This window comes from Amycolatopsis antarctica (assembly GCF_002262875.1).
Lineage (GTDB): Bacteria > Actinomycetota > Actinomycetes > Mycobacteriales > Pseudonocardiaceae > Amycolatopsis > Amycolatopsis antarctica.
The window spans coordinates 275642-333312 of sequence record NZ_NKYE01000003.1 but is presented as its reverse complement, the minus strand read 5'-3'; the positions used below and the strand labels follow the sequence as shown (position 1 = coordinate 333312).

46 protein-coding genes (2 of these 46 running past the window's edge) are annotated in these 57671 nt (G+C 71.4%); 11 read left to right on the top strand and 35 right to left on the bottom strand.

The features are described from left to right. A protein-coding gene (locus CFN78_RS07500; protein ID WP_094861972.1) for an IclR family transcriptional regulator crosses the window boundary here: on the top strand, positions 1 to 392 show its end. It extends 409 nt beyond the left edge of the window; the window shows 392 of its 801 coding nt (coding positions 410–801); its start codon lies beyond the left edge, outside the window; the stop codon is at positions 390 to 392. On the opposite strand, the gene CFN78_RS07495 is transcribed toward CFN78_RS07500, so the two are convergent. Further along, a complete protein-coding gene (locus tag CFN78_RS07495) occupies positions 389 to 2014 on the bottom strand; it encodes a serine/threonine-protein kinase (RefSeq protein WP_094861855.1) in 1626 nt (541 codons plus the stop codon). The genes CFN78_RS07500 and CFN78_RS07495 overlap by 4 nt on opposite strands. A gap of 221 nt (positions 2015 to 2235) precedes the next feature. Then, entirely contained in the window at positions 2236 to 3765 is a 1530-nt protein-coding gene (gene ftsY / locus CFN78_RS07490; RefSeq protein ID WP_094861854.1) for a signal recognition particle-docking protein FtsY, read from the bottom strand. A gap of 135 nt (positions 3766 to 3900) precedes the next feature. Between ftsY and CFN78_RS07485 the strand changes: the two genes are divergently transcribed. Together CFN78_RS07485 and CFN78_RS07480 are read left to right on the top strand one after the other, a co-directional pair. Beyond that, positions 3901 to 5121: an anhydro-N-acetylmuramic acid kinase gene (locus tag CFN78_RS07485; protein WP_420807856.1), complete on the top strand. Its 1221-nt coding sequence runs from the start codon at positions 3901 to 3903 to the stop codon at positions 5119 to 5121. Between the two features lie 9 nt (positions 5122 to 5130). Next, positions 5131 to 6717, top strand: a complete 1587-nt coding sequence (locus CFN78_RS07480; protein ID WP_094861852.1) for a sodium:solute symporter — start codon at positions 5131 to 5133, stop codon at positions 6715 to 6717. 332 nt (positions 6718 to 7049) lie between these two features. Here CFN78_RS07480 and CFN78_RS07475 read toward each other — a convergent pair whose 3' ends face one another. From CFN78_RS07475 to CFN78_RS07465, 3 genes are all read right to left on the bottom strand, one after another. Further along, positions 7050 to 9626 (bottom strand): glycoside hydrolase family 172 protein, encoded by a 2577-nt coding sequence (locus tag CFN78_RS07475; protein ID WP_240519318.1) that lies wholly within the window; start codon positions 9624 to 9626, stop codon positions 7050 to 7052. Between the two features lie 189 nt (positions 9627 to 9815). Further along, complete coding sequence (gene smc / locus CFN78_RS07470) at positions 9816 to 13622, bottom strand: chromosome segregation protein SMC (protein WP_094861851.1); 3807 nt, start codon at positions 13620 to 13622, stop codon at positions 9816 to 9818. Positions 13623 to 13812: 190 nt separating this feature from the next. After that, entirely contained in the window at positions 13813 to 14091 is a 279-nt protein-coding gene (locus CFN78_RS07465; RefSeq protein WP_094861970.1) for an acylphosphatase, read from the bottom strand. 172 nt (positions 14092 to 14263) lie between these two features. Here CFN78_RS07465 and CFN78_RS28680 point away from each other — a divergent pair, with 172 nt between their 5' ends. Beyond that, the gene (locus CFN78_RS28680; RefSeq protein WP_133116300.1) at positions 14264 to 14887 is read left to right on the top strand and encodes a hypothetical protein; all 624 of its coding nucleotides are present in this window, start codon (positions 14264 to 14266) and stop codon (positions 14885 to 14887) included. A 10-nt stretch (positions 14888 to 14897) separates the two neighbouring features. On the opposite strand, the gene CFN78_RS07455 is transcribed toward CFN78_RS28680, so the two are convergent. Genes CFN78_RS07455 through CFN78_RS29075 form a run of 7 tightly spaced genes read right to left on the bottom strand, consistent with a single transcriptional unit; the run spans position 14898 to position 22834 of the window. Further along, positions 14898 to 15614: a response regulator gene (locus CFN78_RS07455; RefSeq protein ID WP_094861849.1), complete on the bottom strand. Its 717-nt coding sequence runs from the start codon at positions 15612 to 15614 to the stop codon at positions 14898 to 14900. After that, on the bottom strand, positions 15614 to 18196 hold the full coding sequence (locus CFN78_RS07450; RefSeq protein ID WP_094861848.1) for a DUF4118 domain-containing protein: 2583 nt from the start codon (positions 18194 to 18196) through the stop codon (positions 15614 to 15616). Before CFN78_RS07450 ends, CFN78_RS07455 begins: the two co-directional genes overlap by 1 nt. A gap of 2 nt (positions 18197 to 18198) precedes the next feature. Continuing rightward, positions 18199 to 18801 (bottom strand): potassium-transporting ATPase subunit C, encoded by a 603-nt coding sequence (locus tag CFN78_RS07445; RefSeq protein ID WP_094861847.1) that lies wholly within the window; start codon positions 18799 to 18801, stop codon positions 18199 to 18201. Positions 18802 to 18805: 4 nt separating this feature from the next. Beyond that, positions 18806 to 20893, bottom strand: coding sequence for a potassium-transporting ATPase subunit KdpB (kdpB, locus tag CFN78_RS07440; RefSeq protein WP_094861846.1), 2088 nt, complete (start codon positions 20891 to 20893; stop codon positions 18806 to 18808). Then, positions 20890 to 22551: a potassium-transporting ATPase subunit KdpA gene (kdpA, locus tag CFN78_RS07435; protein WP_094861969.1), complete on the bottom strand. Its 1662-nt coding sequence runs from the start codon at positions 22549 to 22551 to the stop codon at positions 20890 to 20892. Before kdpA ends, kdpB begins: the two co-directional genes overlap by 4 nt. A gap of 44 nt (positions 22552 to 22595) precedes the next feature. Continuing rightward, entirely contained in the window at positions 22596 to 22697 is a 102-nt protein-coding gene (kdpF, locus tag CFN78_RS28495) for a K(+)-transporting ATPase subunit F (RefSeq protein WP_110494992.1), read from the bottom strand. After that, complete coding sequence (locus CFN78_RS29075) at positions 22694 to 22834, bottom strand: hypothetical protein (RefSeq protein WP_165777463.1); 141 nt, start codon at positions 22832 to 22834, stop codon at positions 22694 to 22696. Before CFN78_RS29075 ends, kdpF begins: the two co-directional genes overlap by 4 nt. Positions 22835 to 23040: 206 nt before the next feature. Here CFN78_RS29075 and CFN78_RS07425 point away from each other — a divergent pair, with 206 nt between their 5' ends. After that, positions 23041 to 23565, top strand: a complete 525-nt coding sequence (locus CFN78_RS07425) for a YflT domain-containing protein (protein ID WP_094861845.1) — start codon at positions 23041 to 23043, stop codon at positions 23563 to 23565. A 178-nt stretch (positions 23566 to 23743) separates the two neighbouring features. Here CFN78_RS07425 and CFN78_RS07420 read toward each other — a convergent pair whose 3' ends face one another. From CFN78_RS07420 to rsmD, 10 genes are all read right to left on the bottom strand, one after another. Then, positions 23744 to 24982 carry an HAAS signaling domain-containing protein gene (locus CFN78_RS07420; RefSeq protein ID WP_094861844.1) on the bottom strand — a complete coding sequence of 413 codons (1239 nt, stop codon included), beginning with the start codon at positions 24980 to 24982 and terminating at the stop codon, positions 23744 to 23746. Next, entirely contained in the window at positions 24979 to 25302 is a 324-nt protein-coding gene (locus tag CFN78_RS07415; protein ID WP_094861843.1) for a PadR family transcriptional regulator, read from the bottom strand. The genes CFN78_RS07420 and CFN78_RS07415 overlap by 4 nt, the downstream gene beginning before the upstream one ends. A 267-nt stretch (positions 25303 to 25569) precedes the next feature. Next, entirely contained in the window at positions 25570 to 26433 is an 864-nt protein-coding gene (gene mutM, locus CFN78_RS07410) for a bifunctional DNA-formamidopyrimidine glycosylase/DNA-(apurinic or apyrimidinic site) lyase (protein WP_094861842.1), read from the bottom strand. Between the two features lie 35 nt (positions 26434 to 26468). Beyond that, entirely contained in the window at positions 26469 to 27203 is a 735-nt protein-coding gene (gene rnc, locus CFN78_RS07405) for a ribonuclease III (RefSeq protein WP_094861841.1), read from the bottom strand. A gap of 14 nt (positions 27204 to 27217) precedes the next feature. Next, positions 27218 to 27400 (bottom strand): 50S ribosomal protein L32, encoded by a 183-nt coding sequence (rpmF, locus tag CFN78_RS07400; protein ID WP_094861840.1) that lies wholly within the window; start codon positions 27398 to 27400, stop codon positions 27218 to 27220. A gap of 74 nt (positions 27401 to 27474) precedes the next feature. Beyond that, a complete protein-coding gene (locus CFN78_RS07395; protein ID WP_094861967.1) occupies positions 27475 to 28071 on the bottom strand; it encodes a YceD family protein in 597 nt (198 codons plus the stop codon). 151 nt (positions 28072 to 28222) lie between these two features. Continuing rightward, complete coding sequence (locus CFN78_RS07390; protein ID WP_094861839.1) at positions 28223 to 28945, bottom strand: flotillin family protein; 723 nt, start codon at positions 28943 to 28945, stop codon at positions 28223 to 28225. A 145-nt stretch (positions 28946 to 29090) separates the two neighbouring features. After that, positions 29091 to 29525, bottom strand: a complete 435-nt coding sequence (locus CFN78_RS07385) for a guanyl-specific ribonuclease (RefSeq protein ID WP_094861838.1) — start codon at positions 29523 to 29525, stop codon at positions 29091 to 29093. Positions 29526 to 29694: 169 nt separating this feature from the next. Continuing rightward, positions 29695 to 30189 (bottom strand): pantetheine-phosphate adenylyltransferase, encoded by a 495-nt coding sequence (gene coaD / locus CFN78_RS07380; RefSeq protein ID WP_094861837.1) that lies wholly within the window; start codon positions 30187 to 30189, stop codon positions 29695 to 29697. A gap of 43 nt (positions 30190 to 30232) precedes the next feature. After that, a complete protein-coding gene (gene rsmD, locus CFN78_RS07375) occupies positions 30233 to 30796 on the bottom strand; it encodes a 16S rRNA (guanine(966)-N(2))-methyltransferase RsmD (RefSeq protein ID WP_094861966.1) in 564 nt (187 codons plus the stop codon). 169 nt (positions 30797 to 30965) lie between these two features. On the opposite strand from rsmD, the gene CFN78_RS07370 reads away from it, so the two are divergent. Both CFN78_RS07370 and CFN78_RS07365 read left to right on the top strand, forming a co-directional pair. Then, positions 30966 to 33095 carry a HelD family protein gene (locus tag CFN78_RS07370; RefSeq protein WP_094861836.1) on the top strand — a complete coding sequence of 710 codons (2130 nt, stop codon included), beginning with the start codon at positions 30966 to 30968 and terminating at the stop codon, positions 33093 to 33095. Between the two features lie 52 nt (positions 33096 to 33147). After that, positions 33148 to 34149, top strand: coding sequence for an LLM class flavin-dependent oxidoreductase (locus CFN78_RS07365; protein WP_205660452.1), 1002 nt, complete (start codon positions 33148 to 33150; stop codon positions 34147 to 34149). A 154-nt stretch (positions 34150 to 34303) separates the two neighbouring features. On the opposite strand, the gene CFN78_RS07360 is transcribed toward CFN78_RS07365, so the two are convergent. The 7 genes from CFN78_RS07360 to CFN78_RS07330 form a co-directional block, all read right to left on the bottom strand. Further along, positions 34304 to 35836, bottom strand: a complete 1533-nt coding sequence (locus CFN78_RS07360) for an adenylate/guanylate cyclase domain-containing protein (RefSeq protein ID WP_094861964.1) — start codon at positions 35834 to 35836, stop codon at positions 34304 to 34306. A gap of 90 nt (positions 35837 to 35926) precedes the next feature. Further along, positions 35927 to 39301: a pyruvate carboxylase gene (locus CFN78_RS07355; protein WP_094861835.1), complete on the bottom strand. Its 3375-nt coding sequence runs from the start codon at positions 39299 to 39301 to the stop codon at positions 35927 to 35929. 184 nt (positions 39302 to 39485) lie between these two features. Continuing rightward, positions 39486 to 40403, bottom strand: a complete 918-nt coding sequence (locus CFN78_RS07350; RefSeq protein WP_094861963.1) for a S8 family serine peptidase — start codon at positions 40401 to 40403, stop codon at positions 39486 to 39488. Positions 40404 to 40476: 73 nt separating this feature from the next. Further along, complete coding sequence (locus CFN78_RS07345; RefSeq protein WP_094861834.1) at positions 40477 to 41709, bottom strand: erythromycin esterase family protein; 1233 nt, start codon at positions 41707 to 41709, stop codon at positions 40477 to 40479. A gap of 77 nt (positions 41710 to 41786) precedes the next feature. Next, complete coding sequence (locus tag CFN78_RS07340) at positions 41787 to 43238, bottom strand: GTPase (RefSeq protein WP_094861833.1); 1452 nt, start codon at positions 43236 to 43238, stop codon at positions 41787 to 41789. Then, positions 43235 to 45061, bottom strand: a complete 1827-nt coding sequence (locus CFN78_RS07335; protein ID WP_094861832.1) for a dynamin family protein — start codon at positions 45059 to 45061, stop codon at positions 43235 to 43237. Before CFN78_RS07335 ends, CFN78_RS07340 begins: the two co-directional genes overlap by 4 nt. Before the next feature lie 113 nt (positions 45062 to 45174). Then, positions 45175 to 46128: an IniB N-terminal domain-containing protein gene (locus CFN78_RS07330; protein ID WP_094861831.1), complete on the bottom strand. Its 954-nt coding sequence runs from the start codon at positions 46126 to 46128 to the stop codon at positions 45175 to 45177. A gap of 310 nt (positions 46129 to 46438) precedes the next feature. On the opposite strand from CFN78_RS07330, the gene CFN78_RS07325 reads away from it, so the two are divergent. Next, on the top strand, positions 46439 to 47611 hold the full coding sequence (locus CFN78_RS07325; RefSeq protein ID WP_094861830.1) for an Hsp70 family protein: 1173 nt from the start codon (positions 46439 to 46441) through the stop codon (positions 47609 to 47611). Next, the gene (locus CFN78_RS07320; RefSeq protein ID WP_240519316.1) at positions 47608 to 50106 is read left to right on the top strand and encodes a helix-turn-helix transcriptional regulator; all 2499 of its coding nucleotides are present in this window, start codon (positions 47608 to 47610) and stop codon (positions 50104 to 50106) included. Before CFN78_RS07325 ends, CFN78_RS07320 begins: the two co-directional genes overlap by 4 nt. Before the next feature lie 276 nt (positions 50107 to 50382). Here CFN78_RS07320 and recG read toward each other — a convergent pair whose 3' ends face one another. Further along, the gene (gene recG / locus CFN78_RS07315) at positions 50383 to 52536 is read right to left on the bottom strand and encodes an ATP-dependent DNA helicase RecG (RefSeq protein WP_094861961.1); all 2154 of its coding nucleotides are present in this window, start codon (positions 52534 to 52536) and stop codon (positions 50383 to 50385) included. A 75-nt stretch (positions 52537 to 52611) separates the two neighbouring features. Further along, positions 52612 to 54198 (bottom strand): DAK2 domain-containing protein, encoded by a 1587-nt coding sequence (locus tag CFN78_RS07310; RefSeq protein WP_094861829.1) that lies wholly within the window; start codon positions 54196 to 54198, stop codon positions 52612 to 52614. 153 nt (positions 54199 to 54351) lie between these two features. On the opposite strand from CFN78_RS07310, the gene rpmB reads away from it, so the two are divergent. Further along, entirely contained in the window at positions 54352 to 54543 is a 192-nt protein-coding gene (rpmB, locus tag CFN78_RS07305; protein ID WP_094861960.1) for a 50S ribosomal protein L28, read from the top strand. A gap of 146 nt (positions 54544 to 54689) precedes the next feature. Here the strand turns inward: rpmB and CFN78_RS07300 are convergent, their stop codons facing one another. From CFN78_RS07300 to CFN78_RS07285, 4 genes are read right to left on the bottom strand one after another with little or no spacing between them, the layout of a single operon-like run. Beyond that, positions 54690 to 55367 (bottom strand): uracil-DNA glycosylase, encoded by a 678-nt coding sequence (locus tag CFN78_RS07300; RefSeq protein WP_094861959.1) that lies wholly within the window; start codon positions 55365 to 55367, stop codon positions 54690 to 54692. 21 nt (positions 55368 to 55388) lie between these two features. Further along, a complete protein-coding gene (locus tag CFN78_RS07295; RefSeq protein WP_094861828.1) occupies positions 55389 to 55910 on the bottom strand; it encodes a gamma carbonic anhydrase family protein in 522 nt (173 codons plus the stop codon). 37 nt (positions 55911 to 55947) lie between these two features. Beyond that, on the bottom strand, positions 55948 to 56430 hold the full coding sequence (locus CFN78_RS07290) for a GNAT family N-acetyltransferase (protein WP_240519315.1): 483 nt from the start codon (positions 56428 to 56430) through the stop codon (positions 55948 to 55950). Between the two features lie 22 nt (positions 56431 to 56452). Beyond that, complete coding sequence (locus CFN78_RS07285) at positions 56453 to 57436, bottom strand: thiamine-phosphate kinase (protein WP_094861957.1); 984 nt, start codon at positions 57434 to 57436, stop codon at positions 56453 to 56455. A gap of 146 nt (positions 57437 to 57582) precedes the next feature. On the opposite strand from CFN78_RS07285, the gene CFN78_RS07280 reads away from it, so the two are divergent. Further along, on the top strand, positions 57583 to 57671 hold the start of the coding sequence (locus tag CFN78_RS07280; protein ID WP_094861956.1) for an Lrp/AsnC ligand binding domain-containing protein. 145 nt of this gene lie beyond the right edge of the window; the window shows 89 of its 234 coding nt (coding positions 1–89); it begins with the start codon at positions 57583 to 57585; its stop codon lies beyond the right edge, outside the window.

The following is a 57671-nucleotide window of genomic DNA, read 5'->3' as shown; positions in this document are numbered from 1 at the left end:
TGCGGATGTTCACCGAGGTGGGCAGGCGGCTCCTACCGCACGGCACCGGCGTCGGCAAGGCGATGCTCGCCTCCCTGCCCACCTCGGACGTCCGGGAACTGTTGCGCCGCACCGGAATGCCCGCCTACACCCAGCACACCCACACCGACCCGGAGACGCTGCTGCGGCACCTCGCGGAGATCGCCGAACAGGGTTACGCGCTCGACGAGGCCGAACAGGAACTCGGCGTGCGCTGCGTCGCCGTCGTCGTCCCCGGCGCCCCGGTGCCCGCCGCGGTCTCGGTCTCCGGCCCGGAGGGCAGGCTCACCAAGGACGCGGTCGCACAGATCGCGCCGGTGGTACGGCGCATCGCGGGAACCCTCTCCGGCGCGCTGCGGACGGAACCGCGCTAGTTCTCGCCCTCGTCGTCGTCGTTCTTCTTGCCCTTGACCTGCTTCGAGGACACCGGTGTGTCGCTCTGCAGCAGGGGCACGCCGTCGCTGGTGACCGTGGTGATCCGGTGCACCTCACGGAAGCGGCCCTCGCCCGCCATGGTGAACTCGATCCCCACCTCGGCCGTGTTGTCGTTGATCGCCTTCGGCGCCGACACCACCTTCAGATCCTTGATGCGCTTCCAGAAGTCGTCGTACTTCTTCCTGCCCTGGGCCTGCAGATCCGGCCCGAGCCGCTTCCACGCGTCGTCCCCGTTCCGGGTCACCACCGCGTAGTAGTCCGCCACCGCCTTCTGCACCTGCTCCGGACCGACGGCCGGCGGCGGCGTGCTGGTCGTGGGCGGCGGGGTACTGGACGTGCTGGACGCGGGCGGAGACGAGGACACGGGTGCGGACGGGGCGGAGGAGGCGGGCGGCGGAGCCGGGCTCGGCGGAGCGGACCGGCCACCGTCGGCGACCTGGTCCTCACCACCCCTGGTGAGCAGGGTGGTGGCCAGCACGCCCACCGCGACCGCGGCCACCAGTGCCAGCGCGGTCAGCACCGCTCGCCTGCCGGAGCGGGACTTCGACGTCGCCGCCGGAGCAGCCGCCCCGGCCGAACCGGACTCGGCGGCGGTCCGCTCGGCCGCGGTCCGCTCTGCCGCGGTCCGCTCTGCCGCCACGGGCGCGGCGGAACCGGCGTAGCCGTCGACCGGCCGCATCGTCCGGGTCGGGATCCGCGCGGCGGGTGCCGCGGCGGCGGACGACGGATCCCGGCCGGTCGCCGCCACCTGGGCCAGCCCGGCACGCACCTGCGTCATCGTCGGGCGTGCCTCGGGTTCGGCCCGCAGCATCGCGCTCAGCCAGCCGGTGAGCGGGCCCGCCTGCCGAGGCGGAGTGATCCGGCCGCTGGCGACGGCGTGCAGCATCGCGATCTCGTTGGTGCCGGTACCGAAGGGCGGCTGGCCCTCGACGGCGGCGTAGAGCGTCGCGCCGAGCGAGAAGACGTCGGAGGCAGGCCCCGGTTCGACCCCGCGCGCGGCCTCCGGTGCCAGGTAGGCGGGCGTGCCGGCGAGCAGGCCGGTCTGGGTGACGGCGACATCGCCCACCGCGCGGGAGATACCGAAATCGGTGATCTTGGTGGTGCCGTCCTCGCCCAGCAGCACGTTGCCCGGTTTGACGTCGCGGTGCACGATGCCGGCGATGTGCGCCGCGGCGAGCGCCGAGGCGGCGTGCGCCCCGATTCCGGCGACCTCTCGCGGCGGGAGGACACCGCGCTCGTCCAGCACCTCCGCGAGGCTGCGCGAGGGCAGGTACTCCATCACCAGCACGGGCTGCCCCGCGTCGTCGGCGACGTCGTAGACGAGGATCGCGTGCGGATGCTGCAGCCGGGCGGCGATCCTGCCCTCGCGGAACGCCCGCTGCCGCGCCTGCTCGCCCTCGACGGCACTGAGCCCCGGGAACACCCGGAGCTGCTTGGCGGCGACCGTGCGCGCCAGCGTCTCGTCCCGGGCCTGCCACACCACACCCATCGCACCGCCACCGATGCGGCGCTGCAGGCGGTACCGTCCGGCGACCAGCCGGCCTTCGTCGTCCTCGCTCAACGGCGTCTCCCAGTCACCCCGCCAGGCTAGACGCCTCACTCGGCGACCGGTTTTCCTGCCACCGTCCGCAGTTCCTCGCCGAATGGCGCAGCGGCGAACACCCACACGGAGCAGTCCGACGCACGCCCCGGCCGACAGGCGGTGTCAGTCAGTCGAAGGGTCACCCCTGCGGTTGCCGACCACAGCCCGGCACCATCAGGCTGCGAATGGAATCCTCACAGTCAGCCGAGTAGCGCTTCCACGAAGGCGGACGGCTCGAAGGGCGCCAGATCGTCGGGTCCCTCGCCGAGCCCGACGAGCTTGACCGGCACGCCGAGTTCGCGCTGCACCTGGAAGACGATGCCGCCCTTCGCGGTGCCGTCGAGCTTGGTGAGCACGATGCCGGTGATGTCGACGACCTCGGCGAACACGCGGGCCTGCGCGAGACCGTTCTGACCGGTGGTGGCGTCGAGCACGAGCAGCACCTCGTCGACCTTCGCCTGCTTCTCGACGACCCGCTTGACCTTGCTCAGCTCGTCCATCAGGCCGGTCTTGGTGTGCAGCCTGCCCGCCGTGTCGATGAGCACCGCGTCCACGCCGGTGTCGACACCGCGCTTGACGGCGTCGAAGGCGACCGCGGCCGGGTCCGCACCTTCCTTGCCCCGCACGGTTTCCGCGCCCACCCGCTCGGACCACGTCTGGAGCTGGTCGGCGGCGGCGGCGCGGAAGGTGTCCGCCGCGCCGAGCAGCACCTGCCTGCCCTGCGCGACCAGCACGCGGGCGAGCTTGCCGGTGGTGGTGGTCTTGCCGGTGCCGTTCACACCGGCGACCAGCACCACGGCGGGCTGCTTGGCACCGTCCACCATGTGCGGCAGCGCCCGGACGGACCGGTCGTGGGAGGGCTGCAGGGCGTCGGTCAGGACCTCCTTGAGCAGGGCACGGGCCTGCTCCGGCGTCCGCACGCCCCGGGTGGACAGTTCCGCGCGCAGGGTCCCGACGATCTCGGTGGTCGTGGCGGAGCCGAGATCCGCGATCAGCAGGGTGTCCTCGATGTCCTGCCAGGAATCCTCGTCCAGATCGCCCGCCCCCAGCAGGCCCAGCAGGCCCTGCCCCAGCGAGGAACTGGACTTCGACAGCCTGCCGCGCAGCCGCTCGATCCGGCCCGTGGCGGGCGCGATCTCGTCCTCCACGACGGGCGCGGACGGCGCCACTGCCGTGGACGGCGGCGCACCGGCCGTACCGGAATCGGCGGGCCGGGCGGAGGTGTCGACCTGAACGGACTCGGTCCCGATCTCGGTGGGCTCTGGCTCGGTGGTCCCAGCCCCGGTCTCGGTGGGCTCGGCCTCGATAGGCTCGGTCCCGGGTTCGGTGGTGTCGGTGGCCCCGGCGGTCTCGGTGGGCTCTGTCGCCGGGGGCGCGTCGGGAAGGCCGACGTCGACGATGCCGCGCCGGGGGGCGTCCCGGGGCACCGAGGCGTCGTCGCCGACGCCAGGCTGGCCGTCGACCTCGGTTCGCTCTCCTGCCGGGTGCGTCGCGGAGTCGTCCTCGCCGGCGGACGGTTCGTCCTCGGTCCGGGTGCCACCGGGGGCGAGCGAGATGCCGCCACCCGCCGTGTAGCCGCCGCCCTTCGGCTTGGCCTCGTCGACCTTCGCCTGCTCGGAGTCGCCGAGACTGATCTTGCGCCTGCGCGCGACCACCAGGCCCGCGACCAGCGCGATGGCCAGCAGGACGACGACAACGACGACTACCCAGATCCAGGAGTTGCTCGACACGCGGTCATCCTCGCATCCGACGCTGCGTACGGCCGTGCACACCCTCGGACAACTATTGACCTTCCATGACTCATTTTGGACAAGAACAAACCAAACCGGTTGCGTCCAAACCGGCGAAAGGACTAGACCACTGCCGTGGCAATCCATACGTCACCACCCGTACGAGTGGTCGGACTACTCTCCGGAACGTCGATCGACGGAATCGACGTGGCCGCAGCCGAGCTGCACGCGGCGGACGGCGAGCTGACCCTGACCCCGCTGGGCGAGCTGGAGATCCCGTACCCGGACGGCCTGCGTTCGGACCTGATCGACGCGCTCCCGCCCCAGCCCAGCAGCGCCGAGCGGCTGACCATGCTCGACACCCGGGCAGGGCAGGCGTTCGGCGACGCCGCCCGCGAAGGCGTCGAGCACCTGGCAGGCGGACGGGCCGATCTGGTCGCCTCGCTCGGCCAGACCGTCTTCCACTGGGTGGAGGACGGCACGGCGCTCGGCACGCTCCAGCTCGGCAGCCCGGCGTGGATCGCCGAGCGGACCGGCCTGCCCGTGGTCGCCGACCTGCGCAGCCGCGATGTCGCGGCGGGCGGGCACGGCGCTCCGCTGGCCAGCACGCTCGACGCCCTGTGGCTGCGCGGCCTCGCCGAGTCCACCTCGGCACCGGCCGCCGCCCTCAACATCGGCGGGATCGCCAACATCACCGTCGTCGGCCCGGACGGCGGTGTGCTCGCCTACGACACCGGGCCGGGCAACGCACTGCTCGACCTGGCCGCCACCGAGGTCACCGGCGGCGCCAAGCGCAGCGACGAGGGCGGCGAACTCGCCGCCATCGGCATCGTGCAGGAGGAGCTGCTGAACCGGCTGCTGGCCGACCCCTACTACGCGGCCGCTCCGCCGAAGTCGACCGGCAAGGAGCACTTCCACACCGCGTACCTGGCCGAGGCGCGCCGCGCGACGGCCGACGTCGGCGGCGCGGACCTGCTCGCCACCCTGACCGAACTCACCGCGGCCACCATTGCCACGGAATGCGCCCGACACTCCGTACGAACGTTGGTGGCCTCGGGCGGCGGAGTGGAGAACCCTGCGCTCATGCGAGCACTCGCGGCCAGGCTCGGCGACGTCGATCTGCGGACCAGCGACGACCTCGGGCTGCCTCGCGCGGCCAAGGAGGCCTACCTGACCGCACTGCTCGGCTGGCTGACCTGGCACGGTGTGCCGGGCAACGTGCCGAGCGCGACCGGGGCCAGGGGACCCCGCGTGCTCGGCAGCCTCACCCCCGGCGCCGCCGGCCTTTCCATGCCCACCCCGTACACCGAACCGATTACCCGCCTACGGGTAGCGGCAGCACCACGAAAGCGGTAGGAGATATCAATGCGCGCACTGGATCTCGCGATCATCGCGGTCTTCCTGGTCGGGATGCCGTTGCTGGGGATCGCGATCGGTGGCAGGCAGAAGTCGGGTAACGACTACTTCGTCGGCGAGGGCAAGATCTCCTGGTGGGTGGCCTGCCTCTCGGTGGTCTCCGCGGAGACGTCCACGCTGACCGTGCTGTCCGTGCCGACGGTGGCCTACATCGCGACGCCCGGAGCCGGCGGGATGACGTACCTGTCACTGGCGATCGGCTACATCGCCGGGCGGATCGTGGTCTCGTTCGTGCTGTTGCCGCGGTACGTGGCGGGCAACCTGGTGACGGCGTACGCCTTCCTCGGCAAGCGCTTCGGTGGCGGCGTGCAGGGCACCGCCTCGGTGACCTTCCTGCTCACCCGCCTGCTCGCCGACGGCCTGCGCCTGTTCGCCACCGCCATCCCGATCAAGGTGGTACTCGGTGCGTACGGCCTTTCGGTGTCGTACTGGATCATCGTGCTGGCACTGGGCATCGCCATGGTGATCTACAGCTTCTTCGGTGGTGTGCGCGCCGTGGTCTGGGTCGATGCGATCCAGATGCTCTGGTACGTCCTCGGCGGCGTCGCGGTGATCTGGGTGCTGTCCAACGAACTGCCGGACGGCTGGCTCACCCGTGCGTTCGACGCGAACAAGTTCCAGATCCTCGACTTCTCGTCCAGCCCGCTGACCGGCCAGTACGCGTTCGTCGCCGCGCTGATCGGCGGCGCGGTGCTGTCGATGGCCTCGCACGGTTCCGACCAGCTCATCGTCCAGCGGCTGCAGGCGACCAACGACCTGCGGGAGGCGAAGAAGGCGCTGATCGCCAGCGGGTTCGTCGTCTTCTTCCAGTTCGCGCTGTTCCTGTTCATCGGCGTGATGCTGTGGGCCTTCTACAACGGCCTCGACCCGGTCAAACAGCTCGGCCTCGGCAGCAACGACGAACTGTTCGCCAACTTCATCGTGACCGAGCTGCCAAGTGGACTTTCCGGCTTCGTGATCGCCGGAATCCTCGCGGCGGCACTGAGTTCCTCGCTCGGCGCGCTCGCGTCCTCGACCGTCACCGACGTCTACGAGCGCGTCATCGGCCGGGAGCTCTCCGACACCGACAGGCTCAAGCAGGGCCGCATCTGGACGGTCATCTGGGCCGGTCTGCTGATCGTGTTCGCGGGCGGGTTCGCCTCCTTCGCCAGCCAGAGCGACCCGATCGTCGTGCAGGGCCTCTCGATCACCGGCTACACCTACGGCGCGCTGCTCGGTGCGTTCCTGCTTGGCCTGATGATCAAGAAGGCCAGGCAGCGCGACGCCATCATCGCGTTCGTCAGCACCGTCGTGGTCATGGGCTTCGTGATCCTGGGCGTCAAGTTCGACAAGACCGACGGCAGTGTGGTCGGGATCGACTTCAGCAAGGCCGCGGGCGACAACGTGGCACTGGCGTTCCCCTGGTACACGCTGCTGGGCGTGATCATCACGCTGATCGTCGGCGGGCTGCTCTCGTTGCGGCACAAGAGCGACGACCCGCGGTACGCGCAGATCAACGCCCCCGAGGAACCCGCGGCCACCGAGCCCAAGGCCTGACCCCCGGCGGCACCCAAACCCGCAATATGTCGACGTATTGCGCTCCTCGCGACCGCAATACGTCGACATATTGCGCCCCCCGCCCCCGTGTCAGGCGGTACGGCACCCCGTGTCGCGCGGTACGGCAGGCCGTGTCACGCGGTACGGCACCCCGTGTCACGCGGCACGGCGGGCCTCGACGGGAGGCGGTGGCGGACGGATCGCGGCGGGCCCTGGCGTGGCTCTTCGACGGTCCCACCACGGTCGCCTCGCCGCCCTGGCGTACGAGAGACGGGGCCCCAGCACCGATCCGGTGCGGGGGCCCCGTTTCTCGTACGGTGTGCTCTCGGGTGTCAGTCCCGGTCCGCCGCCTCAGCGGCGACCGGACCGTTCAGTGAGAGCATCCGGTAACTCGACGCCGACCACGCGGGAGCGCCGCCGACCGGTTCGACCCGGACGGTCACCCCGGACTTGCCCTTGGTGAGAGCCGCCGGGACGTCGAACGCGTCCTCCAGCCAGCGCGAGGAGGCGTTGCCGAGCGGCTGGTACCACTCGCCCGCGGGCTGGTCGTCGACGAACACCGCTGCCCGCTGGAACGCCTCGCCCTGGTCGGACACCCGGTGCAGGCGCAGCCCGTCGTTGTCCTCGCTGACCGCCGCGGTGAACGACACCGCACCGGTGGCCGACGAGGTCGCGCCGGCGACCGGGGTGCGGTCACCCTTGCCCTCGAACGTCGACTCCAGCGTGCCCCGGGTCTCACCCGCGGCCTGGTAGCCGTGCTCGGTGCGGCTGGCGTCGTCACCGAGGTCGATCGCATCGGTCTCGGTGACGTTCGGCGTGGACTGCCCGTACCAGAACGACGTCGACCCGTAGTCCGCCGCGATGTCGGAGTCCGGCCCGTGCTCGATGTCGAACTCGATGCCGCTGCCGAAAGGCACCGCGTCCGCGATCATCAGCCGGTACGCGCCGAGGCAGCGTTGCGCGCAACCGTCGGCCTCCGACTCGGAGCCGACCGCGCCGGCGAGCGGCATCGCGTACGGCACCGCTTCCCGGCTGCCCGCCTCGGCGTCCATGAAGTACCAGCCGGACTCGTAGAAGTCCTCCGAACCGGTGCCGATGACGCTCGGGCTCTTCGAACCGTCGACGTAGACCCGCTCGTCGCCCTCGAGGAAGGCGAGCTGGTTCACCTCGGCCGGCATTTTCCCGCGCATGCTCGCCGAGACGCCGTAGAAGACGCCCTTTCCTTCCGCAGCAAGGAACTTCCACTCCTCACCCTGCACCGCGTCACCGCGGTCGTGGGTGGCGTGGAAGTGCCCGAGCGGCCCGCCAGGTGCGAGTGCGCCCGGCAGTGAGGCGTCCGGTGCCGAGGTCAGCGTCAGGCTGCCACCGGTGATCTCCACCCCGGACTCGTTGACCAGCTCCACGACGGCGTTCTCCGCGTACGGCATCGGCCACCAGGAGGTGAAGGCGCCGTTCTCGGTGGTGTCGATGGAGTGGGTCAGCGTGCGTGATTCGTACTTGCCGAGGCCGGAACCGAAGAACTCGCCGATCGGTGAGTCGACGGTGGTCTGGCCGTCGAAGGTGATCCGCAGCCGCAGTCCTTCCAGGATCGCGTCCGAGGTCGTCACCGCCGCCGGGTCGACCGGGTACCGGAAGACACCGAGGCCCTCCCAACGCTGGCCGCCGATCGTGTACTCGTGCGCGGCCTCTTCGTTCGCGTGGTTGGGGCCTACGTCCAGAACGTCGGTCCGGATCCACTCGCCGCCGACCTTGGAGTGCACGTCGTAGCGGAACTCGTTGACGTCCAGGCTGGACGAGACGAACGCGTTCTCCACGCGGATGCGCGACTTGCCCGCCGTGACCGCCGGAGCGACCTCGATCGCCTGGTCGGCCCAGGCCTCCGGCACCGAGGCACCGTGCGTCCACTCGCCCGCAGGTTGTCCCTCGACGGCGACCGTCGCCCGCTGGTCGGCGATCTTGGGGTCGTAGCGGCGGGTGATACGCACACCCTCGTTGTTCTCCGCCACGGCCGCCGAGAACCCGCTGCCGCCCGGTCCGTAGGCCCGTCCGTCGTCGTAGACCTGCGGGCTGGTGACCACCTGCGGCAGGCGCAGGCGCAGCTCACTGATCGAGCGCGGACCGGCGGTCACCGGAACCGACTGGTTCGCTCCGGCCGCGATCGCAAGGTCCGTGGCCTGCGCCTCGGCACCCTGCGCGGCGGGCTTCGGGTCCCACACGCCGTAACCGCGCATTCCCTCGACGACGTCGGTGGCCTGATCCGCCGGATCGAAGGCGGTGACACCCTCGGCGTCGGCGAACTGCCGGTAGGTCACGTGGTAGAAGTGCGGGTTGTTCTGCGTGGTCACCCGCATCGACTTCGTGTACGGCATCGGGACCTTGATCACCGAGCCGCCCATCGTGTCGGCGGAGTTGCCCACCAGCGGCCAGACGAACGGGGCGCCCTTGGCACCGTTCACGATGTCCTGCAGCGAGCCCTCCAGGACGACCTCGCCGTCGATCTCGACGGTGATCGCACCGATGGCCGCGATCGAGTCGGGGCTGTAGGTGAACCACATGGTCGAGATCTCGCCGGGGCCCGCGGCCTCGGCGAGTACGCACCGTCCGTCGGTTTCGTTGCGCAGGCAGGAGTAGGTGCCCTCGAAACCGTCGTCGTTGCCGCCCGCGCGGTCGAAGCTGGAGAACTGCTTGAGCTGCTCGCCGGGACGCATCCGGGCGAGGCCGTCCAGTGAACGGTAGGTGTCCCAGCCGACCGGGCCCTTGCCCGCGGTCGCGGCCTGCGGGAGGGCGGGCGCGCCGGTGGCTTGGGCGGGGGCGATCACCAGGCCGATGACGGCCAGCAGTGGCAGCCACAGTGCGGCAAGTCTTCGGGTGTTTCTGCGACGTTCCGGGGCAGGGCTTTTTCGGGGCACGACAAGGACTCCCTCGCATTCGGGCATGCTGAAGACACCGGCCACCCAGGAAAGCCGGTAACCAAGTAATCGATTACCCGTTGAGTAAAGGACAAGTTAACTACGCGCGTCTATCAGCCAGGTGGGTGATCTACGTCACAACGCTCAGTGAACCGATTCGGTGACCTCGGCGGGCGTCGAACCGGTGGTTCAGACCTGTCCGGGCGCTCCGCCGGCCGCCTCGGCGGCGGAGTCCACGGTCCCGCCGAGGTCCGCGTGCCCGGCGGCGTCGGCGTTCTGCGGCACCTCGCCGGGGCCCGGAGTCACGTCCTGTGGCCCCTCGGCCGGGTCCGTCGCCTCGGCCGCCGCCGGTGCCTGGCCCTCGCCCGCCGCCGGGGCCGGGGCGGTGATCGCGGCGGGTGCCGCCCGTTCCGCACGCAGGCGCTGCGAGATCACCTTGGTGATGCCGTCGCCCTGCATGCTCACGCCGTACAGCGCGTCGGCGATCTCCATCGTCGGCTTCTGGTGCGTGATGATGATGAGCTGGGAGGCCGCGCGGAGCTGTTCGAGCAGGCCGATCAGCCTGCGCATGTTGGTGTCGTCCAGCGCCGCCTCGACCTCGTCCATCACGTAGAACGGTGACGGCCGGGCACGGAAGATCGCCACCAGCATGGCGACGGCCACCAGGGACTTCTCCCCACCGGAGAGCAGCGACAGCCGCTTGACCTTCTTGCCCGGCGGTCGGGCCTCGACGTCGACGCCGGTGGCGAGCAGGTCGTTCGGCTCGGTGAGGATCATCCGCCCCTCGCCGCCGGGGAACAGGACGGAGAACACGACCTCGAACTCGCGCGCCACGTCCTCGTAGGCGCTGGCGAAGACCTCCAGGATCTTCTCGTCGACATCCTTGATGACCGTCAGCAGATCCTTGCGCGTGGCCTTCAGATCCTCGAGCTGGGTGGAGAGGAACCGGTACCGCTCCTCCAGCGCGGCGAACTCCTCCAGCGCCAGCGGGTTCACCTTGCCCAGCAGGGAAAGGTCCTTCTCGGCCCGCTTCGCCCGCCGGGTCTGCGTGGCCCGGTCGTAGGGGATCGGCTGCGGCTTCACGACGTCCTCGCCGCGTTCCTTCGCCGACTCGTACTCGGCCACCTCGCCCTCACCGGGCGGCACCGGCACAGCCGGACCGTATTCGGCGACCAGGTCGTCGAGGCCCATCCCGAAGTCCTCGGCGATCTTCGTCTCGAGCTGCTCGAGCCGGAGCCGCTGCTCGGCGCGCAACACCTCGTCGCGGTGCACGGCGTCGGTGAGCTTCTCCAGCTCCCCTGCCAGTTCCCGCACCCTGCTGCGCACGGTGCCGAGCGCGGACTCACGTTCCTGCCTGCGAGCCTGCGCCGCGTCCCGTTCGGCGGCGGCGCGCTGCAGGGACACGTCGATACGCTCCAGCGCGATCTCGCCGCCGTTGGCGACGGCCTCCGCGATCTCCGCGCCACGGGCCCGTGCGACGCGGGCCTTCTCCGCCCGTTCCCGGGCCTGCTGCTCGGCGTGCGCGGCCCGCCGCAGCGATTCCGCGCGGCCGGCGATACCGCGGGAGCGCTCCTCGGCCGTCCGCAGCGCGAGCCGGGAGTCGACCTCCTCCTGCCGGACGACGGCCAGCGCGTCGGCCGCCTCGTCCCGCGCGGCCGTGTCCGGGTCCTCGTCCACCGGCTGCTCGGCGACGGCGGAGAGTCGTTCCTCCAGTTCGGCGAGCTTGGTCAACGCGTCCGCGCGGCTCTGCTCCACCTTCGCCCGCTGGTCGCGGAGCCGGGTCACGTCCGCCTCGGCCGACCGGGCCGCCTGCTGCATGCGGTCGAGCCGTTCGGTGGACCGCGCCTTGCGGACCTTCGCCTCGCTCAGCGATTCCTTGGCGTGGCCCACTTCCTCACGCCGGGCCTGTTGCTCGGCACGGGCGCCCTCCAGCTCCGCCGCCGTGCGCTCCAGAGCGCGCTCGGCGGCGAGCATCCGGTCCTGGGCCTCGTCGACGGCGGCCTGCACCTCGATGACGCTCTCGCTGCGGGCGGAACCGCCGACCGCCCAGTGGGCACCGAGTACGTCGCCGTCGCCGGTCACCGTGCTGATGTCCGGGTGGGCCAGCACCAGGTCGCGGCCGGCGTCGAGCGTGCCGACGACGGCCATCCGGTGCAGCGCGCGTTCCACCGCGGGACGCAACGCCTCCGGGCAGCGCACGACGTCGCGGGCCCAGCGCGCCCCCGAGGGCAGCGCGGGCCAGTTCCCGGGCGGATCGGTGTCCACAGTGGACCCCGGCCCGTCGCCCAGCAGCAGTCCGGCACGCCCGGAGTCGTTGTCCTTCAAGTACTTCAGTGCCGCCACCGCATCGTCGCCCGCGCTTACCGCCACCGCGTCGGCGACGGGCCCCAGCGCGGCGGCCAACGCCACTTCGTACCCGGCGTCCACGGTCAGCAGCGCGGCGATCGACCCGAGCAGGCCGGGCAGTTCACCGGAGGCGCCCAGCAGAGCGCCCGCGCCGTCCTTGCGGTTGAGCCCCATCGACAGCGCGTCCACCCGCGCCTTCTCCGAGGCGATGTCGCGCTCGGCGGTGCGCTCCGCCTTCACCAGTTCCTCGACCCTGGCCTTGGCCGCGTGGTTCGCCTGGACGGCCCGGTCGTGCCGCTCCTGCAGGTCGGCGTCGTCGGACTCCTCGACGCCACCTTCCGCGCGGGCCTCCTCCAGCTCCTCCACCGCATGTTCCGCGCGGGCGGAGGATTCCTCGATGCCGGCGGTGAGCCGTTCGATCTCGTCGGCGGTGGCACCGTTCTTGCTGCGCAGCGCTTCCACCTGTCCGGTGAGCTTGGCCAGGCCCTCGCGGCGGTCGGCGATCGCGCGGACAGCCGCCATGTGCGCCTTCTCCGCGGTCTGCACCGCTCGTTCCAGGTCCTCGCGCCGCTGCACCGTCTCGGACAGCATCGCGCGGGCCTCGCCGACGGCCTCGGCCAGCTCGGCTTCGCGCTCGGCGACCTGCTCCGCCTCGGCGAGCAGTTCCTCCGGGTCCCGACCGCCGGACGCGGATTCCACGTCGGCGGAGAGGTGGCGCTGCCGCTCGACGGCCAGCCGCACGGTGCCCCGCAGGCGTTCGGCCAGCGCGGAGAGCTTGTACCAGGTGTCCTGGGCCGCGGCGAGCTTCGGCGCGTCCTCGGCGATGGCGGCCTCGAGGTCGGCCTGCTCGGCGGTCGCCACCTCGAGTACCTGCTCGACCTCCGCCCGGCGGGCGCGCGCGGCGTTCTCGTCGGCCTCCTCGCGGGCGAGATCGGTCCGCTGGGTGACCAGCTCGTCGGCGAGCAGGCGCAGCCGGGAGTCGCGCAGTTCGGACTGGACGGCCTGGGCCTTGCGGGCGATTTCCGCCTGCTTGCCCAGCGGTTTGAGCTGGCGGCGCAGCTCCGTGGTGAGGTCGCCGAGGCGGTCGAGGTTGGCCTGCATCGCGTTCAGTTTCCGCAGCGCCTTTTCCTTGCGCTTGCGGTGTTTCAGGACACCGGCGGCCTCCTCGATGAAGGCGCGGCGCTCCTCCGGCTTGGCCTCGAGGATCTGCGCGAGCTGGCCCTGGCCGACGATGACGTGCATCTCGCGGCCGATGCCGGAGTCGGACAGCAGCTCCTGCACGTCCATCAGCCGGCAGGTGCTGCGGTTGATCTCGTACTCGCTCGCGCCGTCGCGGAACATCCGGCGGGTGATCGACACCTCGGTGTAGTCGATCGGCAGCGCTCCGTCGGAGTTGTCGATCGTCAGGGTCACCTCGGCACGGCCCAGCGGCGCCCGGCCCGAGGTGCCGGCGAAGATGACGTCCTCCATCTTGCCGCCGCGCAGGTCCTTCGCGCCCTGGGTGCCCATCACCCAGCGCAGCGCGTCCAGCACGTTCGACTTGCCGGAGCCGTTCGGCCCGACGACACAGGTGATCCCGGGTTCGAAGCGCAGCGTGGTAGCCGATGCGAAGGACTTGAAGCCCTTGAGCGTCAAGCTTTTCAGGTGCACGTGGCGCTGACCTCTCCGACCGCCGTTCCGGGTTTGGGCGACGAGGAATGTTACCCGGGCCGCCACCGGCACCGTGGGACGCGGGGGGCTACCCGGCGCGGCCGGTGAACTCGCAGTTCACAGCAGCAACAGGAGTCCCAGACGACCCCGGTGGCAACGGATCGCCGCGCACCACGCCGGGCACCGGCGGTCAGCGCTCGACGAAGCCGGCCAGCCCGCCCTTGGCGACCGACCATCGTTCGGCCACGTGATCCACCCGTCCGGGTGATGTCTGCGAACGCAGGGCGGCGAGCAGGTCACGGCAGGCGGCCTCGGACCCCTCGGCCACCACCTCGACGCGGCCGTCCCGGAGATTGCCCGCGCTGCCGGTCAGGCCCAGTTCGAGTGCGCGGCTGCGGGTCCACCAGCGGAAGCCGACCCCCTGAACGTGGCCGCGCACCCATGCGGTCAGTCGCACGGACCCTGTCATCTCACCCACCCGTGGACCCTGTCTTCTCCTGATCGTGGCGATCTGTTACGCCTGCGCGCCCACTCGCTCGCTGACGGTTAGCGGAAGATGATACCGTCCGGGGCGAGTCCTTCACCCTGACTAACTCGTCCGGGTGTGACTTTCTCCCCTCCCCAGCACCAAGGAGCTTTTCATGCCCCAGTCGACGGGGTCAGAACCGCACGGCCGGGTCGAGGTCGCGCCCCCGCCACCGGCGCAGGGAAAGCAGCGGCGCAACGGCTACATCGCCCTCGCGCTCGGCGGTCTCGTGGTCGCCACCGTGTTCGGTGGAGTCGCGGAGTTCGCCGGCGGCAACGCCACGGCGGACGCGGGGGGCACCTCCCCGCAGACCGGTGGCACCTCCGGCTCGCAGATGGTGCCCGGCAGCCAGGTCCCCGGCCAGACCATCAGCGGGGTCGCCGTCGCGGAGCCGCTGCCCTCGACCACCGTCTCCCCCACACCGACCACCACGGTGAGCATCGGGCCCGACGGCAGGCCGACCACCACCACCCTCGAACCGCCGTCGAGCACGGACCCGGACACCGGACTGCCGACCCCTGGCCCCGGACCGGGACCCGCACCCGGGCCCGGGCCTGGCCCCGGACCGACGCCCGGACCGACCATCCCCAGCACGACCACCCCGCAGCCGACGACCACGCAGCCGGATCCGACGACGCCGCCGACGAGCACCACTCCGAAGCCGACGACGCCCCCCACGTCCTCGGACAGCGGCACGCCGACCGGCACCTCGTCCAGCGGCGGCTCGACGGGCCGCTAGAGCCGGCCCGCTACAGCTCGAACCGGTAGCCCATTCCCGGTTCCGTCAGCAGATGGCGGGGCCGGGAGGGATGCCGTTCCAGTTTGCGGCGCAACTGCGCCAGGTAGACGCGCAGGTAGTGGGACTCGGTGTCGTACGAGGGCCCCCACACCTCGTGCAGGAGCTGCTTCTGCGATACGAGCCTGCCCCGGTTGCGCACCAGCAGTTCCAGCACACCCCACTCGGTTCTCGTCAGGTGCACCTCGGCACCGTCCCGGCGGACCCGCTTCGCCACCAGGTCGATGGTGAACGACTCGGTCTCCACCAGCGCCTCCCCGTCCCCTGCACTTGCCGCCGCGGAACGCCGGACCGCCGCGCGCAGCCGGGCCAGCAACTCGTCCATGCCGAACGGCTTGGTGACGTAGTCGTCCGCCCCCGCGTCGAGCGTCCGCACCTTGTCGGCCGAGTCACCGCGGGCGGACAGCACGATGACCGGCACCGTCGTCCAGCCCCGGAGACCGTGCAGCACCTCGGTTCCGTCCATGTCCGGCAGGCCGAGGTCCAGCACGACGACATCGGGCCCGCACTCGGCGACGGCCTTCAGGGCCGCGGCCCCGTCGTGGGCGGTGACCACCCGGTAGCCGCGCGCGGTGAGGTTGATCCGCAGGGCGCGGACGATCTGCGGCTCGTCGTCGACGACCAGTACGGTCGCCGGCTCCGAGCCGGGCGGGTCGGTGTTCGGCCGCATCATGCCCCCTCGCCGTCGGGTTCCGCCGCGGGCAGGGAAAGCACCACGGTGAGCCCCCCGCCTGGAGTGTCCTCGGCGCGGACGGTTCCGCCCATCGCCTCGGTGAATCCTTTCGCGACGGACAGTCCCAGGCCGACGCCGGGGGTGGCGTCGCGGTCACCCAGCCGCTGGAACGGGGCGAACGCCGACTCCGCGTGCCCCTTCGGCAGGCCCCGGCCGTGGTCGACGACCCGGAGTTCGACCCGGCCGGAGTGGGCGCTTGCCCGCACGGCGACCGGCGCACCGTCTACATCGGACCGAGTGGGAACGCCGTGCCGCAGGGCGTTGTCGACGAGATTCGCCACGACCCGCTCCAGCAGGCCCGGATCCGCCAGCACCTCGGGCAGCCGTTCGTCCACGGCGATCAGAACCCCGGCGGATCCATCCACATTGGACAACGCCTGGGTGACGATCTCGTCGTAGGCGACCGGGCCGAGGTGCGGCCGGACGGTGCCGGTGGCCAGCCGCGAGGAGTCCAGCAGGTTGCCGACCAGCCCGGTCAGCCGGTCCGCCGAGATCTCGATCGCCTCCAGCAGTTCGCGGGTGTCCTGTGCGGACAACGTCAGGTCCGGTGCCCGCAGACTGCCGACCGAGGCCTTGATCGAGGTGAGCGGGGTCCGTAGGTCGTGGCCGACGGCGGAGAGCAGCGCGGTGCGTAGTTCGGTGGCCTCCGCCTTGCGTTCCGCTGTGGACGCGGTGGCCGCCATCCGCTGGTGCCGCAGGGCGACCAGCGCCTGGCCCGCCGCCGTGTGCAGGACGCGGCGGTCGGTGGCGGGCAGCGTGCGACCGCGCAGGGCGAGGTGGACCTCCGGGGTCACGGCGATGTCCACATCAGCCTGGTCCGGATCGCCGCACGGGTCGGCACCGGTACCGGCCACCCGGTTCCACGTTCCGGATCGCTTCTCCAGCAAGGCGACGGAGGTGAGCCCGAAGTTCTCCCTGATCTTCTCCAGCAGCCTGCCGAGCGGTTCCGCGTGGGTGAGCACGGTCCTGGCGTAGGAGGCGAGCAGCGCGGCCTCGGTGCGGGCACGGGCCGCCTGTCCCGCCCGCCGGGCGGCCGTGTCCACCACCAGCGCGACGAGCACGCCCACCACCACCATCGCCGCCAGCGTGACCAGGTCGCGCTGGGTGTCCACGCCGAAGGTGTACAGCGGCTCGGTGAAGAAGAAGTTCAGCAGCACCGAGGCGAGTCCCGAGGCGAGCAGCGCGGGCCCGAGTCCACCGGCCAGCGCCACGACGACGATCACCAGGAAGTAGTCCACGACGTTGGTGGAGAAGTCGAGGTCGCCGCGCAGCAGGGTCCCCACGGCCGTCGCCAGTGCCGGGCCGAGCACGGCCAGCAGCCAGCCGATGACGCGGCGGGACGGGGTGAGCGGGCTGCGCCTGCTCCGGCCGCCGAGCCGCCCGCCCGCCTGCGCGTGGGTGACCATGTGCACGTCGATGGTCCCCGAATCGCGCACCACCGCCGCGCCGATGCCCTCGTCGAACAGTCGCGCGATCCGGGGCCTGCGTGAGGTGCCCAGCACCAGTTGCGTGGCGTTCACCCCGCGGGCGAACTCCAGCAGGGTGCGCGGCACGTCGTCGCCGACGACGGTGTGGAAGGTCGCGCCGACGTCCTCGGCCAGCGTCCGGCAGCGGCCCAGCGCGGCGGGCCCGGTGCCGGACAGCCCGTCGCCGCGCAGGATGTGCAGCACCTGCAACTCCGCGCCCGCACGTGCGGCGATGCGGCTGGCGCGCCGGATCAGCGTCTCGCTCTCCGGCCCACCGGTCACCGAGACGACCACCCGTTCGCGGGTCTCCCAGGTGTCGGTGATGTGCTGCTCGGCGCGGTAGCGCTGGAGCGCGACGTCCACCTGGTCGGCGACCCACAGCAGGGCCAGCTCCCGTAGCGCGGTCAGGTTGCCGGGACGGAAGTAGTTGCCAAGGGCGGCGTCGATCCGCTCGGCGGGGTAGACGTTTCCGTGGGCGAGCCTGCGCCGCAGCGCCTCCGGGGTGATGTCCACCAGCTCGACCTGCTCCGCCCTGCGCACCACCTCGTCCGGCACGGTCTCCTGCTGGGCGACGCCGGTGATCCGCTCGACGACGTCGCCCAGACTGGCCAGGTGCTGCACGTTCACCGTGGACAGCACGTCGATGCCGGCCGCGAGCAGTTCCTCCACGTCCTGCCAGCGCTTGCCGTTGCGGGCACCGGGTGCGTTGCGGTGCGCCAGCTCGTCGACGATCGCCACCGCCGGGTGGCGGGCCAGCACCGCGTCGAGGTCCAGCTCGGCGAACTCGGTGCCGCGATGGACGTGCGCCCGGAGCGGCACGGTCTCGATGCCGTCGAGCAGTGCGGCGGTACGCGCCCTGCCGTGCGTCTCGACGACGGCGGCGACCACGTCGGTGCCGCGCTCCAGCCTGCGCCGCGCCTCACCGAGCATGGCGAAGGTCTTGCCGACGCCCGGCGCGGCGCCGAGGTGGATCCGCAGCTCCCCCCGGCGCGGGGCGGCGGCGCCGTCACCGGATTCGTCCCGCACACCGTCATTGTGCGCCTGCCGGGCCATCCTCACCCGCCCACGGCGGTGCGCACGGCGAGGTTCAGCTCGGGCACCGCCACCCCGGGCACGCCGATGCCCCCGGAGGTGTGCTCGCCGACCAGCTCGCGCAATCGCGGCTCCGGAATTCCGGTCACCCGCGACACCCTCGGTACCTGCAGGGCCGCGTACTCACGGCTGATCGCCGGGTCCAGGCCGGACGCCGAGGCGGTGATCGCGTCGGCGGGCACCCGCCCGGGCGGGACGCCCTCCCTGGCGGCGATCGCCGTCCGCCGCCCTGTCACCGATTCCAGGAGTCCGGGGTTGTCACCCGACAGGTTCGACCCGCCGGAGACCGAGGGGTCACCGGGGCCGAGCGGGTTCTCGGCGCTCGCGGAAGGGCGGGTGTGGAACCACGGGTCCCGGGCGGGATCCGCGGGCACCGGGTCGACCCCGATCAACGCGGAGCCCACCGGCGTGCCGTCGGCCACGAGCACGGATCCCTCGGCGTTCGCCCGCAGTCCGGGCAGTCGCGAGACCGTCCAGACTCCGAGCGGGTAGACCACGCCGAGCAGCACGGTGAACACCAGCAGGACGCGCAGTCCGGCGAACGTCTGGGCGAGGTGTTTCCGCATGGTGTCAACCGATCCCGGGGATGAGACGGACAAGGAGGTCGATCAGCCAGATCCCGGCGAACGGGGTGACGATCCCGCCGAGGCCGTAGACCAGCAGGTTGCGCCGGAGCAGTCCGGACGCGGTGGCCGGGCGGTAGCGGACGCCGCGCAGTGCCAGCGGGATCAGCGCGACGATGACGAGCGCGTTGAACACGACGGCGGAGAGGATCGCCGATTCCGGGGTGGCCAGGCCCATCACGTTGAGATCGCCGAGTTGCGGATATATCGCCACGAACATCGCGGGCAGGATCGCGAAGTACTTGGCGAGATCGTTGGCGACGCTGAACGTGGTGAGCGCGCCCCGAGTAATGAGCAACTGTTTGCCGATCGCCACGATCTCGATCAGTTTCGTCGGATCCGAGTCGAGGTCGACCATGTTGCCGGCCTCCTTCGCCGCCGAGGTGCCGGTGTTCATCGCGACACCCACGTCGGAGGCGGCGAGCGCGGGGGCGTCGTTGGTGCCGTCGCCGGTCATCGCGACCAGCCGTCCACCCTCCTGCTCCCGGTGGATCAGCGCCATCTTGTCCTCCGGACGGGCCTGCGCGAGATGGTCGTCCACGCCCGCGTCGGCCGCGATCGCCTTGGCGGTCAACGGATTGTCGCCGGTGATCATCACGGTCCGGATGCCCATCGAGCGCAGCTCGGCGAAGCGTTCCCGCATCCCGGGCTTGACCACGTCGGAGAGCCGGATCACGCCGAGCACGGTGGCGGTGCCGCCACTCTCCTTCGCCACGGCCAGCGGGGTGCCGCCCTCGCCGCTGATCCGGTCGGCCACCTCGTCCATCGACGCCGGGATCTCGCCGCCCCGTTCCCGGACCCAGTCCCGGATCGACTCGGTGGCGCCCTTGCGGATCCGGTCGCCGCCGAGGTCGATGCCGCTCATCCGGGTCTGCGCGGTGAACTCGACGAAGGTGGCGGCGAGTTCGGCCGCGCCCGCCTCGGCGGGCAGGCCGTGGACTCCCGTGGTGAGTTCGACGATGCTGCGGCCCTCCGGCGTCGGGTCGGCGAGGCTGGACAGCCGGGCCGCGGCGGCGAGTTCGGCGGCGCTGCCACCGAGCGGGACCAGTTCGGTGGCCCGGCGGTTGCCGAAGGTGATGGTTCCGGTCTTGTCCAGCAACAGGGTGGACACGTCGCCCGCGGCCTCCACGGCGCGGCCGGAACTCGCGAGCACGTTGCGCTGCACGAGCCGGTCCATGCCGGCGATACCGATGGCCGAGAGCAGCGCGCCGATCGTCGTCGGGATCAGGCACACCAGCAGCGCGGTCAGTGCGACCGGGGACTGGCGGCTGCCGGAATACACGGCCATCGGCTGCAGCGCCACCACGGCGAGCAGGAAGATGATCGTCAGCGTCGACAGCAGGATGGTCAGCGCGATCTCGTTCGGCGTCTTCTGCCGCCGTGCACCCTCGACGAGCGCGATCATACGGTCCACAAAGGACTCGCCCGGTTTCGTGGTGATCCGCACGACGATCCGGTCGGACAGCACGGTCGTACCGCCGGTGACGGCGCAACGGTCGCCGCCGGACTCGCGGACCACCGGGGCGGACTCGCCGGTGATCGCGGACTCGTCGACCGTGGCGATGCCCTCGACGATGTCGCCGTCACCGGGGATCGCCTCGCCCGCCTCGACCACCACCAGATCGCCGACGCGCAGCTCCGCCCCCGGCAGCTGTTCCTGGGCGCCGTCCGGGGTCAGCCGCCGCGCGACGGACTCCTTTCTGGTGCGCCGCAGGGAGTCCGCCTGCGCCTTGCCGCGGCCCTCGGCGACCGCCTCGGCGAGGCAGCCGAACAGCACGGTCAGCCACAGCCACATCGCGATCAGCACGGTGAACACGCTGGGTTCGAGCACGGCGAACACGGTGACCAGCACCGAACCCACCCACACCACGAACATCACCGGATTGCGCGCCTGATGGCGGGGGTGGAGTTTGCGCAGCGCCTCGGGGAACGAGGTGCGAAGCTGCCGCGGGCTGAAGATCCCGGCTCCGACACGGGCGGCGACCGGTCGCTCGATGGCGTCCGGGTGCGCCGGGCCTTCTGTGGTGGTGCTCATGCCAACGCCTCCGCGATGGGTCCGAGGGCGAGCGCCGGGATGAACGTCAGCGCCGCGACGAGAAGCACGGTGCCCGCCAGCATCGATCCGAACAGCGGCCCCGTGGTGGGCAGGGTGCCCGAGGTTTCCGGAACTTTCCGTTGCCCGGCAAGGGATCCGGCCAGGCAGAGCACGGCGATGATCGGCACGAACCGGCCGAGCAGCATCGCGATGCCCAATGTGGACTGGAACCAGTCTCCGGTCACGGTCAGCCCGGCGAAGGCGCTGCCGTTGTTGTTGGCGGCCGAGGCGTAGGCGTAGAGCACCTCGGACAGACCGTGCGCACCCGGATTCGCCTGCGCCCCGGCCGTTCCGGGCAGCAGCAGCGCGGCACCCGAACCGAGCAGGACCAGCGCGGGCATCGTCAGGATCGCCAGTGCCGCACAGGTCACTTCCCGCCTGCCGAGCTTCTTGCCCAGGTACTCCGGGGTGCGCCCGACCATCAGCCCGGCGAGGAACATGGCGATGACGGCCAGCACCAGCAACCCGTAGAGCCCGGTGCCTGCCCCGCCCGGCACGACCTCACCGAAAAGCATGTTCAGCAGCGAGGTCCCGCCGCCCAGACCCGAGTAGCTGTCGTGCATGGAGTTGACCGCGCCGGTGGACGTGCCGGTGGTGTAGTTGGCGAACAACGAGGACAGCGCGATCCCGAACCGCTGCTCCTTGCCCTCCAGGTTCGCGCCGGCGAACAGGGCGGCGGGCCCGTTCGGATTCGACTCCGCCCACCAGGTCACGGTCAGCATCGCCGTCGAGATCGCCGCCATCACCGTGAGCAGCACGTAACCCTGCCGGTGGTTGCCGAGCAGGGTGCCGAAGGTGCGGGTCAGTGACACCGGGATCACCAGGATCAGGAAGAGCTGCGCCAGGTTCGTCCACGCGCTGGGGTTCTCGAACGGATGCGCCGAGTTGGCGTTGAAGATGCCGCCCCCGTTGGTGCCAAGGAGTTTCACGGCCTCCTGGCTCGCCGCCGGAGCCAGCGCGATGGTGCCGGGTGTCCCGTCGGCACCGGTCACCTCGATGCCGGACCGCAGGCTCTGCACCACTCCCAGCGCCACGAACACGAGGGCGAACAGCACCGAAATCGGCAGCAGGATACGGACCGTGGCCCGGGTGAGGTCGACCCAGAAGTTGCCGAGCCGGTCGGAGCCCGCCCGCGCGAACCCGCGGAGCAAGGCGATCGCGACGGCCATCCCGGCGGCGGCGGACAGGAAGTTCTGCACGGTCAGGCCGAGCATCTGGACGCCGTGGCCCAGCGTCGTCTCCGGAACGTAGGACTGCCAGTTGGTGTTGGTCACGAAGCTGATCGCCGTGTTGAACGCCGTCGCCGGGTCCACCGGGCCGCGGCCGAAGCCGAACGGCAGCACCGATTGCAGGCGCTGCAACAGGTACAGCACCGCGACCGAGGCGAAGGAGAAGCCGAGGACACCGAGCGCGTAGGTCGGCCAGCGTTGCCCGGCTCCGGCGTCGATCCGGAGCAGCCGGTAGAGGCCACGCTCGACCCGCAGGTGCCGGTCACCGGAGAAGACCCGGGCCATGTAGTCGCCGAACGGCCGGTACACGACGGCGAGTGCGAGAAGCAGGATGCCGAGCTGAAGCAGTCCGGCCGTGGTGTCGGTCATCGCGGTGTACCCGGGCACGCGGGTGCTCCGATGCGGGCGGGCATCTAGAACTTCTCCGGCCGGATCAGGGCGACGAGCAGGTAGACGACCAGCCCGAGGGCGAGCACCGCGCTCACCACCTCGGCCGCGACATCGGCCCCGCTCACAGTTTCTCCATCCCGCGCAGCATCAGCGCGAGCACGGCGAACCCGCCGATCAACAGCACTGCGTACCCGATGTCGGCCACGTCGATCTCCGCACCTCTGGTTGGCGGTCCCCCATGTGGGTACCGCGTCGAGGGCAAGCCTGCGCCGGTGACCGCTCGCCGGGGAGTACGCCTGACGGGTCTTTGACGCCGCGCGGGCGTTCCTTGACGTCTTCTTGATCCCCTGTGGCGCAGGACACGAGCTGATAGTCGGCTGTGAACTTCGGATCCGGGGCACAACCGGCCCGGCGGGGGCGTTGAGCAGTGTGTAGGAACCCGAGTACTTCTCTTGTCGAGGAGAGATCATGACCAGCGCGACAACGACACCTGGATTCGCCGGAGCACAACGACCATCGGCGCTGCCGACCCTGCCCGAGGGATGGCCCATCGGGTCGTACGGCACCTACGAGGGCGCCCAGCGTGCCGTCGACCACCTCGCCGACAGCGAGTTCCCGGTACAGGACGTCACCATCGTCGGTGTCGAGCCGATGCTGGTCGAGCGGGTCGCCGCACGGCTCACCTGGGGCCGGGTACTCGGCAGCGGGGCGCTCTCCGGCGCCTGGTTCGGTTTGTTCGTCGGACTGCTGCTGACGCTGTTCACCCAGGGCGCGGGCATCGCCCCGATGCTGATCGGCCTGGTGACCGGTGTGGTGTTCGGCCTGGTCTCCGCGGCGATCGGTTACCGCGCCACCCGCGGCAAGCGGGACTTCGTCTCCAGCAGCCAGCTCGTCGCGCGCAGGTACGACGTGCTGTGCCAGCCGCGCAACGCCGAGCGGGGCCGTGACCTCCTCGGTGCACTCGCGATGGGGAATCCGTTCGCGACCAACTGATCCACGTACCAGCCCACGCGCCGTGTGCCCCGAGACGGGGTACACGGCGCTGTCTTGCCCACGACCGGTTCCACCGACCGGCTTGTCCGCGACCGGGCCTGGGGACAGCGGTGGGGAGCGGCCCCCGACAGTCCGCTCCCCACCTGCCCCCTGCCGGTCCCGATGGCCGGCTTCCCACTCAGCCGCCGGGCGGCGGCGCCGTGGTCGTCTGCGCGGGCGCTCCGGGGGCCGATGTCGTCGTGCCCGTCGGCGCGGGAGCGGGCGGTGCCGGTGCCGGCTGCTGCTTCGGGATCGCCGCGGTGAACGGCACGCCGTCGGTCGTGGTGCAGCTCGCCCGGTAGGCGTTGTACCCGTTGTACCGGCCCTGGTCGTCGTACGCGCCCTGGACGATCCGCGGCCGGGGGAAGCGGTTGTCGGTGCCCTGGCGAGATTCCTCCCCGGTTTCCGGTTCGCAGGCGTAGCGCGGGATCGCGATCGGGCGCCCCTGCTCGTCGTAGAGGTAGAACTCGGTCAACGGCTTGCCCTCGGCGTCGAAGGCGTACACGTTGTCGACGGATTCATTGCCGTACATCAGTTCCTGCGTTCCGCTGCCGCTGCGTCCCGAGGCGTTGTAGGAGTTGTACGAGTAGTTGTTCTCCACCCGGTCGAGCACGTATCCGGCCATGCCCAGCCCGCCGCCGACGACGAGCGCCGACAGTGGCAGCGTCACCCATCGCAGCCTGCGGTCCGAGGAGGATCGCGGCCCGGCCCAGACGATCGCCGCCGCGGCGATAAGGAAGACCGGGAACAGCACCAGCCAGCTCGCCTCCCGCATGACGATCGCGAGCCCGAACAGCAGCAGGGTGACGCCGCACAGCAGCCACCACGCCGGGCGCAGGCTGCCCAGGTACCCGAACGCCTCACCGCCACGGCCTTCGCGGGCCGAGGACAGGAGATTCCGCAGCGAACGCACCTCCGGCAGTGAGTTCACCTGGTCGAGTCCGTGCTTGTGCACGTACCGTCCGCTGGCCGCGATGACGGCCAGCCCGAGCAGAGCGCCGAGCAACACCTCGGCCCGCAGGGTGGAACCGGCCCCGAACCCGAACAGGGCGACGACGAGGATGCCCGCCACGAAGCCCCACAGCGCCAGCCGGGGCACGACGCGGCCCGCGGACTTGGCCGCCGCGGGCTTCTCCTCGGCCGAGGGCGGCGGGTAGTCGCCCGCGGCTCGCAGTTCGGCGGCGTAACTCTCGGGGGTGCCCAGCCGTTCGATCAGGGTCTCCAGCCGGACGTCCTCGCCGGCCTCCTCGGTGATCTCGACCAGTTGCGGCCGGACGTCCTCGACGATCTCCTCGATCTCCGCCGGCGGCAGGTCGGCGAGCGCGGTGCGCACCCTGGCGAGGTACGTTCGCGCGGCGGTCGGCGTCTGCGTGGTCATACGGGTTCTCCCAACAGGTTGTCCATCGTCTTCGCGAACGTGTGCCAGGTGTTCCCCGACTCCGCGAGACGCAGGCGGCCCAAGTCGTTCACGCTGTAGTACTTGCGGTGCGGTCCTTCTTCACTGGGCACGACATACGAGTTCAGCAGCCCGGCCTTGTACAGGCGGCGCAGCGTCCCGTAGACCGAGGCGTCCCCCACCTCGTCCAGGCCGGCCGCGCGGAGCCGCCGGAGGACGTCGTAGCCGTAGCCGTCGTCCGATCGCAACACGGCGAGCACCGCCAGGTCCAGCACTCCCTTGAGTAGCTGGCTGATCTCCATCGACCCCTCCCTTCCTCTGTCCTCGCACGATCACCACCCCCGTCGCATCCTTTCTCCTGCCGGCAAACCCCTTACAGCGCAACGAAAAACCTGCCGACACCGCCACCCGGGTGGATCACTCTCCGGCGATACGCCCCGCTCTCGCTTGTGCGCGTCAGACGGTACCACGCTATGCGCAGTAGTGTGCGCACGGTTGTTCCAGTGGCCGGACCACAGTGGAGACACCCTGCTCAGCGCGGGTACCGGCCCGGGCGGGCGCGGCGGGGATCAGTTCGAGCGGCGTGGACGGGGCTGGCAGCGCGGGCAGGAGAAGGACGACCGGTTCATGAACGGGTCGCGTCGGATCACCGAGCCGCAGCGACGGCAGGCCCTGCCCTCCTGCCCGTAGGCGTCGAGCGAGCGGTCGAAGTAGCCGGACTGGCCGTTCACGTTGACATACAGGGCATCGAAGGAGGTGCCGCCCTGCGCCAGCGCCTCGGCCATCACCTCGGTGGCCGCGTCGACCAGTGTCCGGGCCTGGGCCGGAGTGAGCCGGTCGGAGGGCCGCGCCCAGTGCAGCCGGGAGCGCCACAGCGCCTCGTCCGCGTAGATGTTGCCGACACCCGAGATCAGCGTCTGGTCGAGCAGGGCGCGTTTGACCTCCGTCCGGCGGGATCGCAACGCCCGCACGGCGACCGCCGGATCGAAAGCCGGATCCATCGGGTCCCTGGCGATGTGCGCGATCGGACCGGGAAGGGAGGTCCCGTCCGCCTCGACCAGGTCCGCCAGCGCCAGGCCACCGAAGGTCCGCTGGTCGACGAAGCGGAGCTCGGGACCGTCGTCCTCGAATACGAGGCGGACGCGGAGATGCTTCTCGTCGGCGGCGTCCCCGGGCTGCACCAGCATCTGGCCGCTCATGCCGAGATGGGCGAGCAGCGCCTCACCGTCGGACAGTTCCAGCCACAGGTACTTGCCACGCCTGCGCGCGGCCGCGATCCGCAGGCCCGCGAGCCTGCCGGTGAAGTCCTCGGCGCCCAGCACGTGACGGCGCACCGCGCGGGGATGCAGCACGTCGGCGCGGGCGATGGTGCGTCCGGCGACGTGCGCCTGCAGGCCCGCACGGACGACCTCTACTTCGGGAAGTTCTGGCACTGGCGCGGATTCTCCGTCCACCGCCGTCACGGCGGTCAGCCCTCGGTCTGTCCCAGTTCCTCGGACAGCGCGCGCCACGCGGCCTCGGCCGCCTTCTGCTCGGCTTCCTTCTTCGTGGTGCCGTCGCCACCGCCGAGGTCACGGCCGCCGACGTAGACGGTGGCGGTGAACTCCTTGCGGTGGTCCGGACCGGTGTCCTCGACGCGGTACTCGGGAACACCGAGCCCGGCGGCGGCAGTCTGCTCCTGCAGGCTGGTCTTCCAGTCCAGGCCGGCGCCGCGCAGCGGGGCCTCGGCGAGCAGTCCGCCGAACAGCCGGTGCACCAGGCGCCGCGCGGCCTCGATGCCGTGGGCGAGGTAGACCGCGCCGATCATCGCCTCGAGACCGTCGGCGAGAATGCTCGCCTTGTCCCTGCCGCCGGTGAGCTCTTCGCCCTTGCCCAGCAGCAGGTGCGCACCGAGACCGCCGGGTCCGAGCTCGCGGGCGACGCCGGCGAGGGCGTGCATGTTGACCACGCTGGCGCGCAGCTTGGCGAGCTGCCCCTCGGGCAGATCAGGGTGCTCGTTGTACAGGTGGTCGGTGACGACCAGGCCGAGCACCGCGTCGCCGAGGAACTCCAGCCGCTCGTTGGGCCGCAGGCCACCGTTCTCGTACGCGTACGAGCGATGGGTCAGCGCGAGCGTCAGCAGCTCGGCGTCGAACTCGACGCCGAGCGCCTCCAGCAGCGGCTCGGGTTCGGCCGCGTGACCACCGAGTTGCTTCCCCCCCATGTGGTTCAGCAACCTCAGGCAGGCTCGACGACCTGACGACCGTCGTACTGACCGCAGGTCGGGCAGGCGACGTGCTGCGGCTTGGGCTCCTTGCAGGCGCGGTTGGAGCAGGGAACCAGGTGCACCGGGCTCGCCTTCCACTGCGCGCGGCGCGAGCGGGTGTTGGACCGCGACATCTTCCGCTTCGGGACGGCCACGACTAGTCTCCTCATCACGATCAGCCCGCCGAGGCGGGCTTTCTTCTTGCGGTGCTTGTTCGAGCAGTTGCCCGTCAGGCCTTTTCTTCGGGGCCGCCTGCCGGACTCTCGTCGAAACGCTCGACCAGGGCCGCCCACCGAGGATCAATGGTCTCATGCCCGTGGTTCGGCTCGAGATCGGCCCACTTCACCCCGCACACGGAGCACAGGCCGGCACAGTCGTCCGAGCACAGCGGCACCTGGGGCAGAGCCAGCACCAGTGCGTCACGCACGATCGGCTCCAGGTCGACCAGGTCGTCGACCAGCCTGCTGACCTCGTCCTCCTCGGTGGTCTCCTCGGTGGACGAGTCCGGGTAGGCGAAGAGTTCGGTGAGGTCCAGCTCGACCTCGTCGGACAGCGGGTCGAGGCAGCGCGAGCACTGGCCCGCCGTCGGCGCGAAGGCGCTGCCGGTGACGAGCACTCCCTCGACGACCGACTCCAGAAGCAGATCGAGCTCGACGTTCTCACCCTTGGGCACACTGATCACGCCGGGCACACCGAGTTCGGTCTCGACGGGCACGTCCCGCCGGACCTCGCGGCTGCTCCCCGGGCGGCGGCCGAGGGTGCGGGTGTCGATGACCCACGGGCTCCGGACGTCCGGACGCGGGGTGGTGGAGTTGTCTTCAGGCATCACAGGACTCGGCAGACGGTAGTGCGGGATCCGGGCGGACACGGCGGTCCGGGCGGACACGGTCTCGGGCCGCGAGCCGGGGCGACGGCGGGTTCTCGCGACCGGTGACAGCGTACGCGACCGGCGGCGGCCCGCTGCCGCAGCGGCCCGGTCAGCCCTGGTAGTCGTACAGCGCGGTGCGGCCGTTGCCGACGTTGCTCGGCGCGCGCAGGTGGTTGCGCCCCGAATCCACGGTGCGCAGCGTGCCGGAGAGCAGCTCGGAGAACTCGGCGAGCTTGCCGTCGACGTAGGCGTCGCACTCCATCCGCTGCCGGTCGGCCTCGTTGTGCGCCTCGTCGACGATGCGGGCCGACTCGGCGTGCGCGGCCTGTACGACCTCGGTCTGCGCGACCAGCCTGGCCTGCTCGGCGCGGGCCTCCTCGACGGCGCGGTCGTACGCCTCGCGCCCGGCCTGCACCATGCGCTCGGACTCGGCACGGGAACGCTCGGTGAGATGCTGGTACTCGGCCTGGCCCGCGGACACCGCCCGGTCCGACTCGGCGTGCGCGTCGGCCATGAGCTGCTCGGCTCGCGCCTGCGCGTCGGCGACCATGCGCTCGGCCTGCTCGGTGGCCTGCGCCAGCGTGCGCTCGGCCTCACTGTTCGCGCCGCCGACCGCGGACTCGGCCTCGGTGCGCGCCTTGGTGACGATCTCGTCGCGCTTGTCGAGTACGTCCTGCGCGTCGTCCACCTCACCGGGCAGCGCGTCGCGAACGTCGTCGAGCAGTTCCAGCACGTCGCCGCGCGGCACCACGCAACCGGAGGTCATCGGAACCCCGCGCGCCTCTTCCACGATCGTGACGAGCTCGTCGAGAGCCTCGAACACCCGGTACACGGCAACTCCCTTACGGCCGTCAGTCCCCTGCCTACTCCGCACAGTTTGCCCTTTCACCAAGGGAAACCGGCGGATACGCACGGCGCCGGGCGTGTCCGCTCACGCGGATCACACCCGGCGCCGGGAGAACTCGGTGACGTGCCGGTCAGGCGACCTCGATGAGGATGAAGCTCTCGTAGTGGTCCTCGGTGTAGAAGAACTCGCCCTCCTCGCCGGAGACGATGCGGCGGGCGCCGCGGTCGTCGCTGCCCGGGGTCTCCACGGTGAACTCGTGGTAGTAGCCCTCGGCGCAGTCGGGCAGCAGTCCTTCGCGGTTCTGGAAGACCGTTCCGTCCTGCGGGTACGGGTACGGCCCGTCGGTGGCGATCAGGTCGTAGGTGTCCGTCGCCTCCGGCGGGAGTTCGGCCAGCGGAGTCGAGGTGAAGCCCGAGGTGTCGCCGCATTCGGCGGCGAGCTGGACCTGGGACTGCGGGGCCGCCGCCGGGGCGGCGTTGGCGGGGGCGGACAGGCCGAGGCCACCGAGCAGGGTGACCACGAAGGCCAGCAGGATCGCTGCCATCCGAGAGCGTTTGTTGGTCATTTTCGGACCGTAGCCCAGGCGGGTGATCTCTGGGAATCGGCCAAATGAACGCACCGCGAGCAGAACGGTCCGTTAGTAGGTAATCCGTTCGTGTGCCGCCGACGAACGACGGGTTGCGCACAGCCCGGGGCACCGCGATACGTCGGCGGATCGCGATACCAGGCGGAGGTCAGGTCTTGTCGGTCGCGTTCTCGGCGATCCTGGCCAGCAGCCGGTCGCGGACGAGGTCGGGCACCAGGTTGGTGACCTCGCCGCCGTAGGTGGCGACCTCCTTCACCAGCGAACTGGAGAGGAAGCCGAAGCGCGGGTTGTTCGACATCAGCAGCGTCTCCACCCCGGAGAGCTCCTTGTTCATCTGCGCCATCTGGAGCTCGTAATCGAAGTCGCTGACCGACCTCAGGCCTTTGGTGATGGCGGCGATGTCGTGCTTCTTGCAGTAGTCGACGAGCAGGCCGTGCCAGGAGTCGACGCGGACGTTGGTCAGGTGGCTCGTCGACTCGCGCAGCATCTCCATCCGCTCCTCGATCGAGAACATGCCCTTTTTGCTCTTGTTGATCAGCACCGCCACGACGACCTCGTCGAAGAGCCCGCAGGCACGTTCGATGATGTCGAGGTGGCCGTTCGTCGCCGGGTCGTAGGAGCCCGGGCACACCGCTCGCCGCATGGGCGGACGCTACCAAGGTTCCGCACGCCGGGTGCCACGGGAACTACGCCGGCGAGCTGGTGAACTCGGCCCAGTACAGCGCCGTGTCGCCGTAGCGCCTGGTGCGCAGCGGGTGGAAACCGTCCGGCCACGGCGGTTCACCGTCACGCAGGGCACGCTCGACGATCACCAGTCCCCCGGTGGCGATCCATCCCCGTGCCGCCAGCGAGCCGAGCACGCCCGCGAGTGCGGGACCGTCCACCGCGTACGGCGGGTCGGCGAGCACCAGGTCGAACGCCTCCGGCGCCTGTCCGGCGAGGACCTGCTCGACGCCGGCGTGCCGGACCGTGCCGCCGAGCCGCAACTGGGCGACGTTGCCCCGCAGCACCTCGGCCGCCTGCCGGTCGGCCTCGACGAACCAGGCGTCCGCGGCACCCCGCGAGAGCGCTTCCAGGCCGAGTGCGCCCGAACCGGCGTAGAGGTCGAGTACCCGGGCGCCGTCGAGCTCTCCGGCCACGTCGAGGGCGTTGAACAGCGCCTCGCGGACCCGCTCCGAGGTGGGGCGGGTCCCCTTGGCGGGCACCCGCAGCCGCCTGCCGCCCGCTTGCCCGGCCACGATCCGCATCACGCCGGTCATCCTGCCGCACGCACGTCCGGCGATCGCCGTGACCGCCGCCGGGGAGCACGGAAACTGTGTTCTTGGTCTTCTTGGTCGGCCGAGGTGATGAAGCGGGCGGCGGGGCGGCGTATTCTCGTTCTTCCCCTTTCGAAGGCGATCGAGCCGCTAGGAGCGCTGCGTGTCCGAACCCCGGGTCAGACGGGCCGAGGTTGCCATCGAGCAGACCCACGTGGACCGGGTGTATGCCCGGCTGGCCGAACTCCGCACCCAGGCGGAGTCCATGCGTGCCAAGGGTTACGAGCTCGGCCACGGCGCACAGCGGGAGGCCGTGTTCGAGCAGGCCTCGATGCTGTTCGAACGCGACATGATGGTGTTCCACGCCAACCAGACGTTGCAGACGCTCGACGCCGAGTACGAGGGCCTGGTGTTCGGGCGCCTCGACCACGTCGATCCCGAGGCGATCTACGTCGGCAGGCTCGGCATCCGGGACGCCGAGTTCGACAACCTGGTCACCGACTGGCGCGCCCCCGCCGCCGCGGCGTTCTACCAGGCCACCGCCGAGGAACCGATGGGCGTCGTCCGCCGGAGGGTGATCCGCTGCTCCGGGCAGACGGTGCTGGACGTGGACGACGACGTGCTCATGGCCGAGGCCGTGCCGGAGGACATGCGGATCGTCGGCGAGGGCGCGCTGATGGCCGCGCTCGGCCGGGCCCGCGGCGAGAACATGCGCGACATCGTCGCCACCATCCAGAAGGAGCAGGACGAGGTCATCCGCGCTCCGTGGCGGGGGGTCACCGAGATCACCGGGGGCCCGGGCACCGGGAAGACGGCCGTCGCCCTGCACCGCGCCGCCTACCTGCTGTACCGGCACCGCCGCCAGCTCGGCGGGGCCGGCGTGCTGGTCATCGGGCCGTCCGGGGTGTTCACCAGCTACATCTCCCGGGTGCTGCCGTCGATGGGCGAGACCAACGTCGAGCTGCGCGCGCTCGGTGAGGTGCTGGACGGGATCGAGGGCGTCCGGCAGGACACGGCTCCGCTGGCCGCGGTGAAGGGTTCGCTGCGGATGCGCAAGCTCCTGTTGCGCGCGTTGCGGGACGCCCCGCCGGACGCCCCGGCGGAGATGCGCATCGTCTATCGCGGCGAGGTGCTGCGGCTGCACGTGAAGGACCTGGAGAAGGTGCGCCGGAAGGTGCACTCGGCGGGTGGTCCGCCGAACCGGTCGCGGATCCGGGCGGCGGAGGCGCTACTCTCCGCGCTCGCCGACCGGGCGGACGAGCACGCGAAGGCGGACGGGCGTTCGTTCGAACGTGCAGACCTGATCACCGAACTCGGTGAGCGCATCGACTTCCACCGGTTCCTCGTCGTCTGGTGGCCGGTGTTGTATCCGGCGCAGGTGCTGGACTGGCTGGCCGACGAGCGCAGGCTGGCCCGGGCGGCGCGGGGGGTGCTGAACCGTGGCGAGATCAGCGCGCTCGCGGCCTCGCTCGCCGGGCGTTCGGCGGGCTGGACGATCGCCGACATCGCGCTGCTGGACGAGCTGCGCGTGCTGATCGGTCCGCCGCCGAAGCGCAAGCGGCGGTCGAACATCGAGCTGGACGCCGCCCCGCCCGTACGCGGGACGACGGGCAGCGGTCCGCAGCGGCCCGAGCACTACGACGAGTACTCGCACATCGTCGTCGACGAGTCGCAGGACCTGTCGCCGATGCAGTGGCGGATGGTGGGACGGCGGGGGAAGTACGCGAGCTGGACCGTCGTCGGCGATCCGCTGCAGAGTTCGTGGCCGGATCCGGCGGAGGCCGCCACGGCGCGGGACCAGGCGTTCGGCAGGAGCGCCGCGCGCAGGCGCTACACGCTGCGCACCAACTACCGGAACTCGGCCGAGATCTTCGACCTGGCGGCGAAAGTCGTGTCGGGCCACGCCGAGGAGGGCGATCTGCCGCACGCGGTGCGGCGGACCGGGATCGGGCCGGATGTGCGCGCGGTGGACGCAGCCGCGGTCGCCGGGTCGACGCAGGCGGCGGTGAAGGAGCTGATGGACGCCGTCGAGGGCACCGTCGGCGTGATCTGCGCGGTGGACCGGGTCGGCGAGGTCGGCGAATGGCTGGAGGGGCAGGCCGACGAGCGGCTCAAGGTGGTCGGCAGCCTGGACTCGAAGGGACTCGAGTACGACGCGGTCGTACTCGTCGAGCCCGCGGATCTGATCGCGGAGTCGACGACGGGCCGCCGGGTGCTGTACGTGGCGTTGACGCGGGCGACGCAGCAGCTCACGGTGATCGCGTCCGACCCCGGCTGGCTGCCCGTGCCCTGAATCACGCGTCCGGTCCGGGAAGAACCGCGGGACGCGCGGTGTTGCAGCGGGGGTGAGCTCCCTGTCCGGTATCCCGCTGTCCGTACTCGACCTCGCGCCCGTTTCCACCGGGTCGAGTGCCTCGGACGCCATGCACAACTCGATCGACCTTGCCAAGCGCGCCGAGGCTCTCGGCTATCACCGTTTCTGGCTGGCCGAGCACCACAACATGCCCGGTATAGCCAGTTCGGCGACGGCGGTACTGATTGGTCAGGTGGCCTCGGCGACCGAGCGGATCCGGGTCGGTTCGGGTGGGGTGATGCTCCCCAATCACGCGCCGCTCGTCGTCGCCGAGCAGTTCGGCACGCTCGAGGCGTTTCATCCGGGGCGGATCGATCTCGGCCTCGGCCGTGCGCCCGGCAGTGACCAGCGGACGGCGCTGGCGTTGCGTGGTTCGGCGGCGGCGTTGTCGGCGAACGACTTCCCGAACCAGCTGGAGGAGCTGGTGGGTTACTTCACCCATGACCCCGCGCGCGCCGTTTCCGCGGTGGCGGCGGAGGGCAACAAGCCGCCGGTCTGGCTGCTCGGGTCGAGCGGTTTCAGCGCGCGGCTCGCCGGGATGCTGGGGCTGCCGTTCTCGTTCGCGCACCACTTCAGTGCGCAGAACACTCTGCCCGCTCTGCAGATCTACCGGGAGGCGTTCCGTCCGTCGGAGGTGCTGGACGAGCCGTACGCGATGCTCGGGGTGGCCGTGGTGTGCGCGGAGACCGACGAGGAGGCGTTGTACCTCGCGGGGCCCAGCGCACTGACGTTCCTGAGTCTGCGGCACGGCAGGCCGATTCCGTTGCCGAGTCCGCAGGACGCCGCCGACTACCCGTACACCGAGATGGACCGGCAGTTCGTCGCCGATCGGATGGAGAGCAGCATCGTCGGGTCACCAGAGACCGTCCACAAGGGATTCGAGAGCCTGCTCGCCGACACCGGGGCGGACGAGTTGATGGTCACCACCATGGTGCACGGCCACGCCGACCGGGTCCGGTCGTACGAACTGGTCGCGGGCCTGAACACCGCCTGACCGGCGATTCGCCAACCGCTCGGTCGCTCGCCTGGCGGATAACGACCGCAATATGTCGACGTATTGCGAAGCATCGTGCGCAAGGCATCGCAATACGTCGACATATTGCGCTCCCAAGCCGCCCTCCGGGGTAACCGAGACCCGATACCGATCCTCAGACCGGAACGGCCAGCGTGGTGGCCTCGGTGCGCCCACGCAGCGTGGTCTCCTCCACCCGCCGCCAGCGCGCGGCCTCGTCGCCCGCCGCCCGCTCGACGGCGGCCATCGACGCCACCGTCCGCCCCTCCACCGACTTCGCCAGTTCGGTGAGCCGCGCGGCCTCGTTCACCGGGTCGCCGATCACGGTGTACTCGTAGCGGCTCTCCTCACCGATGTTGCCCGCCACGGCAGGCCCCGCCGCGACACCGATGCCGGCCTCGCAGTCGGGCACCTCCGTCCGCAGTCTGCTCGCCATCGACCGGGCGGCCGCGAGTGCCCGCCCGGCCGCGTCGGGAAGGTCGGCGGGCGCCCCGAACACGGCCAGCGCGGCGTCCCCCTCGAACTTGTTCACGAACCCGTCGTGCCGCGCGATCTCGGCGACGACGACGGCGAAGAAGCGGTTCAGCAGCTCGACGACCTCCGTCGGCGGACGGGTCGCCGCCAGCGTGGTGGAACCGACTACGTCGACGAACAGCACGGCCACCTCCCGCACCTCACCGCCCAGCTCGACCTCACCGGAGAGCGCCGCACGCGCTACCTCGGTGCCGACATGCCTGCCGAACAGGTCGCGAATGCGTTCCCGTTCCCGGAGCCCGTCGGCCATCCGGTTGAACCCGGCCTGCAGCAAGCCCAGCTCGGTACCGTCGAACACGACGACCTCGGTGCCGAGTTCCCCGCGCTCGACCTTCGCCAGCGCGGCGCGCACGGTACGGATCGGGGCCACCGTCGCCCGCACGGTGAACGCCATCAGCAGGCAGCCGAACAGCAGGATCACCGCGCCCAGCGCGAGGATGGTGACCGACAACTGGGTAGTCGACACGTCCCCGCGGATCAGCGCGAACACGGCCACCAGCATCAGCCCGGCCACCGGGACGCCGGTGCCGAGGGCCCAGCCGAGCAGCATCCGCACCGACACCCCGGACACCAGCCGCCGTCGCGGCGGAGGCCCGCTGGAGAGTGCCCTGGCGGCCAGCGGCCGGAGCGCGAACTCGCTCAGCAGGTACGAGTTCGCGCAGACGACGATGCCGCCGAAGCCGACGGTGAACGCGACCTTGGCGACCGAGCCCGGCAACACGATGCCGTAGACGGTGGTGAACCCGATCAGCGCGCCCAGCCACAGCAGCCCCTGCATCCGGGTGAGCCGCCACGGCACGCGCAGGGTGGCGACTCGTTCCGCCTCGTCGGGTTCCTTGCCGGAGAACGCCCAGCGCAGCGCGCCGACGGCCCGCCGGGTTCCGGTGACGATGCCGATCAGCAGTGCCAGCGCGACATAGGCGGGCACCGCCACCCAGTGCACCAGCGCCAGCTCACCGATGAACACGTCCGGCCCGGGGATGACCAGCGTCACCAGCGCCACGACCACCACCGCGCCGATGACGTTGGACAGCACCAGCGAGGCGGTGAGCAGCGCCTGGGTGCGCAGGCGCAGCACGGAGTCGCGCTGGTCGGCCGTGCCGAGCAGTCGCGAGCCGAGCGGATGCGCTCTCACCTGGTACCGCCGTTCGCCGACGCGCCGCACCCCGGGCGGTGCGTGGATGATCGTCGCCTGGGCACGATGTCACGCGCCCTCGGCGGCCGCCTATTCGAGTACGACCAGCAGGTCGCCACCTTCCACCTGCTGCACCGCGCCGATGGCGAGCCGGGAGACCGTCCCGCCCTTCGTCGCGGTGATGGCGGCTTCCATCTTCATCGCCTCGATGGTCGCGACGGTCGCCCCGGACTCCACCTCGTCGCCGTCGGCCACGGCCAGTGTGACCACGCCGGCGAACGGTGCCGCGACGTGGCTCGCGTTGGACTTGTCGGCCTTCTCGGTCGCCGGGATGTCGGAGGCGACGGAGGTGTCCCGGACCTGGATGGGGCGGAGCTGGCCGTTCAGCGAGGACATCACGGTGCGCATGCCGCGTTCGTCGGCCTCGCCGATCGCCTCCAGTTCGATCAGCAGCCGTACGCCGGGTTCGAGATCGACCTGGTACTCCTCCCCCGGGCGCAGCCCGTAGAAGAAGTCCTTGCTGGGCAGCACACTGGTGTCGCCGTAGGCCGCCCGGTGTGTCTCGTACTCCTTGGTCGGACCGGCGAACAACAGCCGGTTCAGCGTCGCCCGACGATCCTCGCCCAGTCCCTGCTTGTCCTCTGTGGACAGTTCCTGTACCGGCTTCGGCTCCGCGCGGCCCTCGAGCGCCTTGCTGCGGAACGGTTCCGGCCAGCCTCCCGGCGGGTCGCCGAGTTCACCGCGGAGGAATCCGATCACCGAGTCCGGGATGTCGAACTTGTTCGGTTCCGCCTCGAACTCCTCCGGTGAGACGCCCGCGCCGACGAGGTGCAGCGCCAGGTCACCGACCACCTTCGACGAGGGCGTGACCTTCACCAGGTGGCCGAGGATCTTGTCGGCGGCGGCGTACATCGCCTCGATGTCGGTGAATCGGTCACCGAGGCCGAGCGCGATCGCCTGGGTGCGCAGGTTCGAGAGCTGCCCGCCGGGGATCTCGTGGTGGTACACACGCCCGGTCGGCGAGGCGAGCCCCGCCTCGAACGGCGCGTAGATCTTGCGGACGATCTCCCAGTACGGCTCCAGGTCGCCGACAGCCTGCAGGTCGAGCCCGGTCGGCCGGTCGGAGTGGTCGGTGGCCGCGACGATCGCGGACAGCGAGGGCTGCGAGGTGGTGCCCGCCATCGACGCCACCGCACCGTCCACCGCGTCGGCCCCGGCCTGCACGGCGGCGAGGTACGTCGCGAGCTGACCGCCTGCGGTGTCGTGCGTGTGGATGTGCACCGGAAGGTCGAATTCCTTGCGCAGCGCGGAAACCAGCTTCACCGCGGCCGGTGCGCGAAGCAGCCCGGCCATGTCCTTGATCGCCAGCACGTGCGCCCCGGCACCGACGATCTGCTCGGCGAGTTTGAGGTAGTAGTCCAGTGTGTACAGCTTCTCGGCGGGATTCGACAGGTCCGAGGTGTAGCACAGCGCCACCTCGGCGACGGCGCTCTCGGTCTCGCGCACGGCCTCGATCGCCGGGCGCATCTGCTCGACGTCGTTGAGGGCGTCGAAGATCCGGAAGATGTCGATGCCGGTGGCCGTCGCCTCCTCGACGAAGGAGTTCGTCACCTCGGTGGGATACGGCGTGTAGCCCACGGTGTTCCGTCCGCGCAGCAGCATCTGCAGGCAGATGTTCGGCACGGCCTCGCGCAGCGCGGCGAGGCGCTCCCACGGGTCCTCGGCGAGGAAGCGCAGAGCGACGTCATAGGTCGCTCCGCCCCAGCACTCCAGCGAGAGCAACTGCGGCACGGTGTGCGCGACGGTCGGCGCGACCGCCAGCAGGTCCTTGGTGCGGACCCGGGTGGCCAGCAGCGACTGGTGCGCGTCGCGGAAGGTCGTGTCGGTGACGCCCAGCGTCGGCGATTCGCGCAGCCACCGCGCGAAGCCCTCCGGGCCCAGTTCGACCAGCTTCTGCTTCGAGCCCGCGGGCGGTTCGCCGCCCTCCAGTGGGGCGAGTTTCTTCACCGGGTCGATCAGGTGCGGGCGTTCGCCGTGCGGCCGGTTGACGGTGACGTCGGCGAGGTAGGTCAGCAGGCGGGTACCGCGGTCGGCGGAGTGGCGGGCGGTGAGCAGGTGCGGCCGTTCCTCGATGAACGCCGTGGTGACCCGGCCCTGCTGGAAGTCCTGGTCGTCCAGTACGGCCTGCAGGAACGGGATGTTCGTGGAGACGCCGCGGATGCGGAACTCGGCGACCGCACGGCGGGCGCGGCCCACGGCGGTCTTGAAGTCGCGGCCGCGGCAGGTCAGCTTGACCAGCATCGAGTCGAAGTGCGCGCTGATCTCGGTGCCGGAGAACGCGGTGCCGCCGTCGAGCCGGATGCCGGACCCGCCGGGTGAGCGGTACGCGCTGATCATGCCGGTGTCCGGGCGGAACCCGTTGGCCGGATCCTCGGTGGTGATGCGGCACTGGAGTGCGGCCCCGTGCACGTAGACGTTCTCCTGCGACAGCGCCAGGTCCTCCAGCGTCTCGCCCGCGGCGATGCGGAGCTGGGACTGCACCAGGTCGACGTCGGTGACCTCCTCGGTGACCGTGTGCTCGACCTGGATACGCGGGTTCATCTCGATGAAGACGTGGTTGCCGGCCGGGTCGAGCAGGAACTCGACGGTCCCGGCGTTGCGGTAGCCGATCTGCCGGGCGAAGGCGACGGCGTCGTCGCAGATGCGCTTACGCAGTTCGGGGTCGAGGTTCGGCGCGGGGGCCAGTTCGATCACCTTCTGGTGCCGCCGCTGCACCGAACAGTCTCGCTCGTACAGGTGAATCACGTTGCCCGCACCGTCGGCGAGGATCTGCACCTCGATGTGGCGCGGGTCGACGACGGCCTTCTCCAGGAACACGGTCGGGTCACCGAAGGCGGACTCCGCCTCACGCGCCGCCGCCTCGATGGCCTCGCGCAGGCCCTTGCGCTCCAGCACGCGCCGCATGCCGCGCCCGCCACCGCCCGCGACGGCCTTGACGAACAGCGGGAAGCCGAGTTCGTCCCCGGCCTCGACCAGCGCGTCGACGTCCGAGGACGGTTCGGACGAGCCGAGCACGGGGACACCGGCGGCCTTGGCCGCCGCGACCGCGCGTGCCTTGTTGCCGGTCAGTTCGAGGATCTCGGCGCTGGGGCCGACGAAGGTGATGCCGGCCTCCTCGCAGGCCAGGGCGAGGTCCGGGTTCTCCGAGAGGAAGCCGTAACCGGGGTATACGGCGTCCGCCTTGGCCTTCTTGGCCGCGCGCACGATCTCCTCGACGGACAGGTACGCCCGCACCGGATGCCCGGGCTCGCCGATTTCGTGTGCCTCGTCGGCCTTGAGCCGGTGCAGCGAGTTGCGGTCCTCGTGCGGAAACACGGCCACGGTGCCCGCGCCGAGTTCGTACCCCGCACGGAACGCGCGGATCGCGATCTCGCCCCGGTTGGCCACAAGTACCTTGCGGAACATGCGTCGAGTTCCTTCCCGTTTCACGCCAGGAGTCAGGTTGACGCACGTTACCGTGTGACTCCCGCTGGGCGGGAGTTCCGTACCAGGTGATGGACGTCATCCCGCCGGAGAGTGGGTGGAACCCGGTGCTCGGCCCGACCAGGAGGGCGCGACCGGTCAGGACTTCACCGGCCGTCCGGGGCGATCAGGGCGTGAGCGTGTACAGCAACCGGTCCGCGGTGCCGGCCGGAACACCGGAGAGCGCGCCCTCCGTCGCCGCGGACACCACCGCGGCCGCCGAGTCCGCACCGCTCGCCTGCGGGTGCAGTGCCCGGTACAGCGCGACCCCGCCCGCCACGTGTGCCGCGGCCGCGGTGCTGCCGGAGAAGGTCACCGCCTCGCCGCCGAGCCCTTCCCCGGTGACGTCGACGCCGGGAGCGTAGAGGTCGACGGCCGGGCCGTAGTTGGAGGTACCCGAGGCGCCATCGGCACTGTCGCTGGCGGCCACGGTGAGCGCCTGCGGCACCCGCGCCGGGGACACCTCGCTCGCGTCCGTGGCGGAGTTGCCTGCCGGGACGACCACGGGCACGGTCTCGGCGAGCTGCCGGACCGCGGCGTCGAGCGGTTCGCTGGCCGAGCCGCCGAGGCTGAACAGCGCCACGGCGGGCTGCTCGGCGTTCTCCCGGACCCAGTCGACCCCGGCGATCACGTTGTCGATGCTGCCCGCGCCGGTGTCGTCGAGCACGCGGACGGGCACGATGCGGACGTCCTTCGCGATCCCGAACCGCTCCCCGCCGACGATCGAGGCGAGCAGGGTGCCGTTGCCGTTGCCGTCCGCGGCGTCGTCGTCGCCGTCCACCAGGTCCTTGCCCGGCTGTACCCGGCCGGCCAGGTCGGGCGCGCCGGCGGCGACTCCGGTGCCCAGCACGTAGACGGTCACCGTCTCGGCGGTCGTCTCGTACCGATAGCGCCCGTCGCCGCCCGCGCGCTGGTCGACACGGTCCAGGCCCCAGCTCGGCGGATCGACCTGCTCTCCGGGGTCGGCGTGGGCGGGCGGCGCCAGCAGCACAGGGGCGATGGCGCAGAGGGCGAGCAGGGCGAGGGTGCGTGACCGGGCAGGCATGACCGCAGCGTCGCGCAGCGGGAACCGGCTGCACAAGAGCCGGAAGAGCGGGATCCGCGCCGTGGCGCAGCGGTCATTGCGCCGCTCGGACGAACGCCGTGACCTGCATGTACGGCAGGTAGACCAGAGCGTCGAACGCCTCGGTCACCTCGACGTCCGAGTTCATCGTGGCGTGCCGGATCCCACGCGGGCCGCCGCCACCCGTCCGGCGGGCGGCGCGCAGGTCGAGCAGGCGTTCCGGCTCGCCGGCCATGGTCGCTTCGACACTGCCCTCGGCGGGCGGCGACAGGGGTTCCTCGGTGACGGTGAAGCCGAGCCGGGTCCCCTCCGTCGGTTCGAGACCGGTCGTGCTGCCCGATCCGGCGGTGATCGCGAGGGCGAGGTAGTCCTCGCCGTACCCGGCCGCGAGGTGCGTGCCCGCGGACACCGCGGCGTGGCCGGGAAACAGCGGTACCGGCACGCGCTGCAGGTGCCCGTTGTGCATCATCAGGACGATCCGTTCGTCCGGACCGTGCAGCGTGCGCAGCAACCGGACGGTCTCGGCCATGTAGGTGTCACGGGAGGAACCGGAGACGGCGGACGCGGTGGCGGTCATCAACGCGTCCACCTCCGCGAGATAGGCGTCCAGCCGGACGGCGCCGATCGCGTGGTGCCGCGCGATCGCGAACGCCACCGGGTCGCCGGACAACCTGGGTGCCAGGGTGTCGAGCCTGCTCAGGACCCGGGAGACGGCGGCGGTGGCGCGATCGCGGACGGGACGGTCCAGCGCGGCGTAGCGGCCGGGCGAGACAGCGCTGCTGACCGCGGAGTAGGGCTCGGTCGCCGCCAGAGCTTCGTCCACAATAGACACGGACGGCGGATCGGTGTCCCGGAGGAAGTCCCGCACGGCGTGCAGTGAGGGGGCCGGCGAGCCCGCCGAGGCCGCGACGTCCAGTCCCGCGTAGCGCACCCGCCCGCCGTCGGCGTTGTGTTCGCGGAGCCAGCGCAACATGGTGTGCATCTCGCCGGAGTCGCCGAGGGAGAAGGTGAAGCCGTCCCTCGCGACGTCGGCGAGTTCGCCGGGGCCGCCGTGGATCCAGTCGTCCACCAGCGCTCCCTCGACGAAACCGGACTCGAAGCCGAGGACGCCGAATCCCATGTCCCGCACCAGGAATCGCAGCAGCCGGTCGCGCAGCGCGGAGAACTCGGCGATGTGGTGGTTGTTCTCGCCGATGGCGACGACGTGGGCGTCACCGATCAGTGCGCGCAGGGCATCGTCGTCGTCGAGTCCGTACGCGGGCGCGAAGGAACCGGTTCGGGCGGCCATGATGTTCTCCCGGAGCTGGTCAACGCAATCAATGTCCCGTTGACGATGGCACGAAGCGAGCGAAACCGCGATCGGATTTACGGCGCCGTCCGCGTCAGCAGCCCCTCACAGGTCCGCACCACGACCCGAGCCGCCTGCCGCCGGGGAGCGGGGGAATCAACACTCTCCGCCTCCCTGCGCCACTTGACCAGCGCCTCGATGGTCGCCTCCGGCACCAGCCGCTGGTCCTCCACCCCGAGCCGTTCCGGGACGGAGGTGCCCTCCGCGCCGAGCAGCCGGACCGCCTCGTCACGCAGCGGAGTGGGCAGGCTCAGCCTGCCCGCCACCAGCGCCGCGATCAGCCGCAGTTCGCGAACCTCGTGCAGGCCGGCGAGCATCCGCTCCATGGCGGCCGCCAGCCGTTCCCCACCACGGCGGGGTTCCGCCCGCAGCACGGATTCCAGGCCCAGCAGCGCGGACCGAGCCTTGAGCACCTCACGCCGTTCCAGGAAGTTCCCGCCGATCGCCTCGCGCAACTCACTCAGCCCACTGCGCTGGGCGAGCTGCGCCGACAGCTTGATCCGGCTGTCACACCCCGTGCGCACCAGGGTGACCGCCAGCCGGATGCCGAACAGGCCGAACTGGGTGAGCAGCGCGCGGCGCGCATCCGGCCCGAGCTCGACCGGGAACCGCGGCCCGCAGAACGTGTCCACCGACAACAGGTACCGCTCCAGATCCGCCCTCGACACCGTGGCCATCAGCGAGAGCGCGGCGAAATCCTCGTCCTGCAAGGACTTTCCGGCGAAGGCGACCAGGCCCGAGGCGGCCACGACCGACTGGAACGCCGCGCAGGCACCGTTCTCCCGCCGACTGCGCCGGGCGAGCTGGCGAGCCGAGAGCAACGCGTCGATCTTGCCCGCACCGATCTCGTCCGCCCGCGACAGCACCAGGATCGAGTGCACCGGAGCCGCCCTGGCGACCGGCGAGTCCAGCGTCGCGCGCAGGCCGGACAGTTCGGCGGGTTCGGCGTGCCGGGAAAGGTAGACGACCGCGTCCGCCTCCTCGGCCAGCCGGGCCGCCACCGGATCACGTTCACCATCGCCCGAGTCGGCCAGCGCGGGCGAGTCGATCAGCACCATGTCCCGCAACGCCCGCGTCGGGTACTCCACCAGCACCCGGTCCAGGTTCGCGGGTGGCATCGACGAAGGTTCCAGCCACAGGCCGTCCGAGGACCGGGAGACGGCGAGATCGCGCGGCGGGCCACCGCGGAACTGCCCGCTGACCCGCAGCGCGGCCGCGTCCCGGTACCAGGTGAAATGCGCGTCCCTGCGGGCCAGCCGGACCGGCGCGAGCTGTTCCCCGACCAGGGCGTTCACCAGCGTCGACTTCCCCGTCCCCGGCCGCCCGGCGACCGCGATCCGCAGCGGCTCGCCGAGCCGCGCGAGCTGCCCGCGCAGTACCCGCGAGGCGTGCGGCCGGTCCCGGTAGAGGTGGGCCGCCTCGGTGAGCAGGGCGCCCGCGACGTCGAGCAGGGGCGGGGGCGCGGTCATGCGGAGATCTCCTTGACGCCGGAGGTGACGGCGGCGCGCCGGGTGGCGATCCCGCCCGCGCGCTTGTGCAGTGCGGCCAGCCGCTCGATCTCGCGTTTGAGTTCGGCGGTGTGCCGGTCCCGGTGCACGGCACCGGTCTGCACGGCCTCCCGTGAACTCGACGCCTCGTCGAACAGTTCCTCGCTGAGCGCGGTGAAGTGGTCCCGCAACTGCCGCTGTACCTCACGGACGACGTCCCGGCACTCCTTGGAGAAGCGCAGGAAGACGTCGTCGACATGACGCTGCGCCGCCGACTTCGCCGCGGCCTGCCTGCGCTTGAGTCGCATGTCGGCCTCGTCGCGGATGGACTTCGCCGCGAACGCCGCGCCCGCGCCGAGCGAGATCGGATTGATCAGCGGCAGTCCGGCCAGGCTGGTGACCAGGCCGAACATCAGTACCCCGCCGTAGGAGCCGCGCAGGCCGGTGAACGCCTTCTGCCCCAGCTTGAAGCGCTCGATCCGCGGGGTGTCCACCCGGGGGGCACCGTCGGCGTACCCCGGGGTGTCGCCCATCCGCACATCGGCGCGGGTGCGCTCCGGGGCCTGCGGGAAGGTCGCGGCGACGGCCACCGCCGTCCACTCCGCGCGCTCGGCCAGCCAGACGCAGTTCGTCTCGATCGCCTCCGCCAGCGTCTCCTCCAGCCAGGAGCGGAACTCGTCCCACGCCTGTTCCGGATCGACGTCGTCGAAGGTCTTGTCGACGTGCTGGACGATCTTGCGGGTGCGCTCGCGCAGGTCGTACTCGATGTCCGCGGTCAGGTCGGTGATCTCGTCGGAGAGCAGGTTCTGCCAGCGGGTGGTGTGCCTGCGCAGATCGTCCACCCTGCGCTGCGCGGCCTGCAGCCTGGTCACCTGTGTGATGCCCTGGTGCAGGGCGGGAGCCTCCAGTGCGGCCTTCAGTTTCGTCACCAGTTCGGCGATCGCCGCGCGGCAGGCCACCGCCGCCAGCAGCGTGACGGCGTCCTCGGGCGGGCGGGTGCGCTCGGTGTCCAGCCAGGCCAGCAGCCCGGGGAAACCCGACTGGACGTTGAGGTCCCGGTCACCGGCCTTGGCCGCCTCCTGCCGCACGACCGCCGACACCGGCAGCACCTCGGCCCGCAGCCCGGCGTCGGCGAGCAGGGACCTGTTCCGTTCGACCACGCGGCGCCAGCCGGGGTGTACGTCGATCTTGGTGACCACCACGACGACCGTCGGGCACCAGGTGCGGACGTACTGGGCGAACGCGATCTCGCCGGCGGACAGTTCCTCGGAAGCGTCGGAAACGAGGATGGCCGCGTGCGAGCGGGCCAGCACGTCGAGGGAAGCGGCGGTGCGCGGAGACCGCGGATCCCCCACCGCGGGGGTGTCCACCAGAGCGAGCCCGGCGGACAGCAGCGCCCGGGGCAGCCCGATCTCGGCCCGCTGCACCGGCACGGTGCCGGGGACGACCTCGGCCGTCCCGGTGAGATGCCCGGCCAGGTCCGCGAAGTTCACCTGTTCGTGTTCCTCGAGCGGAGCGAAACCGGTACCTCCGCGGACCAGGGTGGCGACGGGTTCCTCGGCGTGGCCGATCTCGGCGGGCACCACCGTGCTGGTGGCGTCGTCGGCGGCGCAGACGGGCGCGTTGAGGATCGCGTTGACGAGAAAACTCTTGCCCTGCTTGGCGAAACCGAGCACGGCGACCCGGTTGCGGTCGGCAGGACGGTCACGCAGCAGACGCAGCCGCCGGGCGAGATCCGGGCGCTCGTGCGTGACGCAGGCCTGATGGGTCTCGTCGACGATCCCGAGCCAGGGGACAGGGGTCACGGCAGAGAAGTGTCCCTGGTGCGGTGCGAACGCAGCGAACCGGGAGGGTCCGTGACCGGCTGGGGCCACGGACCCTCCCGGTCCGTCAGTGCTGTCGGTGCTGTGGGCGAGGACTACTCGCCGAGGCCGCCGAGGTCGTTGCCGTTGGCGACGCCGCCGATGTTGATGTCGCCGATCACGTCGTTGACGTCGCTGATCTGGCCGACGCCGACGTTGCTGACGACGTGCTCGAGGTCGCTCACCGTGGTGGTGATCGGGTTGCCCTGCACGTTGTCCTGCAGCACGTCGGTGACCGTGGTGACCGGGTCGACCGGGCCGTTGGTACCGATGCCGGTCACGTCGTCGACCACGTCGGTGATCTGGACCGGGCCGTTGGTGCCGATACCGGTGACGTCGCCGACGTGGGTCATGACGTCGTCGATGTTGTCGGTCAGGTTCTCGGTCAGGTCCACCGGGCCGTTGGTGCCGATGCCGGTCACGTCGCCGACGTGGGTCATGACGTCGTCGACGATGTCGTTGACCTGGACCGGGCCGTTGGTGCCGATACCGGTCACGTCGTCGATCACGTCGGTGACCTGGACCGGACCGTTGGTGCCGATACCGGTGACATCGCCGATGGCGCCGGTGACGGTGGTGATCGGGTCGACCGGGCCGTTGGTGCCGACGCCGGTGATGCTGTCGATGCTGCCGAACGGGTCGGAGCCGAGCATGTCGGTGCCGATGCGACCGGTCAGGTCCTCGGTGATGGCGGCGAGGCCGGCCGGGACCGCGTTGCTCTCGACGCTGCCGCCGAACTCGGTCACGCCGCCGAACTGCTCGGTCAGGTTCTGCAGCTGCTCGACGGGGTCGAGGCCGAAGCCGCCGGTGGCGTCGTTGCCGAGCAGGCCGCCGAGGCCGTCGGCGGAGGTGTAGTCGAGCACCAGCGGCATGACTTCCTGCACGTCCAGGGCGCTGACGTCGCCGAGGCCGGCGGCGCCGAGGGCACCCTCCGGGTCGGTGTTGAACGCCGAGCGGGCACCCGCGTCGTTCATCAGGTTGTGGACGAAGTCCTGAAGCGTCTGCGGCATTGAAAGATCTCCTGTGGGGATTCAAGTCGAACGAGAAAAGCAGGACTCATGGCCCTGCGACCCGACCAACGCTAGGCATCGACGGCCCCCAGGGCATCGGGTCCGATTCCGGGTTCCACTACTCTCGACGGTTAGGGGATCACCCACCGTTGCCTTGGGGGATTAGGGACCCGGGGAGTCAGGATCGTCCGTGCTTCGATCGGCGGATCTCCGCGTCCCGCGCGATCCAGCCCCGTCGCGGCTCCGAACCCCCCGCGGACGTGGCCCCGGAACACCACTGCTGAACCCTGCGCTCTGGAGGATTCGCCGCATGCCGTACTCGATCGGGATCGACGTCGACCCCTCGCGTGCCGTCGCCGCGGCCTGCCGGATCGGCGAGGACGGCCACGGCCCCGCGGAGACCGTGCGACTCGGCGAGGTGTCCGCGTCGATCCCGACCGCGCTGTTCCTCGACGAGGAGGGCTACCTGCTCGTCGGGGACGCCGCGCTGGCGGCCGGGGTGGCCGAACCGGAACGCCTGATCACCGGCTTCCACGAGCGGATCGGTGACGACACGCCGGTCACCGTCGCGGGCGAGCCGTTCAGCGCGCAGTCACTGAGCGCGGCGGTGATCGCGTGGAGCGTCGCCAGGGCCGCCGAGCCGATGGGCGAACCGCCGGAACAGGTCACCGTCACCCATCCGGCTTCCTGGGGCCGTTACCGCCGCGAACTGCTGCGCGCCGCGCTGGGCGCGGAGGGTCTCGGCAGGGTGCTGCTGGTGCCCGCGCCGGTCGCCGTGCTCGACGAGCACACCCGCGCCGCGGGAGAACCGGACACCGGTGCGATCGCCGCGGTCTTCGACGTCGGCGCCGCGCACCTCGCGCCCGCCCTGCTGCGCCGCTCCGCGATCGGCACCTGGGAGACGCTGGCCTGTGCCGACGCCGTTCCCTTCCCCGGCGACGCCGCCACCGCGCGGACGGTCGTCGAGGACGCTGTCGAGCAGACCAGGTCGCTGGCCCGCCAGGCCTCGGTGGATCTGCGGCGGCTCGGCTGCGTCGCCCTGCACGGATCCAAGTCGGCGATCCCCGCCGTGGGGGATCTGCTGCGCGGCGCGCTGGCCTGCCGTCCGGTGGCACTGCCGGACCCGGACGCGACGGCGGCCCGTGGCGCGGCGGCACTGGCCGGCGCCGAGATGGTGCGGACGATGGAGTCGGCCGTCGCGCCGGTGGAGACGACGCTGCTGCCGAAGGTCGCCGACGAGCTGATCACCGACTCGATACGCGAACGCCCCGTACGCCCGCCGGTGCGGATCGCGGCGCCGAGGATCAGTGCCCCGGCCGTCCGGAACTGGCGGACCTACCGGCCCAGTCCGGTCGCCGCCGGCATGGTGGCGGCGGCCAGCCTGGCGACGGTGCTGACCCTGGGTGGCGACCTGTCCACTGTGGACACCGCGCAGCCGGCCGCCCCGTGTGCCGCGACCGCCTCGACGGGGGACGGCTGTTGACCTCCCCCGGCCTCACCCGCCCCTCGCCGGTCACCGGTGCCGACGCCGGCCGGCTGCTGGCCACGGTGGACGCCGACCCCGGCGCGCCGGTACGCGTCGCGGTCCTGGCCCCTGCCGGGCACGGCAAGAGCACCCTGCTGGACGTCCTGCGGGAGCGCTGGCCGGAGGCGACCGGTGACCCGGCGTGCGCCCGTGCCACCGGGGCGCCGCTGCTGGTCGACGACGCGCACCTGGCGTCCGAACAGCGGCTGGCCGCGATCGGTGAGTACGCCGGCCGGGACGACGCCCGGGTCGTCGTCGCGGCCCGGCCGTGGCCGAGGCCGGAAGCGCTGCGGACGCTCCTCGACGCGATGACCCGGACCGTGCCCGCTCTCGCGCTCGCACCGCTCACACCGGAGGAGACGGCGCGGTTCGTCGCGGCGTCGACCGGACGGGCGCCCTCCGCCACGGCCGCGCGGTTCCTGCACTCCTGCACCGGTGGTGTGCCGGGGTTCCTGGACCGGGTGGTGTCGGCGTGCGGTGCCGACACGATCGAGCAGAGCGCGGCGCAGCGCAGGCTGACCCGTGAGTCCGTGGACCGTTTCCGTGCCGACCTCGACGGCCTCGACGAGCCCACCGCCCGGTTGCTGGTGGCCGCCGAGGCCGGGGCGGGCAACGATCTCGGGTTGCTCGGCGAACTGCTGGACAGCGATGGCGCAGCCCTGTCCGAACTGATCGAGGGAGCCAGGGCGACCGCACTGCTCGGCCGCGACGGAACCCCGCCGCCGGTGGCGGGCCTGGCGATCCGGTCGCTGAGTCCGGCGGACCGGCGGCTGGACGTGCTGCGGCGAATGACCGAGTACCGGCTGCGCGGTGACCAGCCGGTGCTCGGGCTGGCCCGGATGCTGCTCGGCTCGGGTGTCACCGGCCGGAGCGCGGCGGCGGCCTTCGAGAAGGCCGCGCACGAGGCGATCGACGCCGACGCCGCGCTCGCCGCGAACCTGTTCCGCGCGGCGTCCGCGGCGAACGGGCCGACCACCGCGCTCACCGGCGGCCTCGCTCGCGCGGCGGTCCTGTCCGGCGACCTCGACACCGCGCTGCGACTGAGCGACGGCCTGGTCGCCGCCGAGGACCCGCGGGTGCGCGCCGAGGGCGCCGCCGTGGCGGCGACCGTGCTCGCGCACCGCGGCGAACTGGCCCGCAGCGCGGAGTTGTTCCAGTGGGCGGGGCCAGGCAGCGCGACCGCCTTCGCCGCCGTCGGCCTGCTCGGCACCGGCGATCCGGACGCGGCCCGCGCCCTGCTCGCCGCACCCGGCCGGCGCGGCGCGCCGACCCTGCTCGCCGGTGCGGCCACCCGGATGGCCGAGGCGATCGCCGATTCGGTGTCCGGAACGCCCGCGGACGTGCTGGCCCCGTTGATCAGCGCCGCCGGGATGGTGGAACCCGCCGGGGGCGCGACGCTGATGCCGGACAGCCCGGCCGCGCTCGCCGCGATCGCCGCCCTGCACAGCGGTGAGATCTCGCTTGCCGAGTCCGTGCTGGCGCGGGCGCTGGAAAACGGCTCCGGTGGTCCGCTGTTCGCCACCCGGCACCGCATCCTGCTGGCGTGGGTCGCGATGACCCGCGGCGACCTCGCCGAGGCCGCCGCCCGGCTCGCTCCGGTCGGCGGGCGCGCTCTCGAACCGCGGGACGAGCTGTTCCGCCGCGCGGTGGAGGTGGGGCTGGCCAGGCGGGCCAGTGACATCCCCGGCATGCGACGTGCATGGCAGCACGCCTACCAGGCCATGATGCGGCATCAGGCCGACCTGTTCGTGCTGCTGCCGCTGGGCGAGCTGACGATCGCCGCCGCCCGGCTCGGCGAGCACGACCGGCTGGACCGGCACGTCGCACAGGCCACCGACCTGCTCTCCGCCCTCGGTAATCCTCCACTGTGGACGGTCCTGGTCTCGTGGAGCCGGTTGCAGGCGGCGGTGATCACCCAGGACCACCCGGCGGCCGGACGGCACGCCGAGGCGCTCGCCGCCACCCCCGGCCGGTTCGGCGGTGCGCTCGCCGAGGCGGCCACAAGCTGGCGGGCCGTGCTCGACGGGGCACCCGACGCGGAACAGGTGTGCGCCGCCGCGGGCCGTCTGCACGCGCTGGGCCTGCGCTGGGACGCCGCGCGACTGGCCGGGCAGGCCGCCATCCGGACCGAGGACCGGCAGGCGATGGTGATGCTGCTCGAGGCCGCACGGGGTTTCCAGGGACTGGCCCGGCAACCTCGGCAGGCTCCGTCCGGCGAGCAGCCCTCGCCCGAGGTGGCGCCCGCCCCGGCCGTCGCGGACGTGAGCGCACTGAGCGAACGGGAGCAGGAGGTCGCCGGGCTGGTGCTGCACGGCCTCACCTACAAGCAGATCGGCGCGCGGCTGTTCATCTCCGCGAAGACCGTCGAGCACCACGTCGCGCGGATGCGTACCCGGCTCGGCGCGACCGACCGCCGCGAACTGCTGGAGATGCTGCGCGAACTGCTCGCCTGAGGGGATCCGGCGCCCTCGGTGCGGAACTGTCGTTGCCGGGTCAGCAGCCTCACCGATCCCGGATCTGCGGGACTGCCGACCTCGGCGATCTCGGCGGCGTTCCGGTCGGCACGGGTGGCGGAAGCCCTGCGGGAGTTCTACGCCGACCGGCACGAGCGGTACGCCGAGACGGACGGCGGGCGATCCGCTGGTACGTACCGCCTGCGTACCGGTGTCCCATCGCCTGTTCGTCACCAGGGAGCCGGTGGCCGGGACGGTGGCCGACCGGGCTGACGGTCAGGTCTTCTCCAGGTACTCCGCGCTCTCCTCGTCCACCAGATCGGCGACCAGCGACAGCAACCCGGGATGTGAGCCGAGCCCCGGGTCCGACTCGACGATCCGCCGCGCCTGCTCGCGGGCCTCGGCGATGACGTCCTCGTCACGCAACAGCGACAACAGCTTCAGCCCGGAGCGCTTGCCGGACTGGGCCGAGCCGAGGATGTCGCCCTCCCGGCGCAGTTCCAGGTCGAGCTGGGACAGCTCGAAACCGTCCACAGTGGACTCAACGGCGGCGAGGCGTTCCCGGGTGGACGTACCGTCGATCGCCTCGGTGACCAGCAGGCAGACCCCCGGAACCTCGCCACGGCCGACACGGCCGCGAAGCTGGTGGAGCTGACTCACCCCGAACCGGTCGGCGTCCATGATGACCATCGCGGTGGCGTTCGGCACGTTCACGCCGACCTCGATCACCGTGGTGGCCACCAGCACGTCCACCTCACCGGCGGCGAAGGCGCGCATCACCGCGTCCTTGTCCTCGGCGGGCATCCGGCCGTGCAGGATTCCCAGCCGCAGACCGGACAGGGCGCCGTGTTCCAGCTCGGGGGCGAGGTCGAGCACCGCGATCGGCGGGCGCTTGTCCGTCTTGTCCGACGGCGGCTCGTCGCCGATCCGCGGGCACACCACGTACGCCTGGTGTCCCTTGCCCGCCTCCTCGACGACGCGCTGCCACGCCCGGTCCAGCCACGCCGGACGCTCCAGCACCGGGACGACGGTGGTGGAGATGGGCGAGCGCCCGGCGGGCAGTTCGCGCAGTGCGGATACCTCCAGATCGCCGTAGACGGTCATCGCCACCGTGCGCGGGATGGGCGTCGCCGTCATCACCAGCACGTGCGGGCTGCTGCCGCCCGCGCCCCGCGACCGCAGCGCATCCCGTTGCTCCACACCGAAACGGTGCTGCTCGTCGACCACGGCCATGCCCAGATCGGCGAAGCTCACGGTCTCCTGGATGAGCGCGTGCGTGCCCACGATGATGCCCGCCGCACCGCTCGCCGCGTCGAGCAGCGCCTGCTTGCGTTCCTTCGCGCCCATGGAACCGGTGAGCAGCGTGACCCTGGTGGCCTGCTCGGCGCCGCCGAGCTCACCCGCCTGCGCGAGGTCGCCCAGCAGGTCACGCAGCGAGCGCGCGTGCTGGGCCGCCAGTACCTCCGTCGGCGCGAGCATCGCCGCCTGACGGCCCGCGTCGACCACCTGGAGCATGGCGCGCAGGGCGACGATGGTCTTGCCGCTGCCCACCTCGCCCTGCAGCAGCCGGTTCATCGGGTGGGTTCCGGACAGGTCCACGGCCACCTTCTCGCCGACCTCGCGCTGGCCCGCGGTGAGTTCGAACGGGAGCCTGCTCTCGAACGCCGCCGCGATCCCATCCGGTTTCGGCGGGCAGGCCGGTGCGGGCCTGGAGACGGTCTGGTGCCTGCGCTGCGCGAAGATGAGCTGTACGGCCATCGCCTCGTCCCACTTCAGCCGCCTGCGCGCCGAGTCGAGACCGGACCAGCCGTCGGGACGGTGGATGTGCACCAGTGCGTCGTGCAGCCGGTCGAGACCGTGCTCGCGGATCAGCTCCGGTGGCAGCGGATCCTCACCCGGTTCCAGCGTCGCCAGCACCTGTTCCACACACTTGGCGATCGACCACGACGGCAACCCCGCCGCGGCCGGGTACACCGGGATGATGCGGCCGAGGAAGCTGTCCATCGCGGACGCCTCCATGTCCTCGTCGAGCAGTTCGTACTCGGGGTTGGCGAGCTGGAGGTTGTTCCGGAAGGCGTTGACCTTGCCCGCGAACAGGCCGCTCTTGCCGGGCAGCAGTTCCCGTTCCCGCCACTGCTGGTTGAAGAACGCGCAGGAGAGGCTGCGCCTGCCGTCGGTGACGGTCATCTCGATGATGGTGCCGGGCTTGTTCTTCATCCGGCGCTTGCTGACCCGCTCGATCCGCGCCATCACCGTGACGTGCTCGCCGACCTCGAGACCGGCGATGTCGGTGAGCTCGCCGCGCTCGGCGTACCGGCGGGGGTAGTGCCGCAGCAGATCCGCGACGGTGTGAATGTCCAATGAGGACGCGAGTGCTTTCGCCGTCTTCGCGCCCAGCAACGACGGCAGCTTGTCCCGCAGCACGGTCATGCCCGCACCCTCCCGCTCGTCCGCGCGGCAGCGTCCGCGCGGTCCCTCGTCCACGGCATCGAGTCCACCACCGTGCTATTCCACTCCGATCAGCAGCACCGCGCCGATGTCCCCACCGGGATACCAGGCGAGTTCCACGTCGGGCCGTTCGGCGCGCAGGGCGTCCGCCACCGCCTCGGCGACGTCCGGCCGGGTGCCCTCGCCGGAGAGCAGCGTGACCAGTTCCCCGCCTACGTCGAGCATCCGGCGCAGCACGGCGATCGCGGCCGCGACGGTGTCCGGGCCGTCCTCGCCCGCCGGTTCGATGGAGACCACCTCACCATCGACGAGCCCGACGGCGTCGCCCGCGTGTGCGCGGCCCACCCAGGTGATCGCGTCCTCGGCCAGCAGCCGGAGTTCGCCACGGCGGGTGGCGGCCGCCGCCTCGGCCATGGCGACCACGTCGTCGTTGGTCCGGCGAGCGGTGTCGTGCACCGCCAGCGCGGCCAGCACCTGCACCGGTGAGGCGCACGGGATCACCACGACGTCGCGGTCCTCCAGCATCGCGTGCCCGGCGACCTCGTCCGCGGCACCGGTCAGGTCGAGCCCGCCCGGCAGCACGGTGACGTGCCCGACCCCGGTCTCGGTGATCAGCCCCAGCAGTTCCTCGGCGGTGGGCAGCGAGCCGAACGGCACGGCGAGCACCGGCACACCCTCGGCGCCGACCAGCCCGGCCAGTTCCGCACCGTGCACCACGGCGACGACGGCCCGGTTCTCCCGCGCGGGCGGCTCATCCGGACGGCCCGGCGTGAGCAGCGGCTCCACCCGGATCCGGTGCGGCCTGCCGATCTCGATGCCCGCCTCGATCGCCGCGCCGATGTCCGCGCAGTGCACGTGGACGGCGTGGCTGCCCGCGCCGTCCCCGGCCACCGTGACGCTGTCGCCGAGCCCGCTCAGCGCGGCGCGCAACCCGGGCAGCCCGGCATCGTCCACACCGGTCAGCAGGTACATGACCTCCCAGGTGTGCGGCGCGGGCCGCGGTCGCGCGGGCTCCTCCGCAGCGAGACCGCGGGAGGGCTCGGTCCGCTCGCCGGTCACCACGGCCAGCAGCGCGTCGAGTACCGCGACCAGGCCGCGCCCGCCCGCGTCCACCACGCCCGCGGAGGCGAGCACCGGGAGCTGGCTCGGGGTGCGCTCCAGGGCGGCGGCGGCCGCACGTGCCGCCGAGGCGGCCACCTCGCGCAGGTCCGTTCCGCCCTCCGCCGCCCAGGCAGCGGCGGACAGGACGGTCAGCATCGTCCCCCGCACCGGCCGGGCCACCGCCTTGGTGGCGGCGGCGTCCGCCCTGCCGAGGGCCTCGGCGAGCAGCCGGCCGTCCAGCTCGGACACGCCCGCGGACGCCTCGGCGAACCCGCGCAGAACCTGCGAGACGATGACACCGGAGTTGCCGCGCGCGGCGGCGACGGCCCCCCTGGCGAGCACCCCCAGTGCGCGCCCGGCCTCGATCGGCTCCGGCTCGGCTGCCAGCGCGTCCCTGGCTCCGGTAAGGGTGTGCAGGAGGTTCGAGCCGGTGTCACCGTCGGCGACCGGATACACGTTGATCCCGTCGATGTCGGCGCGCAGCCGGTCGAGACTGCGCACGCAGCTCGCCGCCCACTCGGCCACCGCAACCGCGTCGAACACCCGGTACCCTCCTCACTGGTCCCGGCGAGCGTATCCACCCCGTGTCGGCGTCGTGGAACGCACTGGTTACTATGTTCGAGTTGCCCAGTGCTGCTGGGCACGCCCTGCGGTATCCGCGGGTATCTGGAGTTTTCCGAGTCAAAGGAGTTCGACGTGGCTGCCGTGTGCGACGTCTGTGGCAAGGGACCCGGCTTCGGCAAGTCGGTCTCGCACTCCCACCGGCGTACCAACCGCCGGTGGAACCCGAACATCCAGACCGTGCACGCGAAGATCGGTCTCTCGCAGAAGAAGCGGCTCAACGCCTGCACCTCCTGCATCAAGGCCGGCAAGGTCGTTCGCGGCTGACCCTCCGGTTCCGCCGGCCTCCCGCCGTCGGAACCGGGCACAGTTTCCGGGAAACCGGCGTCGCATCACGCGGCGCCGGTTTTTCGTCGTCCGGGACCCGCCCGTCCGGGGGCCCGTCCGGCGGCACGGCGGCCGAGCGGATCCGGTCAGGGAAGTTTCCAGTCGATCGGCCCCGAGCCCAGCTCGCCGAGCAGCTCGTTGGACCGGCTGAACGGCTTCGACCCGAAGAAGCCCGCGTGCGCGGACAGCGGGCTGGGGTGCGGCGACTCGATACAGGGCACGTCACCGAGAAGAGGGCGCAGGTTCCGGGCGTTGCGTCCCCACAGGATCGCGACCATCGGCTCGTCCCGTTCGGCGAGCGCGACGATCGCCCGCTCCGTCACGTCCTCCCAGCCCTTGCCCTGGTGCGAGTTGGGCTTGCCGGGCCGCACGGTGAGCGCCCTGTTCAGCAGCAGCACGCCCTGCCCGGTCCACGGGGTCAGATCGCCGTTGGTGGGCAGTGGATGACCGAGGTCCTCGGCGTACTCCTTGTAGATGTTCACCAGGCTCTTCGGCAGCGGACGTACCTCCGGTGCCACCGCGAAGGACAGCCCGATGGGGTGACCGGGCGTCGGGTAGGGGTCCTGCCCGACGATCAGCACGCGCACCTCGTCGAACGGCTGCTGGAACGCGCGCAACACGTTCTCGCCGGCGGGCAGGTACCGGCGGCCCGCCGCGATCTCCGCGCGGAGGAACTCCCCCATCGCCGCGATCTTGTCCGCGACGGGTTCCAGGGCGCGCGCCCAGCCTGCTTCGACGATGTCCTGCAAGGGTCGTGCTGTCACGGTCGGCGACTCTATCGCCACTCAGTCCAGGCGCCGCAGTTCGGTGCGGAACCATCGCGCCCTGGCCACGTAACCGTCGACGACGGTCGCGATCTTGTCCGCCCCGAACGAGGTGTTCTCCCGTGTCCGGGCCGGGACACCGAGTGCGATGTGCCCGGAGGGCACGTGCGCGCCGTAGGAGAGCACCGCCCCCGCACCCACCATCGCGCCGTCGTCCAGCACGCTCCCGTTGAGCACCACCGAACCGGAGGCGATCAAGCAACCGGTGCCGATCCGGGCGCCCTCGACGTGCACCGAGTGGCCGATCGCCGACCCGGCACCGAGGATCAACGGGTCCTCGGCGGTGCAGTGCAGTACACAGCCGTCCTGGACGTTCGACCGCGCGCCGATCTCGATCCGGCCGTGGTCCCCGCGCAGCACGGACTGCGGCCACACCGAGGCCTCCGGTCCGATCCGGACGTCGCCGATCACGGTCGCGTCCGGGTGCACGTAGGCCTCGGGGTGGATCTCGGGCGTCAGGTCACCGAGTGCGTAGATCGCCACTTCGTCTCCGTTTCCCTTGGTCGTACCGGCCCGGCGCTCATCCCGTCGGCGGGGCCAGTTCCTTGGCCAGGCACACGCTTCTCGGATCCTCGCGGTAGTGCCCGTAGTTGGGGATGCCGGTGTATCCGCAGGATCGGTACAACCCCAGCGCTTCGGGCTGCTCGACGCCCGACTCCAGCACGACGCGCCTGCCCCCGGCCAGTGCCGCCGTACGTTCGAGTTCGGCGAGCAGCGCGCGGGCGAACCGCCTGCCCCTGGCCCGCTCGGCCACGTACATGCGCTTCAGTTCGATGTCACCCGGCCGCAGTTCGGCGAGGCCCGGGCGGCGCCAGGCACCGGTCGCCACCGGATCACCGTCCAGGTAGCCGACGAGGAACAGGCCGTGCGGCGGGTCGAACTCGCCCGGGTGCAGCGGCGTCTCGTCCGGTTCGCCGTAGCGCACCACGTATTCCTGCTGGACTTCGTCCCGCAGTTTCACGGCGTCCGGGTCGTCGAAGGGAACCACGCGGATGTCGAGCACGCTCGCCAAGATATCCGCGGGCTCAGCGCCAGTGCTCCCAGCCCGCACCGTTCTCGGCGGGTCGGCCGTCGATCGTGACGGCGGTGTCGGGCATCAGCACCGAACCGATCCGGTGCCAGCCCTGGGGCAGGTCGGCGAACGGGGGGAAGGTCGCGGCGAGCGCGTGATCCTCGCCACCGGTGAGCACCCAGTGCCGCGGGTCGGCGCCGAGCGCGGCCCCGACCTCGACCAGTTTCTGGTCCACCCGCAGGCGTTCGGTGTGGATGTCGAGGCCGACGCCGGAGGCGGACGCGATGTGGCCGAGGTCGGCGAGCAGTCCGTCCGAGACGTCGATCATCGAGGTCGCCCCGGCGACGGCGGCGGCAGGACCGGCGGCGTAGGGCGGTTCGGGAGCCCGCTGCGCGTTGACGACGCTGACCGGCGAACGGAAACCACGTCCCAGCACGGCAAGGCCCGCGGCGGCCCAGCCCAGCCTTCCGCAGACGGCGAGGATGTCGCCGGGGCGCGCGCCCGAGCGGGTCACCGGCGGGCGTCCGCCAAGGTCACCGAGCGCGGCGACGCTCACCACGAGCTGGTCGGCGTGCACGACGTCGCCGCCGACGACACCGATTCCCGCCCTGGTCGCCTCGGCCCACATCCCGTCCGCGAGTTCGGTGAGGGTCGCGCTCGGAGTCTCGCCGGGGCAGGCGAGCCCGACCAGGACGGACGTGGGTGAGGCGCCCATTGCCGCGATATCGGCGAGGTTGACGGCGATCGCCTTGCGCCCCACCTGCTCGGGGCTCGACCAGTCCAGCCGGAAGTGCACGCCCTGCACGAGGACGTCGGTGCTCGCGACCACCCGTCCGTCCGGTGCCGCGACCACCGCCGCGTCGTCACCGGGGCCGAGCAGTGTCGCCTCCGGCTGTACGCGGTTCTCGGTGACCGCACGGATCAGTCCGAACTCCCCCAGCGCGGCGACCGTGTCCTCCGTCGGCGCGTCCTGCGGCGGCCTGCTTTGCGGGGACATCAGTGCCACCTCCCTCCCTGTCGATTTCCCTGCGCGAAAGATCACAACGATCACCGATAGTCGGATGCCCGATGGTTCCCTCGCTGGGGTACGTTGCTGTCATCGTTCCTACCTTGAGCGGACCGATGGAGACGAAGGGGCGCGCCGTGGTTCACGCATACATCCTCATCCAGACCGAGGTCGGCAAGGCCGCCGCCGTGGCCGCCGAGATCGCCGGCATCCCCGGCGTCACCAG

Coding starts and splice junctions, on each gene's coding strand:
- CFN78_RS07385 (WP_094861838.1), bottom strand. CDS start 29,525: ATGACCAACAAACGCTCTCGGATGGCAGCGATCCTGCTGGCCTTCGTG.
- CFN78_RS07480 (WP_094861852.1), top strand. CDS start 5,131: ATGCGCGCACTGGATCTCGCGATCATCGCGGTCTTCCTGGTCGGGATG.
- recG (WP_094861961.1), bottom strand. CDS start 52,536: ATGACCGTGCTGCGGGACAAGCTGCCGTCGTTGCTGGGCGCGAAGACG.
- rnc (WP_094861841.1), bottom strand. CDS start 27,203: ATGGGGGGGAAGCAACTCGGTGGTCACGCGGCCGAACCCGAGCCGCTG.
- CFN78_RS07325 (WP_094861830.1), top strand. CDS start 46,439: ATGCCGTACTCGATCGGGATCGACGTCGACCCCTCGCGTGCCGTCGCC.
- CFN78_RS07415 (WP_094861843.1), bottom strand. CDS start 25,302: ATGGAGATCAGCCAGCTACTCAAGGGAGTGCTGGACCTGGCGGTGCTC.
- kdpA (WP_094861969.1), bottom strand. CDS start 22,551: ATGACCGACACCACGGCCGGACTGCTTCAGCTCGGCATCCTGCTTCTC.
- CFN78_RS07425 (WP_094861845.1), top strand. CDS start 23,041: ATGACCAGCGCGACAACGACACCTGGATTCGCCGGAGCACAACGACCA.
- kdpB (WP_094861846.1), bottom strand. CDS start 20,893: ATGAGCACCACCACAGAAGGCCCGGCGCACCCGGACGCCATCGAGCGA.
- CFN78_RS28680 (WP_133116300.1), top strand. CDS start 14,264: ATGCCCCAGTCGACGGGGTCAGAACCGCACGGCCGGGTCGAGGTCGCG.
- CFN78_RS07465 (WP_094861970.1), bottom strand. CDS start 14,091: ATGACAGGGTCCGTGCGACTGACCGCATGGGTGCGCGGCCACGTTCAG.
- CFN78_RS07420 (WP_094861844.1), bottom strand. CDS start 24,982: ATGACCACGCAGACGCCGACCGCCGCGCGAACGTACCTCGCCAGGGTG.
- CFN78_RS07355 (WP_094861835.1), bottom strand. CDS start 39,301: ATGTTCCGCAAGGTACTTGTGGCCAACCGGGGCGAGATCGCGATCCGC.
- coaD (WP_094861837.1), bottom strand. CDS start 30,189: ATGCGGCGAGCGGTGTGCCCGGGCTCCTACGACCCGGCGACGAACGGC.
- CFN78_RS07345 (WP_094861834.1), bottom strand. CDS start 41,709: ATGGCCGCCCGAACCGGTTCCTTCGCGCCCGCGTACGGACTCGACGAC.
- CFN78_RS07350 (WP_094861963.1), bottom strand. CDS start 40,403: ATGCCTGCCCGGTCACGCACCCTCGCCCTGCTCGCCCTCTGCGCCATC.
- CFN78_RS07340 (WP_094861833.1), bottom strand. CDS start 43,238: ATGACCGCGCCCCCGCCCCTGCTCGACGTCGCGGGCGCCCTGCTCACC.
- CFN78_RS07330 (WP_094861831.1), bottom strand. CDS start 46,128: ATGCCGCAGACGCTTCAGGACTTCGTCCACAACCTGATGAACGACGCG.
- CFN78_RS07285 (WP_094861957.1), bottom strand. CDS start 57,436: ATGTCCCCGCAAAGCAGGCCGCCGCAGGACGCGCCGACGGAGGACACG.
- CFN78_RS07445 (WP_094861847.1), bottom strand. CDS start 18,801: ATGCGGAAACACCTCGCCCAGACGTTCGCCGGACTGCGCGTCCTGCTG.
- CFN78_RS07455 (WP_094861849.1), bottom strand. CDS start 15,614: ATGCGGCCGAACACCGACCCGCCCGGCTCGGAGCCGGCGACCGTACTG.
- CFN78_RS07450 (WP_094861848.1), bottom strand. CDS start 18,196: ATGGCCCGGCAGGCGCACAATGACGGTGTGCGGGACGAATCCGGTGAC.
- CFN78_RS07395 (WP_094861967.1), bottom strand. CDS start 28,071: ATGCCTGAAGACAACTCCACCACCCCGCGTCCGGACGTCCGGAGCCCG.